The 55,484-nt window shown below is 71.0% G+C and carries 58 protein-coding genes and 1 riboswitch (1 of these 59 only partly in view); of the genes, 23 read left to right on the forward strand and 35 right to left on the reverse strand.

What is annotated here, in order from left to right:
- On the reverse strand, positions 1-786 hold a 786-nt coding region (locus ACZ43N_RS19735), incomplete at its 3' end, for a spermidine synthase (protein ID WP_468098957.1).
- A 117-nt stretch (positions 787-903) separates the two neighbouring features.
- Complete coding sequence (gene tuf, locus ACZ43N_RS19740; RefSeq protein ID WP_468098959.1) at positions 904-2,085, reverse strand: elongation factor Tu; 1,182 nt, start codon at positions 2,083-2,085, stop codon at positions 904-906.
- Between the two features lie 509 nt (positions 2,086-2,594).
- Between tuf and ACZ43N_RS19745 the strand changes: the two genes are divergently transcribed.
- Positions 2,595-3,377, forward strand: a complete 783-nt coding sequence (locus ACZ43N_RS19745; protein ID WP_468098960.1) for a TVP38/TMEM64 family protein — start codon at positions 2,595-2,597, stop codon at positions 3,375-3,377.
- Between the two features lie 265 nt (positions 3,378-3,642).
- Here the strand turns inward: ACZ43N_RS19745 and ACZ43N_RS19750 are convergent, their stop codons facing one another.
- Positions 3,643-4,812 carry a thiolase family protein gene (locus ACZ43N_RS19750; protein WP_468098961.1) on the reverse strand — a complete coding sequence of 390 codons (1,170 nt, stop codon included), beginning with the start codon at positions 4,810-4,812 and terminating at the stop codon, positions 3,643-3,645.
- Between the two features lie 89 nt (positions 4,813-4,901).
- Between ACZ43N_RS19750 and ACZ43N_RS19755 the strand changes: the two genes are divergently transcribed.
- A complete protein-coding gene (locus ACZ43N_RS19755) occupies positions 4,902-5,372 on the forward strand; it encodes a winged helix-turn-helix transcriptional regulator (protein WP_468098962.1) in 471 nt (156 codons plus the stop codon).
- 117 nt (positions 5,373-5,489) lie between these two features.
- Here the strand turns inward: ACZ43N_RS19755 and ACZ43N_RS19760 are convergent, their stop codons facing one another.
- The 3 genes from ACZ43N_RS19760 to ACZ43N_RS19770 are packed head-to-tail and all read right to left on the reverse strand — an operon-like array spanning position 5,490 to position 8,331.
- Positions 5,490-6,203, reverse strand: a complete 714-nt coding sequence (locus tag ACZ43N_RS19760) for a cupin domain-containing protein (RefSeq protein ID WP_468098963.1) — start codon at positions 6,201-6,203, stop codon at positions 5,490-5,492.
- On the reverse strand, positions 6,197-7,132 hold the full coding sequence (locus tag ACZ43N_RS19765) for a DUF6807 domain-containing protein (protein ID WP_468098964.1): 936 nt from the start codon (positions 7,130-7,132) through the stop codon (positions 6,197-6,199). The genes ACZ43N_RS19760 and ACZ43N_RS19765 overlap by 7 nt, the downstream gene beginning before the upstream one ends.
- Positions 7,129-8,331, reverse strand: a complete 1,203-nt coding sequence (locus ACZ43N_RS19770) for a Gfo/Idh/MocA family protein (RefSeq protein WP_468098965.1) — start codon at positions 8,329-8,331, stop codon at positions 7,129-7,131. Before ACZ43N_RS19770 ends, ACZ43N_RS19765 begins: the two co-directional genes overlap by 4 nt.
- A gap of 361 nt (positions 8,332-8,692) precedes the next feature.
- Between ACZ43N_RS19770 and ACZ43N_RS19775 the strand changes: the two genes are divergently transcribed.
- The 3 genes from ACZ43N_RS19775 (at position 8,693) to ACZ43N_RS19785 (ending at position 10,604) form a co-directional block, all read left to right on the forward strand.
- Entirely contained in the window at positions 8,693-9,568 is an 876-nt protein-coding gene (locus tag ACZ43N_RS19775; RefSeq protein ID WP_468098966.1) for an undecaprenyl-diphosphate phosphatase, read from the forward strand.
- A 209-nt stretch (positions 9,569-9,777) separates the two neighbouring features.
- The gene (locus ACZ43N_RS19780; RefSeq protein WP_468098967.1) at positions 9,778-9,957 is read left to right on the forward strand and encodes a hypothetical protein; all 180 of its coding nucleotides are present in this window, start codon (positions 9,778-9,780) and stop codon (positions 9,955-9,957) included.
- Positions 9,954-10,604 carry a chloramphenicol phosphotransferase CPT family protein gene (locus tag ACZ43N_RS19785; RefSeq protein WP_468098968.1) on the forward strand — a complete coding sequence of 217 codons (651 nt, stop codon included), beginning with the start codon at positions 9,954-9,956 and terminating at the stop codon, positions 10,602-10,604. Before ACZ43N_RS19780 ends, ACZ43N_RS19785 begins: the two co-directional genes overlap by 4 nt.
- Here ACZ43N_RS19785 and ACZ43N_RS19790 read toward each other — a convergent pair.
- The gene (locus ACZ43N_RS19790; RefSeq protein ID WP_468098970.1) at positions 10,548-11,288 is read right to left on the reverse strand and encodes a glucose 1-dehydrogenase; all 741 of its coding nucleotides are present in this window, start codon (positions 11,286-11,288) and stop codon (positions 10,548-10,550) included. The genes ACZ43N_RS19785 and ACZ43N_RS19790 overlap by 57 nt on opposite strands.
- Before the next feature lie 238 nt (positions 11,289-11,526).
- Between ACZ43N_RS19790 and ACZ43N_RS19795 the strand changes: the two genes are divergently transcribed.
- A complete protein-coding gene (locus ACZ43N_RS19795; RefSeq protein ID WP_468098971.1) occupies positions 11,527-12,495 on the forward strand; it encodes an expansin EXLX1 family cellulose-binding protein in 969 nt (322 codons plus the stop codon).
- Positions 12,496-12,622: 127 nt separating this feature from the next.
- Entirely contained in the window at positions 12,623-13,813 is a 1,191-nt protein-coding gene (locus ACZ43N_RS19800; protein ID WP_468098973.1) for a serine hydrolase domain-containing protein, read from the forward strand.
- 18 nt (positions 13,814-13,831) lie between these two features.
- Here ACZ43N_RS19800 and ACZ43N_RS19805 read toward each other — a convergent pair whose 3' ends face one another.
- Positions 13,832-14,425, reverse strand: coding sequence for a DUF4291 domain-containing protein (locus ACZ43N_RS19805; protein ID WP_468098975.1), 594 nt, complete (start codon positions 14,423-14,425; stop codon positions 13,832-13,834).
- 145 nt (positions 14,426-14,570) lie between these two features.
- Between ACZ43N_RS19805 and ACZ43N_RS19810 the strand changes: the two genes are divergently transcribed.
- Together ACZ43N_RS19810 and lnt are read left to right on the forward strand one after the other, a co-directional pair.
- The gene (locus ACZ43N_RS19810) at positions 14,571-15,065 is read left to right on the forward strand and encodes a nuclear transport factor 2 family protein (protein ID WP_468098977.1); all 495 of its coding nucleotides are present in this window, start codon (positions 14,571-14,573) and stop codon (positions 15,063-15,065) included.
- Between the two features lie 123 nt (positions 15,066-15,188).
- The gene (gene lnt / locus ACZ43N_RS19815) at positions 15,189-16,763 is read left to right on the forward strand and encodes an apolipoprotein N-acyltransferase (RefSeq protein ID WP_468098979.1); all 1,575 of its coding nucleotides are present in this window, start codon (positions 15,189-15,191) and stop codon (positions 16,761-16,763) included.
- Here lnt and ACZ43N_RS19820 read toward each other — a convergent pair.
- Positions 16,675-17,592, reverse strand: a complete 918-nt coding sequence (locus ACZ43N_RS19820; protein WP_468098981.1) for a Gfo/Idh/MocA family protein — start codon at positions 17,590-17,592, stop codon at positions 16,675-16,677. The two genes, lnt and ACZ43N_RS19820, sit on opposite strands and share 89 nt — an antisense overlap.
- Positions 17,593-17,672: 80 nt before the next feature.
- Here ACZ43N_RS19820 and ACZ43N_RS19825 point away from each other — a divergent pair, with 80 nt between their 5' ends.
- Positions 17,673-18,185 carry a DinB family protein gene (locus ACZ43N_RS19825; protein WP_468098983.1) on the forward strand — a complete coding sequence of 171 codons (513 nt, stop codon included), beginning with the start codon at positions 17,673-17,675 and terminating at the stop codon, positions 18,183-18,185.
- Positions 18,186-18,358: 173 nt separating this feature from the next.
- The gene (locus ACZ43N_RS19830; RefSeq protein WP_468098985.1) at positions 18,359-18,868 is read left to right on the forward strand and encodes a hypothetical protein; all 510 of its coding nucleotides are present in this window, start codon (positions 18,359-18,361) and stop codon (positions 18,866-18,868) included.
- Positions 18,869-19,022: 154 nt separating this feature from the next.
- Here ACZ43N_RS19830 and ACZ43N_RS19835 read toward each other — a convergent pair whose 3' ends face one another.
- From ACZ43N_RS19835 to ACZ43N_RS19865, 7 genes are all read right to left on the reverse strand, one after another.
- Positions 19,023-19,511: a hypothetical protein gene (locus ACZ43N_RS19835; protein WP_468099060.1), complete on the reverse strand. Its 489-nt coding sequence runs from the start codon at positions 19,509-19,511 to the stop codon at positions 19,023-19,025.
- Between the two features lie 186 nt (positions 19,512-19,697).
- The gene (locus tag ACZ43N_RS19840; protein WP_468098987.1) at positions 19,698-20,381 is read right to left on the reverse strand and encodes a uracil-DNA glycosylase; all 684 of its coding nucleotides are present in this window, start codon (positions 20,379-20,381) and stop codon (positions 19,698-19,700) included.
- Positions 20,382-20,555: 174 nt separating this feature from the next.
- Entirely contained in the window at positions 20,556-22,136 is a 1,581-nt protein-coding gene (locus ACZ43N_RS19845) for an ABC transporter substrate-binding protein (RefSeq protein WP_468098989.1), read from the reverse strand.
- A gap of 223 nt (positions 22,137-22,359) precedes the next feature.
- On the reverse strand, positions 22,360-23,127 hold the full coding sequence (locus ACZ43N_RS19850) for an SDR family oxidoreductase (RefSeq protein ID WP_468098991.1): 768 nt from the start codon (positions 23,125-23,127) through the stop codon (positions 22,360-22,362).
- A 12-nt stretch (positions 23,128-23,139) separates the two neighbouring features.
- Positions 23,140-23,901 carry a 3-oxoacyl-ACP reductase FabG gene (gene fabG / locus ACZ43N_RS19855; RefSeq protein ID WP_468098993.1) on the reverse strand — a complete coding sequence of 254 codons (762 nt, stop codon included), beginning with the start codon at positions 23,899-23,901 and terminating at the stop codon, positions 23,140-23,142.
- 180 nt (positions 23,902-24,081) lie between these two features.
- Positions 24,082-24,492, reverse strand: coding sequence for a DUF3037 domain-containing protein (locus ACZ43N_RS19860; RefSeq protein WP_468098995.1), 411 nt, complete (start codon positions 24,490-24,492; stop codon positions 24,082-24,084).
- On the reverse strand, positions 24,489-25,244 hold the full coding sequence (locus ACZ43N_RS19865) for a HipA family kinase (RefSeq protein ID WP_468098997.1): 756 nt from the start codon (positions 25,242-25,244) through the stop codon (positions 24,489-24,491). Before ACZ43N_RS19865 ends, ACZ43N_RS19860 begins: the two co-directional genes overlap by 4 nt.
- A gap of 486 nt (positions 25,245-25,730) precedes the next feature.
- Between ACZ43N_RS19865 and ACZ43N_RS19870 the strand changes: the two genes are divergently transcribed.
- The 3 genes from ACZ43N_RS19870 (at position 25,731) to ACZ43N_RS19880 (ending at position 28,077) form a co-directional block, all read left to right on the forward strand.
- Positions 25,731-26,294: an RNA polymerase sigma factor gene (locus ACZ43N_RS19870; RefSeq protein ID WP_468098999.1), complete on the forward strand. Its 564-nt coding sequence runs from the start codon at positions 25,731-25,733 to the stop codon at positions 26,292-26,294.
- On the forward strand, positions 26,291-27,415 hold the full coding sequence (locus ACZ43N_RS19875) for a CU044_5270 family protein (protein WP_468099001.1): 1,125 nt from the start codon (positions 26,291-26,293) through the stop codon (positions 27,413-27,415). Before ACZ43N_RS19870 ends, ACZ43N_RS19875 begins: the two co-directional genes overlap by 4 nt.
- Before the next feature lie 179 nt (positions 27,416-27,594).
- Positions 27,595-28,077, forward strand: a complete 483-nt coding sequence (locus tag ACZ43N_RS19880) for a Rieske (2Fe-2S) protein (protein WP_468099002.1) — start codon at positions 27,595-27,597, stop codon at positions 28,075-28,077.
- A 14-nt stretch (positions 28,078-28,091) separates the two neighbouring features.
- Here the strand turns inward: ACZ43N_RS19880 and ACZ43N_RS19885 are convergent, their stop codons facing one another.
- Positions 28,092-28,757: a cysteine hydrolase family protein gene (locus tag ACZ43N_RS19885; protein WP_468099004.1), complete on the reverse strand. Its 666-nt coding sequence runs from the start codon at positions 28,755-28,757 to the stop codon at positions 28,092-28,094.
- Positions 28,758-28,864: 107 nt separating this feature from the next.
- Here ACZ43N_RS19885 and ACZ43N_RS19890 point away from each other — a divergent pair, with 107 nt between their 5' ends.
- On the forward strand, positions 28,865-29,332 hold the full coding sequence (locus ACZ43N_RS19890; RefSeq protein WP_468099006.1) for a pyridoxamine 5'-phosphate oxidase family protein: 468 nt from the start codon (positions 28,865-28,867) through the stop codon (positions 29,330-29,332).
- 154 nt (positions 29,333-29,486) lie between these two features.
- Here the strand turns inward: ACZ43N_RS19890 and ACZ43N_RS19895 are convergent, their stop codons facing one another.
- Positions 29,487-30,392, reverse strand: a complete 906-nt coding sequence (locus tag ACZ43N_RS19895) for a LysR family transcriptional regulator (RefSeq protein WP_468099007.1) — start codon at positions 30,390-30,392, stop codon at positions 29,487-29,489.
- Between the two features lie 75 nt (positions 30,393-30,467).
- Between ACZ43N_RS19895 and ACZ43N_RS19900 the strand changes: the two genes are divergently transcribed.
- Positions 30,468-31,424, forward strand: coding sequence for a DMT family transporter (locus tag ACZ43N_RS19900; protein ID WP_468099008.1), 957 nt, complete (start codon positions 30,468-30,470; stop codon positions 31,422-31,424).
- A gap of 102 nt (positions 31,425-31,526) precedes the next feature.
- On the opposite strand, the gene ACZ43N_RS19905 is transcribed toward ACZ43N_RS19900, so the two are convergent.
- Positions 31,527-32,858 (reverse strand): aminotransferase class I/II-fold pyridoxal phosphate-dependent enzyme, encoded by a 1,332-nt coding sequence (locus ACZ43N_RS19905; RefSeq protein WP_468099009.1) that lies wholly within the window; start codon positions 32,856-32,858, stop codon positions 31,527-31,529.
- A 35-nt stretch (positions 32,859-32,893) separates the two neighbouring features.
- Here ACZ43N_RS19905 and ACZ43N_RS19910 point away from each other — a divergent pair, with 35 nt between their 5' ends.
- Together ACZ43N_RS19910 and ACZ43N_RS19915 are read left to right on the forward strand one after the other, a co-directional pair.
- Positions 32,894-33,580 (forward strand): pyridoxamine 5'-phosphate oxidase family protein, encoded by a 687-nt coding sequence (locus ACZ43N_RS19910; protein ID WP_468099011.1) that lies wholly within the window; start codon positions 32,894-32,896, stop codon positions 33,578-33,580.
- Positions 33,580-34,233 carry an FMN-binding negative transcriptional regulator gene (locus tag ACZ43N_RS19915; RefSeq protein WP_468099012.1) on the forward strand — a complete coding sequence of 218 codons (654 nt, stop codon included), beginning with the start codon at positions 33,580-33,582 and terminating at the stop codon, positions 34,231-34,233. The genes ACZ43N_RS19910 and ACZ43N_RS19915 overlap by 1 nt, the downstream gene beginning before the upstream one ends.
- A gap of 67 nt (positions 34,234-34,300) precedes the next feature.
- Here the strand turns inward: ACZ43N_RS19915 and ACZ43N_RS19920 are convergent, their stop codons facing one another.
- Together ACZ43N_RS19920 and ACZ43N_RS19925 are read right to left on the reverse strand one after the other, a co-directional pair.
- Complete coding sequence (locus tag ACZ43N_RS19920) at positions 34,301-35,317, reverse strand: EamA family transporter (RefSeq protein ID WP_468099013.1); 1,017 nt, start codon at positions 35,315-35,317, stop codon at positions 34,301-34,303.
- 35 nt (positions 35,318-35,352) lie between these two features.
- Positions 35,353-35,964, reverse strand: coding sequence for a peptidase (locus ACZ43N_RS19925; RefSeq protein ID WP_468099015.1), 612 nt, complete (start codon positions 35,962-35,964; stop codon positions 35,353-35,355).
- A gap of 216 nt (positions 35,965-36,180) precedes the next feature.
- Between ACZ43N_RS19925 and ACZ43N_RS19930 the strand changes: the two genes are divergently transcribed.
- Complete coding sequence (locus tag ACZ43N_RS19930; protein WP_468099017.1) at positions 36,181-36,609, forward strand: type II toxin-antitoxin system Rv0910 family toxin; 429 nt, start codon at positions 36,181-36,183, stop codon at positions 36,607-36,609.
- Between the two features lie 78 nt (positions 36,610-36,687).
- Here ACZ43N_RS19930 and ACZ43N_RS19935 read toward each other — a convergent pair whose 3' ends face one another.
- The 3 genes from ACZ43N_RS19935 to ACZ43N_RS19945 form a co-directional block, all read right to left on the reverse strand.
- The gene (locus ACZ43N_RS19935; protein WP_468099018.1) at positions 36,688-37,338 is read right to left on the reverse strand and encodes a PadR family transcriptional regulator; all 651 of its coding nucleotides are present in this window, start codon (positions 37,336-37,338) and stop codon (positions 36,688-36,690) included.
- A 386-nt stretch (positions 37,339-37,724) separates the two neighbouring features.
- The gene (locus ACZ43N_RS19940; RefSeq protein WP_468099061.1) at positions 37,725-38,357 is read right to left on the reverse strand and encodes a hypothetical protein; all 633 of its coding nucleotides are present in this window, start codon (positions 38,355-38,357) and stop codon (positions 37,725-37,727) included.
- 215 nt (positions 38,358-38,572) lie between these two features.
- A complete protein-coding gene (locus ACZ43N_RS19945) occupies positions 38,573-38,962 on the reverse strand; it encodes a hypothetical protein (protein WP_468099020.1) in 390 nt (129 codons plus the stop codon).
- 822 nt (positions 38,963-39,784) lie between these two features.
- Between ACZ43N_RS19945 and ACZ43N_RS19950 the strand changes: the two genes are divergently transcribed.
- Complete coding sequence (locus ACZ43N_RS19950; RefSeq protein WP_468099021.1) at positions 39,785-40,594, forward strand: PhzF family phenazine biosynthesis protein; 810 nt, start codon at positions 39,785-39,787, stop codon at positions 40,592-40,594.
- A gap of 101 nt (positions 40,595-40,695) precedes the next feature.
- On the opposite strand, the gene ACZ43N_RS19955 is transcribed toward ACZ43N_RS19950, so the two are convergent.
- Positions 40,696-41,496: a CPBP family intramembrane glutamic endopeptidase gene (locus ACZ43N_RS19955; protein ID WP_468099023.1), complete on the reverse strand. Its 801-nt coding sequence runs from the start codon at positions 41,494-41,496 to the stop codon at positions 40,696-40,698.
- A gap of 263 nt (positions 41,497-41,759) precedes the next feature.
- On the reverse strand, positions 41,760-43,277 hold the full coding sequence (locus ACZ43N_RS19960) for a glutamate-cysteine ligase family protein (RefSeq protein WP_468099025.1): 1,518 nt from the start codon (positions 43,275-43,277) through the stop codon (positions 41,760-41,762).
- A gap of 568 nt (positions 43,278-43,845) precedes the next feature.
- On the opposite strand from ACZ43N_RS19960, the gene ACZ43N_RS19965 reads away from it, so the two are divergent.
- Together ACZ43N_RS19965 and ACZ43N_RS19970 are read left to right on the forward strand one after the other, a co-directional pair.
- On the forward strand, positions 43,846-44,430 hold the full coding sequence (locus tag ACZ43N_RS19965; RefSeq protein ID WP_468099027.1) for a hypothetical protein: 585 nt from the start codon (positions 43,846-43,848) through the stop codon (positions 44,428-44,430).
- Positions 44,431-44,830: 400 nt separating this feature from the next.
- Entirely contained in the window at positions 44,831-45,037 is a 207-nt protein-coding gene (locus ACZ43N_RS19970; RefSeq protein ID WP_107465470.1) for a DUF5999 family protein, read from the forward strand.
- 112 nt (positions 45,038-45,149) lie between these two features.
- Here ACZ43N_RS19970 and gcvP read toward each other — a convergent pair whose 3' ends face one another.
- Positions 45,150-48,035, reverse strand: coding sequence for an aminomethyl-transferring glycine dehydrogenase (gene gcvP, locus ACZ43N_RS19975; protein WP_468099029.1), 2,886 nt, complete (start codon positions 48,033-48,035; stop codon positions 45,150-45,152).
- Positions 48,036-48,207: 172 nt separating this feature from the next.
- Positions 48,208-48,304, reverse strand: a riboswitch (glycine riboswitch).
- A 125-nt stretch (positions 48,305-48,429) separates the two neighbouring features.
- Between gcvP and ACZ43N_RS19980 the strand changes: the two genes are divergently transcribed.
- Complete coding sequence (locus tag ACZ43N_RS19980; RefSeq protein ID WP_468099030.1) at positions 48,430-48,798, forward strand: PRC-barrel domain-containing protein; 369 nt, start codon at positions 48,430-48,432, stop codon at positions 48,796-48,798.
- 31 nt (positions 48,799-48,829) lie between these two features.
- Here ACZ43N_RS19980 and ACZ43N_RS19985 read toward each other — a convergent pair whose 3' ends face one another.
- The 8 genes from ACZ43N_RS19985 to ACZ43N_RS20020 form a co-directional block, all read right to left on the reverse strand.
- Positions 48,830-50,239: a DNA polymerase IV gene (locus ACZ43N_RS19985; protein WP_468099032.1), complete on the reverse strand. Its 1,410-nt coding sequence runs from the start codon at positions 50,237-50,239 to the stop codon at positions 48,830-48,832.
- Positions 50,240-50,401: 162 nt separating this feature from the next.
- Positions 50,402-51,082, reverse strand: a complete 681-nt coding sequence (locus ACZ43N_RS19990) for a MerR family transcriptional regulator (protein WP_468099034.1) — start codon at positions 51,080-51,082, stop codon at positions 50,402-50,404.
- Positions 51,083-51,431: 349 nt separating this feature from the next.
- On the reverse strand, positions 51,432-51,905 hold the full coding sequence (locus tag ACZ43N_RS19995) for a bifunctional nuclease family protein (RefSeq protein ID WP_028797289.1): 474 nt from the start codon (positions 51,903-51,905) through the stop codon (positions 51,432-51,434).
- 85 nt (positions 51,906-51,990) lie between these two features.
- Positions 51,991-52,746: a transcriptional regulator FtsR gene (gene ftsR, locus ACZ43N_RS20000; RefSeq protein WP_468099035.1), complete on the reverse strand. Its 756-nt coding sequence runs from the start codon at positions 52,744-52,746 to the stop codon at positions 51,991-51,993.
- 44 nt (positions 52,747-52,790) lie between these two features.
- Positions 52,791-53,762 carry an FHA domain-containing protein gene (locus ACZ43N_RS20005; RefSeq protein ID WP_468099036.1) on the reverse strand — a complete coding sequence of 324 codons (972 nt, stop codon included), beginning with the start codon at positions 53,760-53,762 and terminating at the stop codon, positions 52,791-52,793.
- A 61-nt stretch (positions 53,763-53,823) separates the two neighbouring features.
- A complete protein-coding gene (locus ACZ43N_RS20010; RefSeq protein ID WP_468099038.1) occupies positions 53,824-54,699 on the reverse strand; it encodes a DUF881 domain-containing protein in 876 nt (291 codons plus the stop codon).
- 5 nt (positions 54,700-54,704) lie between these two features.
- Positions 54,705-55,037, reverse strand: coding sequence for a small basic family protein (locus ACZ43N_RS20015; protein ID WP_009343209.1), 333 nt, complete (start codon positions 55,035-55,037; stop codon positions 54,705-54,707).
- Positions 55,034-55,484, reverse strand: partial view of a DUF881 domain-containing protein gene (locus ACZ43N_RS20020; RefSeq protein ID WP_468099040.1) — the 3' portion only. It continues 455 nt past the right edge of the window; 451 of the gene's 906 nt are visible here — the last part of the coding sequence; the start codon falls outside the window, past its right edge; it ends in the stop codon at positions 55,034-55,036. Before ACZ43N_RS20020 ends, ACZ43N_RS20015 begins: the two co-directional genes overlap by 4 nt.

Below are 55,484 nucleotides of genomic sequence, written 5' to 3' on the forward strand. Positions count from 1 at the left end.
GACGGGCGCCGCACCGCCGATGAAGTCACGCAGCGCCGCCCCGTGCTCGACCCGCGCGGCGAAGGCATCACCGGCGGTGCGCCGGGCGAGTGCGGCGACGTCGAGCGGCCGGTGGGAGGCGAGCAGCACGGCGTTGCCGAACCTCCGGCCGCGCAGCACCCCCGGTTCGGCGATCAGCACCAGTTCCTCGAACACCGTGCCCAGTGTCGCCAGTTGGGACCGCAGGAAGGCGAACGGCGCGGCGTCGGCGAGGTTCGCGAGATAGACGCCGTCCGCCCGCAGCACGCGGGCGGCGGCCCGCGCGTAGCCCTCGGTCGTCAGGTGCGCCGGCACCCGCGAGCCGCCGAAGACGTCCGCGACGAGCACGTCGGCCGAGTCCGCGGCGGCGCCTTCGAGCCATTTCCTCGCGTCCGCGCCGTGCAGCGCGATCCCCGCATCCGGCGGCAGCGGCAGCCGCTCCACGACGAGGTCCAGCAGCCCCCGGTCGTACTCGACGACGTCCTGCCGGGACCCCGGCCGGGTGGCGGCCACGTACCGGGGCAGCGTGAGCGCGCCCCCGCCGAGGTGCAGCACGTCGAGTGCCCGCCCCGGCTCCGCCGCCGTGTCCAGCGCGTGCCCGAGCCGCCGCGCGTACTCGAACTCCAGATGCGTGGGTTCGTCCAGGTCGACGTAGGACTGCGGAGCCCCGTCCACCGTCAGGAGCCAGGCCCGCTCCCGGTCGACGTCGGGCATGAGCTTGGCAGTGCCCCGGTCGATGGCGCGGGAGACGGGTATGGCTTCGTTCACGGGCCCCATTCTGCCGGGTGCGGAGCCCGCCGAGGGACCGCTGGAGCGCCGTGGAAGGGCGCGGGGAACCGCGCGACCGTCCAGGTCGCCGGCGGTCCCCCGCGTTCCTCGGCGCGGCTATCGAACGGCCGTCACGGTGCCCGCTCCCACGGTCCGGCCGCCCTCACGGATCGCGAACCCGAGACCGGGCTCCAGCGGAACCTCCCGTCCCAGCTCCACGCTCATCGTGACCCGGTCGCCCGGCCGGGCGACGACCGCCTCCCCGAGGTCGACGTCCCCCACCACGTCCGCCGTACGGATGTAGAACTGCGGCCGGTACCCGGTGGACACCGGAGTCGTTCGCCCGCCCTCGCGCGCCGACAGCACGTACACCTGCGCGGTGAAGTGCCTACGGGGCACGACGCTCCCCGGCGCGGCCACCACGTGCCCGCGTCGGACGGTGTCCCGAGCCACTCCGCGCAGCAGCAGCGCCACGTTGTCCCCGGCCTGAGCCTCCGTCATGGGCTTGCCGAAGGTCTCCAGCCCGGTGACGACCGTCTCGACCTCCGCGCCGAGCACCTCGACCCGGTCACCCACCCGGATGGTGCCCCGCTCGACCGCGCCGGTGACGACGGTCCCCCGCCCGGTGATCGTCAGGACGTTCTCCACGGAGAGCAGGAACGGCGCGTCCAGATACCGCTCGGGCATCGGGACGTAGGTGTCCACCGCGTCCAGCAGCGCCTCGATCGACGCCGTCCAGCGCGGGTCCCCTTCGAGGGCCCTGAGCCCGGACACCCGTACGACGGGGACGGAGTCACCGCCGTAGCCGTGCGCGGTGAGCAGCTCGCGGACCTCCAGCTCGACGAGGTCGGTGAGCACGGTGTCCTCACCGTCGACCACGGCGTCCGCCTTGTTGAGCGCCACCACGATGTGGTTCACGCCCACCTGCCGGGCGAGCAGGACGTGCTCGGCGGTCTGGGGCATGATCCCGTCGAGCGCGGAGACGACGAGGATCGCCCCGTCGAGCTGCGCGGCGCCGGTGACCATGTTCTTGACGTAGTCGGCGTGGCCGGGCATGTCGACGTGCGCGTAGTGCCGGGTGTCGGTCTCGTACTCGACGTGCGCGATGTTGATGGTGATGCCGCGCGCCGCCTCCTCCGGGGCGCGGTCGATGCGGTCGAACGGCACGAAGGTGCCGGCCCCGCGCTCGGAGAGGACCTTGGTGATGGCGGCGGTCAGGGTGGTCTTGCCGTGGTCGACATGGCCCATCGTGCCGATGTTGAGGTGCGGTTTCGTGCGGACGTAAGCGGTCTTGGACATGGCGGTACCTCGAAGCCTCTTCAGCGGTACTGAGTGATGGCCCCGGCGCCGGGAGGGCGCGGCCGGGACGGGGACCCCGAGATTTCGCCGACCCTCCCCCTGCGGGGTCCGCCGGAATATCCGGGAAGGGTCAGCTTCGGGCGCCGTCTGCGGCGGCCACGACGATCAGAAGGGCAGCCTTCGGCGCATCCGCGACGACCGCGAATGCTGCGAGAACGAAGGCGTACCGGAACATGACGTCGATCCTCGCCGACGCGTCGCCCCGCGTCGAACGGTTTTCCGCGCGGGCGGGTTCGGGAGCGGGCCGAAGAGAGATGCTTCACAGGCCGGCCCGCGGGTGAACGCCGACCCGGCGGTGCGCGTGGTCCCGAAGGTGCAGGCCGCGCGATGTGCGGTGCCCGGCCGAGCGCCCGGCGGCCATGCCCGAGGGGGCCGTTGTTGCGGTCCCTGTGACCGCGGTGAGACGTTCCGTACGGCATACCCACACATCGGTCGGTTACCGTCGTCGAATGCTCGATGCCACCACCCGCTCTGGGGGCACCGCCTCGGTCCTTCCCCGGACCGCCGCCACGGAGCTCGCCGTCGCCGCACCCGCAGCCGTCCCGGCCGTTCCCCCGAACGCCGCCGCCCGCTGGGGCAGAGCCCTGCTCTCGCCGTGGGCGCGGTTCTCCCTGCTGGTCGCGCTGCTCGCCGGCGCCGTGGTGACCGTGCTGCTCTTCGAGCCGCAGCGGCTGCTGGCCGACGGCTGGCCGCCCCAGCTGAGCGGCGGGACGGCGGCCGTGGTGTTCGCGGTGGCGTACGGACTGTGCACGGTGGCGTTCGTGCCCCGGCCGATCCTCAACATCGCGGCGGGCGCCCTCTTCGGCTCGCAACTGGGGCTGGCCTCCTCGCTCGCGGGCACGGTCCTCGGCGCGGGGATCGCGTTCGCGCTGGGCCGGGTGCTCGGGCAGGACGCGCTGCGGCCACTGCTGCGGCACCGCTGGCTGAAGTCGGCGGACGGCCAGCTCAGCCGCCACGGCTTCCGTTCGATGCTGGCGGCCCGGCTCTTCCCCGGGGTGCCGTTCTGGGCGGCGAACTACTGCGCCTCCGTCTCCCGCATGGGCTGTCTGCCGTTCCTCCTGGCCACCGCCCTCGGCTCCATCCCCAACACCGCCGCCTATGCCGTCGCCGGGGCCCGCGCCTCGGCCCCGACCTCCCCGGCCTTCCTTCTCGCGATGGCGTGCATCGCGATCCCGGCCCTGATAGGCGCGGCGGTGGCCTGGCGCAAGCGCCACCACCTGCGGGCCCGCTGAGCGGATGAGGGTCCTTTCCCCATGAGCGTCCGATCAGGTCGCGCGGTCTGGTTCCGTGCATCGCAAGGCGCCGGAAGGTCCTCGTAGCGGAGCTACCAGGACCTTTGGGCAACGCGGCAAGGTGCGGTGCCGGACCGCGCGACCCGGGCGGGCATAGCGAAAGGACCCCTGAGGAGGAGGGGCCCGAAGGGCCGTCCGCCTGAGGGGCTCGGGGTACTGCGCGAACAGCCCGCACCCGCCCGCACCGGACCACGCCCCGGCCCTCTCACACCGCTTCGAGCACCATCGCGTTGGCCAGCCCACCCGCCTCGCACATGGTCTGCAGCCCGAAGCGAGCGCCGCGCTCCCGCATCGCGTGCACCAGCGTGGTCGTGAGCCGGGTACCGCTCGCGCCGAGCGGGTGTCCGAGCGCGATGGCCCCGCCGTGGACGTTGACCTTGCCGAGGTCGGCCCCGGTCTCCTGCTGCCAGGCGAGGACGACGCTCGCGAACGCCTCGTTGACCTCGAACAGGTCGATGTCGTCGATCGTCAGCCCGGCCCTGCGGAGCACCTTCTCGGTGGCCGGCACGACGCCCGTGAGCATGAGCAGCGGATCCGAGCCGGTGACGGCGAAGCTGTGCAGCCGGACGAGGGGACGCAGCCCCAGCCGGGCCGCCGTCTCGGCCGACGTGACGAGGACGGCGGAGGCACCGTCGTTGACCGGGCTCGCGTTCCCCGCCGTGATGTTCCACTCGATCTGCGGGAAGCGTTCGGCGAAGCCGGGGTCGTGGTAGGCCGGCCTGAGCCCGGCGAGGATCTCGGGCGTGCTGGCGGGCCGTACGCACTCGTCGCGTGTCACCCCGCCCAGGGGCGCGACCTCGGCGTCGAAGAGGCCGCCGTCCCAAGCGGCGGCGGCCTTGTGGTGGGAGGAGACCGCGAAGGCGTCCATCCGGTCGCGCGACAGGGACCACTTGGCGGCGATCAGCTCGGCGCTGATGCCCTGCGGGACGAGCCCTTCGGGGTAACGCGCGGCGACACCGGGGCCGAACGGGTCCGCGCCGGGCGGCACGTTGGACCACATCGGCACCCGGCTCATCGACTCCACGCCACAGGCGACGACCATGTCGTACGCCCCCGACATGACTCCCTGGGCGGCGAAGTGCACGGCCTGCTGGGAGGAGCCGCACTGCCGGTCGACCGTGGTCGCCGGCACGGTCTCGGGGAAGCCCGCCGAGAGGACGGCATAGCGGGTGGTGTTCATGGCCTGCTCGCCGACCTGGTCGACGGTGCCACCGATGACGTCGTCCACGAGCGCCGGGTCGACGCCGGCGCGGTCGACGAGGGTGCGCAGGGTGTGGGCGAGGAGTTCGACGGGATGGACGTGGGCCAGGGCGCCGTTGGGCTTGCCCTTGCCTATCGGGGTGCGTACGGCTTCGACGATCACGGCGTCACGCATGGACGGGCCTCCGCTACCAGTGAGTAGGAAATCCGAACTCACCATAGCTTCGTGAGTTGGAAAAACAAACCCTCCCCTAGACTGGGCGCATGCCCGCCTCCGGAGATCCGCGTCCCTGCTCCATCGCCGACACCCTGGCGATCGTCGGCGAGAAGTACTCCCTGCTGGTCCTGCGCGAGGTGTGCCTCGGCAACGGCCGCTTCGACCGGCTCGTCCGCAATATCGGGGCCCCGCGCGATGTACTGGCCACGCGCCTGCGGCGCCTCGTGGACGCGGGCATCCTGCACAAGCACGCCTACAGCGAGCGCCCGCAGCGCTTCGAGTACCGGCCGACCCGGGCGGGCCTCGAACTGGAGCCGGTCCTGATGACGCTCATGGCGTGGGGCGACCGCCATCTCCGGAAAGAGGACGATCGCCCCATGGTGATCGAGCACATCTGCGGCCATGAACTGGTCCCGGCGGTCACCTGCACGGCGTGCGGCGCGGAGGTCCACCACGAGGACTTGACGGCGCACCCGCAGGCCCGTGGCTGGTCGGTGACGGGCCCCACGGCGCCGTAGGGAGAGAGCTCGGACGGCGCCCAGAGGGGCGCGGCGAACCGCGCGACAAGCCCCGCACGGCCCCCACCCGCCCGGCCGCGGTCGACCCTGGTTCGCAGGCGCCCAGGCGCCACCGGCTCAGGTCGTCGTGTAGACGTCCAACCGCCCGCACATACCGAACTTCCCGTAGGCCGCGGGCTCTTCGGCCCGCACCACGGCGTCGGCCAGATGGGACACGTCCCCGCGCTCCAGCCGGTCCAGTTGCTCCCCCGTAGCCGCGGCAGCGGCCCGCGCGCCCCGCTCCCAGCGCGCCCGCCACTCGGCGAGCCGGGGCCGGACCAGGGCCGCGGCGGCCCGGTGGAAGGCGGCGAGCGACTCGGGGCCGTCCGCGTCACGCAACGCCCGGTAGCCCTCCAGAGCGAGGTCGCGGCGAGCCCGGCCGACCCGCTCCTGCTCCTCCTCCGGCGCGTCCACCGGGATACGGGTCGCGGCGGCGTACGTCTCCGGGTCGGTCAGGTACTCCGGCGGCAGGGTGAGCACGGCGTCGCCCGCCTCCGGCAGCCCGCCGTTCTGCATCAGGACGGTGATGCGCAACTCGTCCTCGTTGACCAGCCGGTGGATGGTGCCCGGTGTGAACCATGCGACCGTCCCCGGCGCCAGCGGCGTGACCTCGTACCCGGAGGTCGTCAGCGTCTGCACCGCGCCGCGCCCGCCGGTGACGACGTATCCCTCCGAACAGGTGAGATGCACATGGGGCGTGCCGCCGCACACCCCGTCCGTCGCGGGCCAGTCGTAAACGGACAGGTGCGAGACGGCGACCCCGCCGGGCAGTCCCTCGTAGCCGTTCACCACGGGTGCGCCTCCAGGTACTTGGCGATCTCCTCCCGCTCCCAGGCCCCGTCCGCCACGACGACCCGGTAGCGGCGGGTGAGCGTGTCACCGGGGGCAAGCGCCAGTTCGTCGAAGAACGCCCAGGAGGGCGCGACGGCCGCGAACGGCTCGTTGCGGACGAACCAGTGGGCGGGATGGGTGCCGCCGGCGCCCGTGTGGTCGTTCTCGGGCGCGTGGACGAAGACGAGCGTGGCGCGCCCGTCGGTGCCGTCGTGCTCGCCCGAGTACGCCAGCCACGGCGCCTGCCCGCCCATCAGCTCCGGCCCCTCGGAGTCGGGGCCGATGATCCGCCCCTCCCGGAAGGCGCGCGGGCCCCGCCAGAACAGGCCGGTGTAGCCGGCCATCTCCCGACCGGCGGTGGTCGGGCTGCCGAACAGCAACGGCTCGTCACGCCGGTTGGTGATCGCGCTGGTCCAGGTCAGCGCCCACGACCCCGTCTCGGTGTCGACGTCGTGCACCTCGATGCGGCGCTCCTCGTCGGCCCACAGCTCACCGGTGTACGGATGCCAGGTCAGCCGTTCGGCGATGACCACCCGGTCACCGTCCGAGACCACCTCGTCGAAGCCGGCGTGCGCCATCGAGCCGACCCGCTCCGGAATCGGCAGGTACCCCTCGCCATGGACGTAGGAGTTGCCGCCCCACAGGTTCTGCCCCGACAGGTGCGAGGCCGTCAGCTGGAGCCCCTTGTGCCAGCGGTGGTCGTTGGGCCGGTAGTCGGTGACGACATCGCCCGCGAGGGTCCGGATCGGGTGCAGATACGGCTTCGGGGCCTCCCAGGCCGCCTCCGGCCGGTACACGTAGCTGAACAGCTCGACGCCGGTGGCCGGCTCGGTGACCGTGATCCGGTCGCCGTGGGCGTGGACGACGCGCAGCCCGTCGTGGAAGGTCATGCGGGGATCTCCTCACTCGTGGCGGGCTCCTGGACGGGTGCGGGCGCCCAGCCGGGGGCTCCGCCGTGCATGGCCGTGTAGTACGGGTCCCCCGGGCCGATCTCGCCACGCCGTACGGTCGTGTCCGTGAACGCCGACTTGTAGAGCGCGGCGATCAGCTCCAGGCTCGTCCGCCCGTCGGCGCCGCTGCTGCGGGGCCGCTCACCGGCACGCATGCTTGCGACGAGTTGGCGCAGCTGGGCCAGGTGCGAGCTGGGCACGTCCGCACCGAAGTCCCGCCAGGCCGCCGCGTCCGCCTCCGGGGTGCCCGGGGCCGGGGTGATGGACCAGTCTGCGTTGGAGTGGCCGTACAGATGGGTCAGTTCGATCGTGGCGCGTTCGCAGTCGATGCGGATGCGACTGACCTCGTCGGGGCTGAGGACGCTGTTGACGACAGTGGCCAGGGCGCCGTTCTCGAAGCGCACGAGGGCGGTGGAGACGTCCTCGGTCTCCACGTCGTGGACCAGGCGCCCGGCCATGGCCCGGACCTCGCTCCACGGGCCGAGCAGATCGAGCAGCAGGTCCATCTGGTGGATGCCGTGGCCCATGGCCGGGCCGCCGCCCTCGGTCGCCCAGCGGCCGCGCCAGGGCACCGCGTAGTAGGCGGCGTTCCGGTACCAGGTGGTCTGGCAGTGCGCGACGAGGGGACGTCCGACCGTCTGTTCGGCGATCAGCTTCCGTACGTGCGTCGCGCCCGAACCGAAGCGGTGCTGGAAGACGATCGAGGCGTACGGCCCGCCGCTGTCCGCCCCCTCCTCCGCCTCCACGGCGTCGAAGTCGGCGAGCGTCGGCACCGGCGGCTTCTCGCACCACACCCAGGCACCGGCCCGCAGCGCGGCCACGGTCTGGTCGCGGTGCAGGGTCGGCGGGGTGCACACGCAGACCAGGTCGGGACGCTGCTCGGCCAGCATCCGCTCCAGATCCGTGTAGCCGTGCGGAATTCCGTGCTCCGCGCAGAACGCGCGCACCGCCTCGGCATCGATGTCGACCGCCGCGACGACCTCGGTCTCGCCCTCCTCGGCGAGCCGCGCGAGCGCGGGCAGATGGGAGCCGCCGCCGATGGCGCCGATACCGATGATCGCGGCCCGGACACGGCGGTCCTTCAGGGGGGCCGGCCGCTGGTCCGTGGTCGGGCTCGGGTCGTTGCTGGATGTGGGCATGGACGTGATCAGCACTCCATCGAACGGGACGTCGGACAGTGGCTCCAACGCCTGGTGGCCAAGGCGCCGGCGGACCGGTGACCCTCGCTGCGGCAAGCGCTTTCTCCAGCCAGCAACGTATGTGCGGACATAGTGACTGGTCAACACCATCGATTCGGCCGTTCCACCCCTCGGACGGCGCGGCGGGCCCCTGCCCCGCGCGGCCCTGCCAAGCCCCTGTGGCCGCCCCGTCACCAAGGGGCGCTAGGCTGCCCTCCGTACCTGTGATCACCCGCCCCGCACGGCCGCCCGGCGGCCGGGTCGGCGGTATGTCACGTCACCCGTCGGCCCCTCACGATCAGCGCTTGGACCACGTAACTTCATGTCTTGGTTTGAATCCCTCATCCTCGGACTCGTCCAGGGGCTGACCGAGTTCCTCCCCATCTCCTCCAGCGCGCATCTGCGTCTGACGGCGGCCTTCTCCGGCTGGGAGGACCCCGGAGCGGCCTTCACGGCGATCACGCAGATCGGCACCGAGGCCGCGGTGCTGATCTACTTCCGCAAGGACATCATCAACATCATCTCGGCATGGTCGCGCTCCCTGTTCAACAAGGAGATGCGCGCCGACCGCGACGCCCAGATGGGGTGGCTGGTGATCGTCGGCTCCATCCCGATCGGTGTCCTCGGCGTGACCCTCAAGGACCAGATCGAGGGGCCGTTCCGCGATCTGCGCATCACCGCGACGATGCTGATCGTGATGGGCATCGTCCTGGGCGTCGCGGACCGCCTGGCCGCCCGCGACGAGACGGGCGGCAAGCACCGCGCCATCAAGGAACGCAAGACCCTGGACCAGCTGAGCGTCAAGGACGGCCTGATCTTCGGCCTCTGCCAGGCCATGGCCCTCATCCCGGGCGTCTCCCGCTCCGGCGCCACCATCAGCGGCGGCCTCCTCATGGGCTACAAGCGCGAGGCCGCGGCCCGCTACTCCTTCCTCCTCGCCATCCCCGCCGTCCTCGCCTCCGGTGGCTACGAGCTGAAGGACGCGCTGGAGGGCGGCCATGTCTCCTGGGGCCCGACGATCTTCGCCACGGTCATCGCGTTCGTGGTCGGTTACGCCGTGATCGCGTGGTTCATGAAGTTCATCTCGACGAAGAGCTTCATGCCCTTCGTCTGGTACCGCATCGTCCTCGGCATCGTCATCGTCGTCCTCGTCTCGATAGGCGTGCTGAGCCCGCACGCCGGCGAGTCGGCGGGCTGACCGCGAGGCATGCGCAGGCGGCCGGCCGGCGAGTCGGCGGGCTGACCGCGAGGCATGCGCAGGCGGCCGGTCACGGGGCGGCCGCGACGACGTGAGTCGGGGTGGCCGCACCTGAGCGGACGCCCCAACTCCCTTCAGTGACCAAGCACATACGGGATCCGTAGCCGGGATGTAGCGCACCGTCAGCTCTTGCCCCTACGCTTGTCCGCATGTCCCCCGATTCCCTTGCCTGTGGTTCCGTGCGGTCCGCTGCCGATGTGAACGACCAGATCCGTGCCCTGTGGCGGCGCGCGGGAGGTTCGCTGTCGGCCCAGGAGCGCGCGGAGTACGAGCTGTTGGTGGTGGAGTGGGCCGCGGCGATACGGGGAGAGGTCGTCGAGGCCGCGTGAGAGCCCCCGAGCAAGGCGCGGCCGCATCGGACGACGCCTCCGGAGGACTGGTCATCTTCCTGAACGGCACGTCCAGTTCGGGCAAGTCGAGCATCGCCGTCGAGCTGCTCAGCATCCTGGACGAGCCGTTCTTCCACATGCCGGTCGACGCGTTCCACGCCATGCGCACACGCCAGGAGATGGAGCCCGAGCGGCTGGCCACCGTCCTCCACCGCACCTGGCGGGGCTACCACCGCGCGGTCGCGGGCATGGCCGCCGCGGGCAACAACGTGGTGGTGGACCACGTCCTCAGCGAGGAGTGGCGGCTGCGGGACTGCCTGGACCTGTTCGTGCCCCGGGACGTCGTGTTCGTCGGCGTCCACTGCCCCCGCGCCGAGCTCGAACGCCGTGAGCGCGAGCGGGGCGACCGACCCCCGGGGCTTGCGGCACGGCAGTTGGCGCAGGTGCACGCACACGGTGTCTACGACATCGAGTGCGACACCGCCCTCGGGGACCCGCTGCTCTGCGCGCGGCGCATCAAGGAGTTCCTGCCCCGCCGCCCCGCTCCGACCGCCTTCGAGCGGCTGCGCGACAAGCGGGGCGACCGCCCCTCACCGCCCTCCGGCGACCCGCAGCACCGCGCCCGTGGTGTACGAGGCCTCCGGTGACATGAGCCAGGCGATGGCCGACGCGATCTCGTCGGCGCGACCAGGGCGGCGCAGCGGGATGGACGCGGCGATCCGCTCGGGTCGCTCGGGATCACCGTTCCTGGCGTGGATCTCGGTGTCGATCACCCCGGGGGCGACGGCGTTGACCCGGATGCCGTCCGGGCCCAGTTCCTTCGCCAGGCCCGTCGTGAGCGCGTCGACCGCGGCCTTGGTCGCCGCGTAGTGGACGTACTCGCCGGGGCTGCCCAGCGTGGCCGCGGCCGAGGACACGTTCACGATCGCTCCGCCGCCCCCGGCGGCCATGGTGCGCGCCGCACGGCGGGAGCAGAGCAGGACACCCAGGAGGTTGACCTCCACGACCTGGCGCAGCACGGCCGGGTCGGCGTCGGCCAGCCTGCCGAACGGGCCCGTCACACCGGCGTTGTTGACCAGCCCGGTCACCGGGCCGAGCCGTTCCACGGCCGTCTCGAAGAGCCGGTCGACATCGGCCTCGGCGGAGGTGTCGGCCTTGACGGTGACACAGCGGGCACCGTTCGCCCGGACGCCCGTGGCGATCCATTCGGCGGCGGCGCCGTCGCTCACGTACCCGACGACCACGTCATGGCCGTCCGCCGCGAGCCGCAGACAGGTCGCGGCGCCGATGCCCCGGCTTCCTCCCGTGACCACCGTGACCGGACGTGACATACCGACCTCCCTGTACCTCGCAGCACTTCATCCCCACCCGATGATCGATCATCCTATGAACGCAGGTCGGTCACCAGGGCAGACGCGTATTTCCCTCGCTCCCGTCCCGGTCCCCCGGCCTGATGCGAAAGTCGACGGCAACCTTTCCGAGGGCGGCGGCCACTGATGAGGTGTGGGCTCCTTGCACAGGGGTCCCGCCCGAACCATCTGTTCGCCCGAGCCAGGCAAGGACTCATCCGTGGCATCCCGTTCACATCGCTCAACGCGCCGCTCCTCCCGCCCCGGGCGACGCACCGCCCTCGTCTCAGCCGTCGCCCTGGCGGCCGCCGGACTCGTCGTCTCCCTGGTCATGGCGTTCGGCCCCGACCGCGGGGGCGACGGCGGGGAGGCCAGGAAGGTCACCACCACGTCCGCCGCCGACGCCACGAGGCGCGACCGGCCGACACCGGCCGGGCAGAAGTCCTCGCCCTCGCCGTCCCCCAGCCCGTCGGCCTCGGCGACCGCATCGCCCAGCCCGTCGCCCACCCCGACCGCGAAGTCACCGCAGCCGAAGGCCACGAGCGCCCGGCGCCCGGGGTCCGCCACGGCGACGCTGGCGGGACGCATCCGCCCCAAGGTCACCTACCAGGGGCTAGCGACCCTGTACGACGCCGGGAACGGCGACGGCGCCTGCTCGTTCGGCCCGAGCCCCGACATGATGATCGCGGCGATGAACACCACCGACTACGAGACGTCCAAGGCGTGCGGGGCATACGTACTGGTCCGTGCGGGCAGCGCCACCGTCACGGTCCGGATCACCAACGAGTGCCCGGCCCCCTGCAAGCCCGGACAGCTCGACCTCAGCACGCAGGCCTTCGCCAAGCTCGCCGATCCCTCGCGCGGCCAGATACCGATCACCTGGAGCCTGCTGAGCCCCGGCTCGCCCGACACGCTCTCCATCCGCTACAAGACCGGCTCCAGCCGCTACTGGTGCGGCATCCAGGCACTCGGCCACCGGAACCCGCTGGCCCGGCTGGAGGTGCGCACCGGCAGCAGCTGGACCTCGCTGCCCCGCACCGGTTACAACTACTTCCTCTCCGAGCATGGCGCCGGCTGCGGCGGTGCGATCAGGATCACCGACATCTACGGGGAACAGCTGACCCTCGACGGGATCGCGCTGCGGCCGAACACCGTACAGCCGACCCGGGTCCAGTTCGCCCGGCACTGACTCACCCGCGGCGGCCCCCCCGGGAGCGGGGGCCCGCCGATCCGCCGGACAGAGCAAGCTCGCGAGCGCACGGCCACCGGTCCTGCCCATGCTGAGGGGGCCCGCCCCTACGTTCCCCGGGACCACCATGCCGCTCGCACCCCGCCCCCGCCCTCACGCCCGTGTCCGTCTGGCGCTCGTCTCCCTGCTCGGCTCCTCCTGTCTGGGCGGCCTCCTCGCCGCTCCGACGGCGGGTGCCGCTTCCGGCGGCGGGGACGAGCGCGCCCTGCGCCGGCAGCTCGAACAGCTGGTCCACGCGCCGGGCGGACCGCCGGGCGTGATCGTCGTCCTCCAGCGCGAGCACAGGACCCACGTCCTGCGGGCCGGCGTCGCCGACCTGGAGACCGACCGGCCGATCCGGCCCACCGACCACATGCGCATCGCCAGTACGGCCAAGGCGTTCAGCGGTGCCGTCGCCCTCCGCCTCGTGCAGCAGCGAGCCCTCGGCCTCGACGACACGATCGGCCGCCGGCTGCCGCACCTCCCGAGCGCCTGGCGGAAGGTGACCCTCCGGCAGTTGCTGAACCACACGAGCGGGCTGCCCGACTACAGCGAGGACCCGGAGTTCCTGGAACTGCTCCTCGCGGACCCGCGCCGCACCTTCGACTCCCGGCGGCTGCTGGACTTCGTCGCCGACGAACCGCTGCGCTTCCGCCCCGGCTCCCGGTACCAGTACTCCAACTCCGACAACATCGCCGTGGCCCTCATGGCGGAGGCAGCCACCCGGAGGACGTACGAAGACCTGCTGCACCGGCTCGTCATCCGGCCGCTCGGCCTGCGCGGCACCAGCCTCCCGTCGGGCTACGAGCTGCCGGAACCGTACATGCACGGCTACGACGTGCGCCCGCCGGGACCGCCGGAGGACGTCAGCGAGGTGCTCAGCGCGTCCGGGGTGTGGGCGTCGGGCGGCATCGTCTCCACCCCGCGCGACCTCACGCGGTTCATCCGTGCCTACGCCGCCGGAGAACTGACGTCCCCGGCCGTGCGGGACGAGCAGCGCCGCTGGATCGAAGGCGCCTCCGAACCGGCAGGCCCCGGCCGCAACTCGGCGGGCCTGGCCGTCTTCCGCTACGGCACCCGCTGCGGGGTGGTGCTCGGGCACACCGGGAACTTCCCCGGCTACACGCAGTTGATGGCCGCGACGCCCGACGGGCGGAAGTCGATCACCTTCTCGATCACGACGCAGGTGAACAGGGCGTCGGACCCCGCCCTGCTGGCGCGGCTCCGCGCGATCCAGGAGAACGCGGTCTGCGTCCTCCTCCACCGGCACCACCGCTGACCCCTGCGGCCGGCCGGCTCATCCGCGCAGATGGGCCGGCATGGTCCCGTCGAGCGGGTACGGCCGCTCCTCGGGCAGCAGCTTGGCCGCCCGGTCCAACTCGCCGGCCCGGACGAGGCCGTGCACCTCCCGGACGAGCGGGGTCACGTCCTCGATCCCGACGATCCACTCGTCCGCGTAGCGGGCCGCCGCCTCACCGGCCAGCCCCAGCTGCAGCGAGCGGTACGGCAGCGGGTTCAGCCGCAGGTCGCGCTCGGGGTCCCACTGCACCCGGGTGGGTGATCTGCGCAGTTCCCGCTGCCAGGCGGCCTGGCTCTCGTGCAGGTCCGGCACGTAGTGCGACAGACAGGAGTGGCGCAGTGCCCACGCGAAGCCGTCGCGGCGGATCTCGACGGCCAGCACCGTCTCCTGCCCCTCCTTCAGGCCCCAGCCGCAGCGGTACATCATCCAGAGGAACGACGGCTTGACCCACGTCATCCGGTCCCGCTTCCACGCGGCCGGGAAACGCCCGTCGCGGGCGGCCGGGCCGCCGATCTCCGGGCGGTACGCCTGGTACACGGTGATCGTGTCCGCCGTGTGACGGGCCCGGACACGATATCGGGGCTCGGTCATCCGCTCTGTTCGTTCGCGTTCGTTTTCCTTCACGGGAGCAAGATTCGATCAGCGTGCGCCTCCGGGGCCACCGAATATCGGCCGCTCGTATGTCGTCACCGCACGGCCCTTGGCGTGTCGCGCCTCCTGCCCCAAGACTGAACCGATGACGCAGCGTGTGGAGCTCGCGACCGTGATGGACCGGCTCGCCGTCGACGGCCTGATCACCGAGTACGCGGTGGCGGTGGACGACGGTGACTGGACGGCGTACCGGGAACTGTTCGCCCCGGGCGGCCGGGCCGACTACCGCTCGGCCGGCGGCATCGAGGGCGACGCGGCGCAGGTAGCCGGCTGGCTGGCCCGCACCATGGAGCTGTTCCCCATGCGACAGCATCTGATCGTCAACCGGCGGGTGCGGTTCGGGTACCTGGAGCACGACACCGGTGACACCGCCGTGGTCCAGGCGGACTACGTCAACCCCATGCGGTTCGCCGGCCACGACGGCGGACCCACCGCCCCCGATTTCGTCTGCGGCGGCCGCTACGCGTTCGCCCTGATCCGCACGGACGACGGCTGGCGGCTCCGCGAGGTCGTGGTCCAGGAGAAGTGGCGCCGCGCCCCGGAGGGCCTGCCCACCGAGCGGAGCCCCCACCCGGCCTGACCCCGCGCCACCGCCGCCCCGGCGTGCCCTCGCGCCGTCCCCCGTCCCTCCCACGCCCTCTGTCGGAGATCGTCTGCAGGGCGCACACTGGAAGACACCCATCACCGGGGAGGGAGGCGCTGGATGAGGACGCCCGAGTGGCCGGCCTCCCCATGGCGGCGTGGCCTCGGTGCCGCCGCAGCCGGTGCGCTGCCCGTGTTGGCGTTCCCCGGACCGGCCCTGTGGTGGTTCGCCCACGTGGCCCTGGTGCCGTGGCTCCTGCTGGTCCGCACGGCCCCGACCGGGCGGCGGGCGGCGTACGACGGCTGGCTGGGCGGCCTCGGGTACATGCTGGCGCTGCACCACTGGCTGCTGCCGAACCTGCACGTCTTCACCTTCGTCATAGCCGCCCTGCTCGGCGCGCTCTGGGCGCCCTGGGGTTGGCTGGTGCGCCGTCTCCTGGCCGACGCTCCCCCGCCCCGCCGGGTCGCCACCGCGCTGCTCGTCCTGCCGTCGGGCTGGCTGGCGATCGAGCTCGTCCGTTCCTGGCAGGGGCTGGGCGGTCCCTGGGGACTGCTGGGATCCAGCCAGTGGCAGGTGGAGCCCGCGCTGCGGCTGGCCTCGGTCGGCGGGGTCTGGCTGCTCAGCTTCCTGGTGGTGGCGGTCAACGTGGCGGTCGCCGTCCTCGTCGTGGTACCGCGGGCCCGGATCCCCGCCGTCGCGGGGCTCGTCGCCACGGCCATCGCGACCTCCGCCGCATGGGTGTGGTCACCCCGTCCCGATGTGGGCGGCGGGGTACGGATCGCCGTCGTCCAGCCCGGTGTCATCGACGGCCCCGCCAACCGGTTCGCGAGGGAGGAGACGCTCACCCGCCGCCTCGCGGGTCAGGACGTCGATCTGATCGTCTGGGGCGAGAGCAGTGTCGGTCACGACCTGGTCGACCGCCCCGGCCTCGCCGACCGCATCACCGCGCTGTCCCGCGAGACGGGCGCGGACATCCTGGTCAACGTGGACGCCCGCCGCTCCGACCGCCCCGGCATCTACAAGAGCTCGGTGCTCGTCGGCCCCGACGGCCCGACCGGCGACCGCTACGACAAGATGCGGCTGGTCCCCTTCGGCGAGTACGTTCCGGCGCGCTCCCTGCTCGGCTGGGCGACCTCCGTCGGTGAGGCGGCCGGCGAGGACCGCAGGCGCGGCACCGAGCAGGTGGTGATGGACGTCGGCAAGGGGCTGCGCGTCGGACCGATGGTCTGTTTCGAGAGCGCGTTCCCCGACATGAGCCGCCATCTGGTCGAGGACGGCGCCGAGCTGCTGCTCGCGCAGTCGGCCACCTCCACGTTCCAGCAGAGCTGGGCGCCGGAGCAGCACGCCTCGCTGGCAGCGCTGCGGGCCGCCGAGACGGGCCGCCCGATGGTGCACGCGACGCTCACCGGCGTCTCCGCCGTCCACGGCCCGAGCGGCGAGCGCGTCGGCGCCTGGCTGGGCACGGACGAGAGCACCTCGGCGGTGTACGACGTGCCGACGGCGAGCGGTACGACGCTGTACGTCCGCTTCGGCGACTGGGTGCTCCTCGGGGCACTGCTGGTCCTCGTGGTGTGGGGCGCCTTCGAGGGCCTGCGGAACGTCCGGCTCAGGAGCCGCCGGGACGGGAACGGTCCTCCACCTCTCGTACGATCCGCTCGCACAACTCGTGGGTCGCCAGCGCGTCCCGCGCGTTGAGCACCTTGCCCGCGCGCACGGCGTCGAGGAAGGCGAGCACCGCCTGTTCGATACCACGCTGCCGGGCCACGGGCACCCAGTCCCCGCGCCGCCGCAGGGACGGCTGGCCCTTGTGGTCGATGACCTCGGCGAGATTCACCACCTGACGCTTGGTGTCCTGCCCGGAGACCTCGAGGATCTCCTCCGCGGAGCCGCTGAGCCGGTTCATGACGCCGAGCGCGGTGAACCCGTCCCCGGAGAGCTGCAGGACGACGTGGTGCAGCAGGCCGTTCTCGGTCCGGGCGCGCACTGTCGTGTCCTCGACGGCGCCCGGGACCAGGAACCGCAGGGTGTCGACGACATGGATGAAGTCGTCCAGGATCATGGTGCGGGGCTGCTCGGGCAGACCGATGCGGTTCTTCTGCATCAGGATCAGCTCGCGCGGATGGTCGGCGCACTGGGTGTATCCGGGCGCGTACCGCCGGTTGAAGCCGACGGCGAGACCCACGTTCCGCTCCTCGGCGAGGCGCACCAGTCGCTCGGACTCGGCGAGTTCGTACGCGAGGGGCTTGTCGACGTACGCGGGGACGCCCGCCTCCAGCAGCCGGGCCACGATCTCGGGATGGGCGCCGGTCGGCGCGTGCACGAAGGCGGCGTCGAGGTCCTGGGCGAGCAGCGCGTCGAGGTCGGCGTGGCGCTGTCCTTGCGGGAGATGGAGGCGGTCGGCGACGTGGGTGAGCGTGGCGGGAGTCCGCGTCTGCAGATGCAGTTCGACGCCGGGCTGGGTGCTGAGCACCGGCAGATACGCCTTCTGCGCGATGTCGCCGAGTCCGATGCAGCCGACCTTCACAGGGGTCTCCCGTCCGCGGTGTGCCGAGGTCCCAGCATATGGCGTGGCCGGGCGGGGTCCGGGTGGGCGAGGATGCGGACATGACATCGCAGCGCACCGAACCCTCCGTCACCGCCGGTGAACGGGCCATGCTCGAAGGATGGCTCGACCACCACCGTGAGACTCTCGCGCTCAAGTGCCAGGGCCTCGACGACGTCCAGTTGAGAACCGCCTCGGTGCCACCCTCCGAGCTGTCCCTCATGGGGCTCGTCCGGCACATGGCGGAGGTGGAGCGCATCTGGTTCCGCAAGGTGCTCGCCGGTGACGACCAGGGGCCGATCTACTTCAGCGACGAGGACCCGGACGGCGAGTTCCACCTCACCGAGGAGGACACCTGGGCGGAGGCGTACCGCGTCTGGCAGGACGAGATCGCCGTGGCCCGCCGGAACGCCGAGCGCGTGGCCCTGGACGATGTCGCCAGGTCGGCGCACGGGCGCAGGGGCGAGGCCCCCAGCCTCCGGTGGATCTACACGCACATGATCGAGGAGTACGCCCGCCACAACGGTCACGCCGATCTCCTCCGTGAACGCATCGACGGGGCGACGGGGCACTGAGCGGTCGGCGGTCCCGTATCCCGGGACCGAGGGGAAGGGCCGGTGGTCGGGCGCTCGGCGGTCCCCCGCAGATGGGAGGCCGTCCTCGCACGCGGAGCCCGAGGTCACCCGTGTGGGGGCATCCTCCGCCCATCCCCTCCCCAAGGGGTCCAGGACACAGCAGAGTTGCCCGGGTGCATCGACCGACCACCACCGCAACGCTCCTGGTCACCGTGGCCGTCTCGGCCCTTGCCGGCTGCGTGACCACACACCGCCCGCCCCCGACCGGCACGCCGTCGACCCCGCCCCGGTCGTCCGAGCCCCGGCCCGACGGCACCGCCGAGACCCCGATCATGCAGGCTCCGGCGCGGGAGGCCCTGGAACTGATCGGCCCCCCGCGACGCCCCACGCCGAGCAGGTCCTCGACGCCCGCGCCCGCCGCCTCGGCTCCCGCCGCCGCGTCCACGCCCACGGCACCGGCCCCCCGCCGGGAACGGCATGTGCCGCCACGGCAGCCCGCCCCGCCGAGGCGGCCGGGCCCGCCCCCCGGATACAAGCCGCGCGTCGAGCTCCCACCGATCCCCGAGACGAACCCGGCGGCTCCCCCGAGGAACGGGGACGTGTGCGCACTCGGCCACAAGTACGGCGGCTGGGGCAGGGACACCCCCCAGGCCGTCATCTGCAAGAACGTCTACGGCCGTTGAGAGCGCCCCGGACAGGGGTGCGCGGCGCCGGGCAGCCGCGGGACAGCCCTTGGGGGTCCTTTCACTATGGCCGCCCGGGTCGCGTCGTCTGGCACCGCACCTCGCAAGGCGCCAGACCACGCGACCTGATCGGACGCTCATGGTGAAGGACCCCTTAGGGCCGCTGTCTCGGCGGCCCCGGTGTCTCTCCTCCCAGGGACGGGCTCTCCTCGTCGAGGCGGGCCTCCAGCCGTGCGAGGGCGGCTCGGATGCCGTCGCCGTAGCCGTCGTCCGCCAGTGCGCCCAGCGTGCCCTTGGCGAGGGTCAGATGGCTGCGCGCGGCGTCGTGACGGCCGAGCTTGGCGTAGTCGGCGGCGAGGTTCAGATGCAGTGAGGGGTAGAAGCCGCGCACCGCGAGGCCCTCGTGGTGCTCCGCCACCCGCCCGTCGGTCAGTTCGTCCGCCGCCGACAGTGCCCTGAGGTCCCACGCCAGTTCGTCGACCGGATCGTCCTGGGTGTCCGCCATGTAGTGCGCCAGGGTGCAGCGGTGGAACGGGTCGCCGTCCTCGCCGATCTCCTCCCAGAGCTTCAGGAAGCGGTCCCGGGCCTCCTCCCGGTCCCCGGCGTGGTGCAGCATGACCGTCTGCCCGATGCGGGTCATCATGGCGTCCGGCGCCGCCTGCTCCTGTCGCTCCACCGCGTCCTCCACACTCGTCGCCCGCGTCCCGCCTGTCCTCGCCGACGCTAACCGCAGGCACTGACAATCCCGGTCAGGCGGCTCCGGACGGCCGCGGGGCGCCCCGGCGGCCGCACGGAGGACGGCGGGGGGCCGCCGGAGCGACGACGCGGGTCAGCCGAGGTTGGGGATGGTCCAGTCGATCGGCTCGTGCCCCTGCCGGGCGACGGCCTCGTTGATCTGGGTGAAGGGACGGGAGCCGAAGAACTTCTTGGCCGACAGCGGCGAGGGGTGCGCGCCCTTCACCACGATGTGGCGCTCCTCGTCGATCAGCGGGAGCTTCTTCTGCGCGTAGTTGCCCCAGAGCACGAAGACGGCCGGATCGGGCCGGCCGGCGACGGCGCGGATCACGGCGTCGGTGAACTTCTCCCAGCCCTTGCCCTTGTGGGAGTTCGCCTCACCACCTCGGACGGTGAGCACCGCGTTGAGCAGGAGCACGCCCTGCTCGGCCCACGGCATGAGATAGCCGTTGTCGGGGATCGGGGTGCCCAGCTCGGCCTGCATCTCCTTGTAGATGTTCCGCAGGGAGGGCGGGATCTTCACGCCGGGCCGCACGGAGAAGCACAGGCCGTGGCCCTGGCCCTCGCCGTGATAGGGGTCCTGGCCGAGGACGAGTACCTTCACCCGCTCGTACGGGGTGGCGTCGAGGGCGGCGAAGACCTCCTCGCGCGGGGGGTAGACGGGACCCTTGGCTCGCTCCTCCTCGACGAACTCGGTGAGTTCCTTGAAGTAGGGCTGCTGCAGCTCGTCCCCCAGGACCCCGCGCCAGGACTCGGGCAGCATGGCGATGTCGGTCACGTCAACTTCCTCCGGTGTGCGCTCACTTCTCACGACCGCGATGCGGCGGCCATGGACGGTCGCGCGAGGCGCGACCGCCGTCAGAGCACTGAACCTACAGGCGCCCACTGACAATCGGGGCCGCCCACCGGAGATACCGGCCGGACCTCCGGGCGGTCCGGCCGGGACCGGGCCCTACCAGCTGGTCTTCCAGGAGAGTTCCCACATCGTCATCATCGTCGCCGGGTCGATGAGCTTGTCCAGGCCGGCGACCTCCTCGTCCGCGGCCACGTACAGCTTGCCCTGCCACAGCGGGATCAGCCGGGCGTCGTCCAAGAGGATCTGCTGGGCCTCCTCGAACTCCTCGCCGACGGCACCGCGGTCGCTCTCCGCTCGGGACTCCGGCAGCAGCTCGTCGGTGATCTCGGGGGCCTCGTAGGGGGTGCCGAGCGCGTTCTGCTTGCCGACGAAGGGGGCGATGAAGTTGTCGGCGTCGTTGAAGTCGGGGTTCCAGCCACGCCCGAACACCGGGTACTCGCCCTTCTGGTAGCCCTTGAAATAGGTCTTCCAGGGGCGGCTCTTCAGCGTGACCGTGAACAGACCGGACTCCTCCAGCTGGCGCTTCAGCTCCTCGAAGGCGGGCTTTGTCTGGGAGCCGTAGCGGTCGGTGGTGTACCACAGGGTCAGCGGGACGGGCTCGGTGATGCCCGCGTCCTCCAGGATCTTCTTGGCCTTGGACGCGCTGGGGCTGCCGTAGTCGTCGAAGAAGCCCGTGGTGTGGCCGACCAGACCCCTCGGGATCATGGAGTACAGCGGCTCGACGGTGTCCTTGTAGACGTTGTGCGCGAGCGCCGGCCGGTCGAGGACCTGGGCGACCGCCTTGCGGACGGCGGGGTTCTTGGCCCACTCGTACTTCGGGTTGAAGACCAGGTAGCTGATCTCGGTGGTGGCGTTCTCGACGATCTGGAGGCCCTCGTCCTCGCGGTGCGCCTGGATGTCCACGATGTCCGCGGCGCCGAGACCACGGTAGATGACGCCGATCTCCTTGTCCTTGAGGGCCTTGACCAGTTCGTCCGACTGCTGGAAGTACCGGATCGTGACCGCCGAATTCTTGCGGTCGGCGATGCCCTTGTAGTTGGCGTTGCTGACCAGCTCGGCCGTCTTGCCCTCGTCGTAGGACTCCAGGTTGTACGGCCCGGAGCCGGTGATCTCGCCGTCCTCACGGAGCTTGTCCGCGGGGTACTCCGCGGGGTCCACGATCGACATGGCGGGCGTGGTGAGCACGAGCGGGAAGGTCGCGTCCGGCTGGTTGAGGTGGAAGACCACCTCGCGGTCGCCCTTCGTCTGCACCCGGGACAGGGTGGTCAGCAGACCGGCGGGGCCGCCGTTGACGTTGATCTTCTTGATCCGGTCGAAGGAGTACTTGACCGCCTTGGCGTCCAGCGTGTTCCCGTTGGAGAACTTCAGGCCCTCGCGCAGCGTGCAGGCGTAGACCGTGCTGGAGCTGTCGGTGAACTTGCAGCTCTCGGCTGCGTCCGGCTCGGGGTCGGAACCGCCGGGGGTGTAGTTCAGCAGGGGCTGGAAGACGTTGCGCATCAGCTCCCAGGAGCTGTCCCAGGCGGCCGCGGGGTCCAGCGTGCTCGGCGCGCTGGTGGTGCCCACGATGATCGGGGCCTGCTCCTCCGAGGCGTCCGAGGAGAACACACCACATCCGGCCACCAGGGATATGGACGCGACCGCCGCGAGGGGCGGCAAGTATCGGTTCCGGTTGAACACGTGCATGCTCCTCGAAATGCCGTACCAAGAGTGGCCGAACGATACCGCAGGCCACGCCCGCAACCATCGTCCGGCTGGCAGAACCCTTGATCAGCTCCTTGTGGCGGCTTCGCCGTGCCCCTGAGAAGGTCCGCGGCGGGCACCGGGGACGTTCGGCGAGGCTCGGCGGGGAGCCGTCGGAACGCCATCGGTGCCCGCCCGCGGGACGGCACACGGTGCCGGGTCAGCCGACCCCGGCGTTGAGGAAGATGCCGCCGTCGACCACGAGGGTCTGACCGGTGATCCAGTCGGACTGCTCGGAGGTGAGGAACGCGGCGGCACCGCCGATGTCCGAGGGCACACCGAGCCGGCCGAGCGGGTAGGCGGAGGCGGCCTCGGCCTCGCGGCCCTCGTACAGGGCCTCGGCGAACTTCGTCTTCACCACGGCGGGCGCGATCGCGTTGGCCCGCACCTTCGGCGAGAACTCGTGCGCCAGCTGGAGGGTCAGGTTGATCATGGCGGCCTTGCTGATGCCGTACGCGCCGATGAACGGCGAGGCGGAGACGCCGGCGACGGAGGCGATGTTGACGATGGCGCCGCCGTTGTCCTTCTGCCAGGCATGCCAGGTCCGCTGGGCGAAGCCGAGCGCCGAGACGACATTGGTCTCGAACACCTTGCGTGCCACGTTCAGGTCGAGGTCGGCGATCGGACCGAAGACCGGGTTGGTGCCGGCGTTGTTGACCAGGAAGTCGACGCGTCCGAACGCCTCCATGGTGCGCTCGACGGCCTGCGCCTGGTGGGCCTCGTCGTGGGCCTTGCCCGCGACGCCGATCACGCGGTCGGCGCCGAGCTTGTCGACGGCCTCCTTGAGGGCGTCCTCGTTGCGGCCCGTGATACACACCCGGTCGCCGCGCGCGACGAGGGCCTCGGCGATGCCGTAGCCGATGCCGCGGCTGGCGCCGGTGATGAGGGCGACCTTGCCCGAAATCTCGGGGAGTTCCACCGAAGTCATGTTCTCGGTCCTCTAGTTGAGCGGTCCGCCGGCGACGTACAGCACCTGGCCGGAGACGAATCCGGCGTCCTCGCCGGTGAAGTAGGCGATGGCGCCCGCGATGTCCTCCGGCCAGCCCACGCGCTGGACCGGGATCTGGGTGGCGGCCGCGGCCTGGAACTCCTCGAAGCCCATGCCGACGCGGGCGGCGGTGGCGGCGGTCATGTCGGTGACGATGAAGCCGGGTGCGACGGCGTTGGCGGTGACTCCGAACTTGCCGAGCTCGATGGCGAGGGTCTTGGTGAAGCCCTGGAGACCGGCCTTGGCTGCGGAGTAGTTGGCCTGGCCGCGGTTGCCGAGAGCGGAGGACGACGACAGGTTGACGATTCGCCCGAACTTGGCCTCGACCATGTACTTCTGCACGGCCTTCGCCATCAGGAAGGCGCCGCGCAGGTGCACGTTCATGACCGTGTCCCAGTCGGAGGCGCTCATCTTGAACAGCAGGTTGTCGCGGAGCACGCCCGCGTTGTTCACCAGGATGGTCGGGGCGCCCAGCTCCTGGGCGATCCGGGTGACGGCGGCCTCGACCTGGGCCTCGTCGGAGACGTCGCAGCCGACCGCGAGCGCCTTGCCGCCGGCGGCGGTGATCTTCTCGACGGTGTCCTTGCACGCGGCCTCGTCGAGGTCGATCACCGCGACGGCCCGCCCCTCGGCGGCCAGTCGTACGGCGGTCGCGGCGCCGATGCCGCGCGCGCCACCCGTGACCACGGCGACACGCTGCTCAGTGGTGGACATTGCTGGTTCTCCTCGCCCTTGGGATGCGGCTCCTGCGGCTCGCCCACCCGGTGAGCGACCGCTTAGTACCTTCGGCACACGTGACGCTAGAAGTCCTGGCACCCGGTGTCAACGCCCCACCAGGTGTGATCCCTTACGCCCGGCCGTTCGCCGGTGTGTCGCGGCCCGGCCGCCGGGGTGTCATCTGACCAGCAGGTCGAGCAGCCGCTCTGCCTCGGCCACCGGGTCCGAGGTGAGTCCCGTGTGCACGGGTCCGGCCTGCACGACCGTCGAACGCGGCGCCACCAGCCACCGGAACCGCCGTCCGGCGTCGTCGCGGGCGGCCTGGCCCGCCGCCTCCCCGCCGGCGCAGACGCCCTCGACGGCCCGCAGCGCGGCCCGTACGCCCGCCACGTCCGCCTCGGGGTCCAGGGCGAGCAGCTTGGTCTCGTCGAGATGGGTGCGGGCGGCCACGACGGCCCGGGAGCGGCTGTAGACGAGGACCCCCGCGTTGAAGCACTCGCCGCGCTCGATCCGCGGCACGACGCGCAGCAGCGCGTATTCGTAGACGTCCTGCCCGGTCGCGCCGGTGGCGAGGAAGCGGTCGCTCACTTGATCCCCTCGATGCGTTCGTGAATGCCGGCGGCCCGGGCGAGCAGCGGTTCCGCGTAGGCCCGCCGCAGCGCGTCCGGGGTGTCGAAGCCGGGCTCGTCCCGCAGCCACACGTCGGGGATCTCGGCGGTCACCTCGGCGAGGAGTTCCTCGGTGATCAAGGGTGCGAGCGCGGCGGCGGCCGTCGTGACATCGGGGCCGAAGCGGGCGAGGGCGTGGTCGGAGGCGTCGTACGGCTTGGCGGCGGAGGCGCGGGCGCCGGGCCAGTGGTGGTGCCAGATCATGGTGGCGCCGTGGTCGATGAGCCACGGCTCACCGTGCCGCATCAGCATGTTGGGGTTGCGCCAGGAGCGGTCGACGTTGTTGATCAGCGCGTCGAACCAGACGATCCGCCCGGCCTCCTCGGGGCTCACCTCGAACGCGAGCGGGTCGAAGCCGACCGCCCGGGTCAGGAAGTCCATGCCGAGGTTGGTGCCGCCGCTGGACTTCAGCAGCTCCTGCACCTGCTCGTCCGGCTCACCGAGCCCCAGCACGGGGTCGAGGTCGACGGTCACAAGACCGGGGACGCGCAGGCCCAGCCGCCGGGCCAGTTCCCCGCAGACGACCTCCGCGACGAGGGTCTTGCGGCCCTGCCCGGCGCCGGTGAACTTCAGGACGTACATGCCGCGGTCGTCGCCCTCGACGAGTCCGGGGAGCGAACCGCCCTCACGAAGGGGTGTGACATAGCGGGTCGCGACCACCTCTCTCAACATGTCCTCAGGCCACCCACTTCGTCTTCCTCGCAACCCACGGTCAGCCTCGGGGCGTTCACCCAGCGGGTCCGGCCTCAGGCATGAAGTGAGCATAGTAACCGAGGGTGATCATGGTCAGAGGTGACCCGGCGTCACCGGGGTGCGCGGCGGGATGACTGCGACCTCGGTCGAAGCGGGCTTCCAGCGGCGACGGGCGACTCCGATGTGCCTGTGGACGCGCGAGTTCGCGTCGGCCGCCTCACCTTGGTGGAGCACTGGCACGGCCGAGGCCCTCGACGCCTTCGGCGCCTCGTACGTCGTCAGTGGAGCGCGAGCGCGGTGGCGGCGGTCAGGCCACGGCGCCGGGTCCGCCCACCGGCCGCCGGCCGCCGAGTGATGTGACCCACGCCTCGTTCGAGGCGGTTCCTGATGTTCCGCTGTAACGATCAACCCGCTCGGACCACTACCCGACGACAGAACACACCGTGAGGGACAGGAGGTGCGGCAGTGCCCGACTCCGACGCTGATCGATTCACCGCCATCTACGACGGCTGCCGACAGCGCGTGTGGGCCTATGTGGTCAGTCGTGCGGGACGGCAGGTCGCCGACGACGTGGTGAACGAGACGTTCACCGTGGCCTGGCGCAGGCTCGACGACATCCCCGAGCCGCCGTTGCCGTGGCTGCTCGTGGTCGCACGCAACATCCTGCGGGACAGCATCCGGGCGGAGGCCAGGCGCGCGTCGTTCACCGCCGAGTGGATGTCCTGGGTGGAACCCGCCGAGGCGGACATCGCGGAGGAGGTGTCCGAGCGCAGCTCTCTGCTCAAGGCGCTGGCCACGCTGCCGGAGGACGACCGGGAACTGCTGATCCTCTCCGCTTGGCAGGGGCTGACCCCGGCGCAGGCCGCCACCGTGGTCGGCTGCTCGCCCCTCGCCCTGCGGGTCCGGCTGCACCGGGCGCGAAGACGCCTCGACCAGGCCGCGTCGGCCTCCCCTCCCGTGGCGGAGGCCGCGTCCGCGCGGCATGTGTCCACCCGAGCCCGGATCACCGTAGGAGAGGAAGCCCGGTGAAGAACGACGTGCTGCACCGCCTGACCGCCGCCCGGCCCGCCCACCTCGACCCCGGGCTCCCCACCCCGTCGGCGGTGCGGGAAGAGGAACTCGCGACGGCCATGAGCCGTTCCCGCGCGCCGCTCGGCGCTCGCGTCCCCGTCCGGCCGCGCCGGATCACGCGCCCTCTCGTGCCGGGCCTCGCCCTGGCCACCGCGACGGCGGTGGCGGCTCTGGTGATCACGGACACCGCGCCGGAGAAGTCAGGTCCCCCTTCCTCCGCGGTGTCGGAGCCCGGCGCCCGGATCCTTCTCGCCGCCGCCTCCCATGTCGAGCGCCAGCCGGTCGGCTCGGGCAGGTACTGGTACGTGGAGCAACACCTGGGTTCCCTCCGCGAGGTCCCCGGCGAGGACTACACCATCGACGTCCGCTCCCAGCAGCGGTACTGGACGGCCGCGGGCACGAACATGTACTGGTCGCAGTACGTGGACTCGGGGGCCCGCCCGGCCACGAGGACCGACGAGGAGGCGTGGAAGGCGGCCGGCTCCCCCACGTCGTGGAAGCTGGCCGACGGGACCGTCACCTACGCGGGCAAGGGCGAGATCGAGCACGACGCCCCCGGCGGCAGGGCCGACTCCGCTCCGTACGGAGAGGTCCCCCTGCGCCTGCTGCCCACGCTCCCCACGGACGCGAAGGCCCTCCGCAAGCGCCTGTTCGCCCTGGTGGACAAGGATCACAACGGCCCCAGGCGGGTTCTCGACCGGATCGTCGTCAGCTCCGCCGTCCAACTCGCGACGTCGCTCCCGTCCACTCCTGCCCTGCGCGCCGCCGCCTACCGTCTCCTCGCCGCCGAGCCCGGGGTGCGCTCCCTGGGCGACGTCAGGGACCACACCGGCCGCGCCGGCTACGCCGTCGCCCTCCCCAGCCCCTACGGGTCCGCCCCGGAACTCCGACTGATCTTCGACAGGTCCACGGGCATGCCCCTGGGGACCGAGACGGTGGCCACCCAGAGCGGTGACGGAGTACGCGAGGGCGAGACCCTGAGTTACACGACGTTCGCGTCGATGAAGTGGACCGACGAGGCGCCGCCCTTCGACACCGACACCCCGGACCCGGGCCCGGACACCCCATCCGATCGCTGAGGCCGCCTGCACGGTGCAACGGGGCGCGCCGACCTCCGGATCGACAGGTTCGAGACAGCTTCACTTGACGCGATCGTGATGCCTGGCAGGTCAAGATGGGCCCCTGTCTGAACATTCAAGCAGCCCGTCGCCGTATCCATGGGCGAAGTGCAAAGCGATCTTCGGAGGGATTCATCCGCATGAGCAGCGAAACGATCAAACCCGCTTCGGAACCGGCCCGTCGCACGATGATGGCGGCGGCCGGTGTGGCGGGGCTCGCCGTCGCGCTGACCGCGTGCGGGTCGGGCGACGACGCGTCCGGCTCGTCGGGCGCCGGTGGCGACGCGAACAGTGACGCGAGCGGTGGCGGCAGCGGCGACGACGCGGGCTCGGGCGGCGGCGAGCTGGCCAGGACCACCGACATCCCCGAGGGCGGCGGCAAGATCTTCGAGGACCAGAACGTCGTGGTCACGCAGCCACAGGCGGGCACCTTCAAGGCGTTCTCCTCCACCTGCACCCACCGTGGCTGTGCCGTGAAGACGGTCGCCGACGGAGTGATCAACTGCCCCTGCCACCAGAGCAACTTCTCGATCGTCGACGGCAGCGTGAAGAGCGGCCCGGCGACGGAGGCGCTGCCGGCCAAGAAGATCAAGGTCAGCGGGACGTCGATCACGCTGGCCTGACGTCCGCCGGGTGCTCAGGTCCGCCGCCCGGCCCGCTCGACGCAGGCCAGGACCTCGGCCGTGGTCGCGACCGTGGCGACCAAGGCGAGGGTGTGACGGATCATCGCGGCGGTGTAGTCGGCGGGCACTCCCGCGATGGCGTCCCGGGGCACGACGACGCGGTAACCGAGGTTCACCGCGTCGAAGACGGCGTTGGGCACGGCCACGTTGGCCGAGACTCCGGTGACGATCAGGGTGCGGCAGCCGAGGTTGCGCAGCAGCGCGTCGACATCGGTGCCGGCCAGCGGGGACAGCCCGTGCAGCCGCCGGACGACGAGGTCCTCCCGGGCGACCTCGATGGGCGGTGCGACCCGTACGGCCCCGGTGCCCGCCAGTTGCTGCACGGGAAGCCGCGCGGCGGCGGCGAAGAGACGGGCGTTGTGGTTGGCGGCCCGACCGTCGGGCCGCCGCTCGGCAACGGCGTGCAGGACCTGGACCCCGCTCGCGTGGGCGGCGGAGACCAACCGGGCCACGTTCGCCAGCGCCCCCGAGGAACGGGCCGCCTCGGCCAGTTCGGGAAGCGCGCTGTCCGGCCCCACGACGCCCTGCTGGCACTCGACGGTGAGCAGGGCCGTGGTGGCCCGGTCGAGGAGCTCGCCCAGCTCCCGCTGCCTTTTCGACTCACTCGCATACGCCTGCATGGTGTCCCCTGGTCGCCGGTGGCCGGGGCGGGCGAGCGTAACGCCCCTTGCATGTGGAGGGAAGACGCCCCATGCTCATCTGACGCCACGTCAGCGGAGGGGATCACATGGCCGTCACCCAGCGCCGGGGCCGGAAGATCATGATGGAGCCCGGCGAGGTGGACGAGTTCCTCGGCGCACAGCGGACCTGCCGGGTCGCGACGGTCTCGGCCGACGGCGCGCCGCACGTCAGCCCGCTCTGGTACGTCTGGGACGGCACCTCGCTCTGGCTGTACTCGATCACCCGCAGCAAACGCTGGTCCGCGCTGCGCCGCGATCCACGTGTCGCCGTCGTCGTCGACGCGGGCGAGGACTACGGCGAGCTGCGGGGCGTCGAACTGTCCGGCACCGTTGAAGTGGTCGGCGAGGTTCCCCGTACCGGCGAGCCGTATCCCGGTCTCTCCGAGGTGGAGCGCCTGTTCGCCCGCAAGAACTTCGGCCTCGACGACATGCCGCACGACGGCAGACACGCCTGGCTGCGTTTGACGCCGGACGCGATCGCCTCCTGGGACTTCCGCAAACTGGGCTCCCTCTGACCGGGGCACGGCGACCGGGTCGCGTGGTCTGGTGCCGCACCTCGCCGCGTTGCCCAAGGCGGCCCAGTAGCTCCGCTACGAGGACCTTCCGGCGCCTTGCGATGCACGGCACCAGACCACGCGACCTGATCGGACGCTCATAGTGAAAGGACCCCTACGCCCCGCACCCGGCGCCGGCCGTCCTGAGTGCCCCCACCGCCGCCCTGATGGAGGGCCTGCGGTCGGCGTCGGCGCGCCACACCGCGTAGACGGTGCGATGGACCCGGTGTCGTACGGGCACGGTCCGCACACCGTCCGGCATCGGGTCACGTCCCAGCCGCGGTGCGATGCACACGCCCAATCCCGCGGCGACCAGGGCCAGTTGCGTGTGGTGCTCGCCGGCCCGGTGGGCGATGTGGGGCTCGATGCCCTTGGCGCGCAGGGTGTAGAGCAGCCATTCATGGCAGAACTCGCCCTCGGGCCATGCCACCCACGCCTCGTCCGCCAGGTCCTCCAGGCCGATCTCATCCAGTCCGGCGAGCGGGTGCCCCTCGGGGAGCGCGACCTCCACGGGGTCGTCGAGGAGGGAGGCGCGGGCGATCCCCTCGGGCACGGGCAGCGGCTTGTTGTACCAGTCGAGGACGACGGCCAGGTCGGCGTCGCCCCGGACCACCGCGTTGATGGCGAGTTCCGGTTCCAGTTCGCGCGACCGTACGCGCAGCGCCGGATGGTCGGCCCTGAGCGTGCGGAGGACGGCGGGGAACAGCCCCCGCACCGCCGTCGGGAACGCGGCGAGCCGCAGCTCCCCGACGACCTGCCCCCGCTGGGCCTCCAGGTCCGACTGGGCCAGCTCGACCTGGGAGAGGATGCGCGCGGCATGGTCGGCGAGAAGGCGTCCCGCGTCGGTGAGCCGCACTCCACGTCCGTTCTTGGCGAGCAGTTGCTGCCCCACCTCCCGCTCCAGCTTCGCCATCTGCTGGGAGACGGCCGACGTGGTCACGTGCAGGCCGTCCGCCGCGCCGCTGACTGAGCCGTGCCGGGCGAGGGCGTCGAGGGTGCGCAGGCGCTCCAGGTTCAACATGTAAGCGATGCTACGAGCATCAGCTCACGAATACTCGCTTGTGCTACGAGATTGCTACGGAGCATCGTTTCGGGCATGACCGCGGCGACCCCCACCCGAGCCCTTGCCCCTGCTCCCGAACAGCGCCGTCGCGCCGTCGACTGGCGGTTGCGTTTCGGCTTCCTCTCCCTCATCTGGGGCTTCAGCTTCCTGCTGATCAAGGTGGGGACGGAGGCCTATGCCCCCTTCCAGGTGACCTTCGGGCGGCTGGCCTTCGGCACGCTGGTCCTGGCGGCGGCGATGGCGGTGAAGCGTGAGCGGCTGCCGCGCGGCGCCCGCACCTGGGGGCATCTGGCCGTGGCGGCCCTCCTCCTCAACGCACTGCCGTTCTCGCTCTTCGCCTACGCCGAGCTGACGGTCCCCTCCGCGCTGGCGGGCATCTGCAACGCGACGTCCCCGCTGTGGGGGATGGCCCTCTCCCTGGTCGCGCTCTGCGAGGACCGCCCGACGCGGGTCCGGGTCGCCGGTCTCGGTCTCGGCTTCCTGGGTGTGCTCACCGTGCTCGGTGCCTGGCAGGGCTTCGACGGCCTCGACCTCAGGGGCACCGTGATGGCCCTGCTGGCCTCCCTGAGCTACCCGATCGGCTGGATCCACGTCCGTCGCACCCTGGCCGCCACCGACCACTCCCCGCTCTCCCTCACCGGCGCCCAACTGCTCCTGGCCACCGCCCAACTGGCTGTTGTCACACCGCTGTTCACCACCCTGCCGGGCCACTTCCCGGTTCTGCCCCTCCTGGCCGTGATCGCGCTGGGCGCCCTCGGCACGGGTGTCGCGATGCTCGTCCAGTACGGCCTCGTCTCCGAGGTCGGCCCGACCACCGCCCAGATGGTCACCTACTTCATCCCGGTCATCGCCACCGCCGCGGGCGTGGCTCTCCTCGGGGAACCCCTGACCTGGTCGACGCCGGTGGGGGCCGCGATAGTCCTGGCAGGCGCGGCGCTGACCCAGGCGAAGCCACGCGAGCGAGGAAGCCGCCTCCGGACGGCTCAGTGAGGGGGGACGCACTTCGCCGCCCACTCGGCGGCATCGTGCGGGCCGAGGCCCGTAGCCGTCTGGGTTGTCGAGCCGCCGTCGCACGGCCCCCGGTCCGCTCCGTCACACGTATCCGCCCTCCGCCCCTGGCCCCACGGCCGAGGCCACGGCGTCGGCCAGTGTCTCGATCTCCTTCTCGGTGAGCGTGGAGACGGTGATCCTGATCCCTTGCGGGGCGCTCATCCGAAAGCGGGCGCCGGGCGCCACGGCCCAGCCGGCGTGCAGCAGACGGGCGACCGCGCCGGTCTCGTCCGGGACGCGGATCCAGACGTTCATCCCGCTGACACCGCGCGCCTGGACCCCGCGCCCGGCGAGCGCGCGGATCAGCGCGTCGCGCCGCCTCCCGTACGCCGCCGCGACGACCGACGCGTCCACCGCCCCGTCGGCCCACAGCCGCACGACGGCCCGCTGCACCAGCCGGCTCACCCATCCGGGCCCGAGCCGCTGACGGCCCCGTACCCGGTCGAGGGTGGCGGCGTCCCCGGTGAGGACGGCGAGCCGCAGGTCGGGACCGTACGCCTTGGCGACCGACCGCACGAAGGCCCAACTGTGCGTGACCCCGGCCAGCGGGTGCAGGGGCTGGTCGACGATCCGGTAGCCGTGGTCGTCCTCGACGAGCAGGGTCTGTGGGTACTCCCGCAGCACGGCCCGCAGGGCACGCGCGCGTGCCTCGCCGACGGCCGCCCCGGTCGGGTTCTGCGCCCGGTCGGTGACGATGAGAGCGCGCGCCCCGGTCTCCAGGGCCTGTCGTACGTCGCCGGGGAGCGGCCCCTCGTCGTCGACACCGACCGGCATGATCCGCAGGCCCAGCGCCGGGACGAGATCGAGGACGCTCCCCCACCCGGGATCCTCGACGGCCACGGCGTCCCCGGACTTCAGGTGCACGGCGAGCACCCGCTCGATGGCGTCCAGCGACCCGGAGGTAACGGCCAGGGGCCCGTCCGGTACCCCGTCGGCGTCCAGACCGGCTCGCGCGATCCGCGCCAACTCGGGCTCCACGGGCCCGGCCCCGTACAGCACGGGCTCGCGGTCCGCCTGTTCGGCGGCCGCCGCGAACGCGCCCGCGAGGCGCGGCAGCAGGGCGGGGTCCGGATTGCCGTCGGCGAGGTCCCGCACGCCTTCCGGCACCTCGACCCGGATGTACTCGCGCCCGGTGGTGGCGGGCCTCGGCCGCACCCGGCTCCCCCTCCGCCCGGACGTCTCGATGACCCCGCGCTCGCGCAGGGTGCGGTAGGCGGCCGCAACCGTATTCGGATTCACCCCCAGCCGTACAGCCAACTCCCGCATCGGCGGCAGGAGTTGACCCGGTTCCAACTCCCCGGCACTCACCGCACGCTCCACGCTCGCCGCGATCTCAGCTGCGCGCCGACCGGTGATTGTGTATTCTCCTAGCACAAATCCAAGTATGCACTAGTGCAATGGAGAGCGCAATGACGGGGACCCCGCAGTCGACGACACCGGCACCGGCCGCCTACACCGCCACCGACCGCACCGTCCCCACCCGGTCTCCGCAGCGGGCGTCGTACGACAAGGAGGCGGTGCACGCGATACTCGACGAGGGGTACGTCTGCCACCTCGGCTTCATCCGTGACGGCGCCCCCGTGGTACTGCCCACCCTGTACGGCCGGGTCGGCGAGACGCTGTACGTGCACGGTTCGACCGGGTCGCGTCCGCTGCGGATGACGGGGAAGGCCGACCCGGGTCTTCCGGTGTGTCTGACGGTCACCCACGTGGACGCGCTGATCCTGGCCCGCTCCGGCTTCCACCACTCGGTCAACTACCGCTCCGTGGTCGTGCACGGCATCGCCCACCAGGTCACCGACCCGCAGGAGCGGCGGATCGCCCTGGACGCACTCGTGGACCACGTCGTCCCCGGCCGCTCGCGGGACTCCCGGCCGGCGAACGCCAAGGAGTTCGCCGCCACCTCCGTGATCAGGCTCGACCTGGACGAGGTCTCCGCCAAGACCCGTACCGGCGGCGTCAACGACGAGCCCGAGGACCTCACGCTCCCCCACTGGGCCGGTGTCGTCCCCCTCCGGAAGGGCTACGAGACCCCGATCCCGGCGGCGGATCTGGCACCCGGCATCGAACTCCCCGAGTACCTCAAGGCCCTGTGATGCTGATCCACCCCTGGGACGCCCCACGCGACGACAGCGAGTGGCGGCGCTGGCTCGCCGTGCACGACTTCGGCCAGCTCGCCGTCAACGGCCTGCCCGGCGACGCGCCCCACGTCCAGCCGATGCACTTCGCCTACGACCCCGACGAGGGCGACCACGGTGTCGCCCTCACCCACCTGGCACGCCCGAACCCCCTGTGGCCTGCTCTGGAGGCTGACCCCGATGTCCTCCTGAGCGTGGTGGACGACTACGTCTACATCCCCGGCCCCTGGCAGGCCCCACCGGACGCCCCGCCGGAACACGGCACTCCGACCAGCTTCTACGCGGCCGTCCAACTCCGCTGCACGGCCCGCATCATCGATGCCCCGGCCGAGAAGGCCGAGCTCCTCAACCGCCAACTGGCCCACTTCCAGCCGGAGGGCGGCTCCGCCACCGCGACAGCCGACGAGGCACCCTACGGCCGCCTCCTGCCCGGCATCCGGGGCCTGCGCCTCGAAGTGACCGCCGTGCGCGCCAAGTTCAAGTACGCCGCCCACCGCCCCAAGGAGGTCCAGGACCGTATCGTGGCCGGCCTCACGACCCGCGGCGGCCGCGGCGACACGGCAGCCCGCCGCCACCAGCTGAACCGCCGGGGCATCTGGCCACCGGCCTGAGGGGCGCGGGTGCGGCTGGATCGGGCACGGACGGCCGTGGCCCGACGCAGGGCACCCGGCACAGGGGTCAACCGCGGCCGGCGGCCACCTCACCCCGCTCGACGCCCTGCCCACCGGACGCCACCACCTCCGCAGCCCCGGCTGCCGACTTCCCCGGCGTGGACCGCTGCGCGACGTACGCCCCCACCAGGACGACCGCCCCTCCGATGATCTGCGGCGCCGACAGGTGCTCGCCGAGCAGCACCCAGGCGAGCGCGGTCGCGATGACGGCCTCGAGGCATGCGACCACGCCCGCCACCTGCGGGGACAGGCGCCGTACGGCCACCACTCCGGTGACATAGGCGAGGACCGTGGCGATCAGCACGACCCACCCGAGCAGCAGCCAGGCAGGCACCGGCCTGCCGTCCATCGGCGCACTGCCCCCGAGCACCGCCCAGTCCATGCCCCAGGGCCGGGCCACGGCGGTGAGCACCGCCGCGCCGACGAGCGACCCGTAGGCGATGACACCCAGGGGATCGGGCGCCTCGTCACCCGCGTCGCTCCCCTGGTCGGAGAGGACGAAGTATCCGACCTGGCAACAGGCGGCCCCGAGCGCGAGCAGCAGACCCAGCACGTCGAAGCTCAGCCCCGCCCACACCTCGACGACGCAGGCGAGCCCCCCGACCGCGAGAACGACCCCCGCGGCGGCGGCCCGGGTCACCGGACGCCGCTGCACGAACCGCACCCAGCCGAGCACGAGCGCCGGAGCGAGGTACTCGACGAGGAGGGCGACCCCGACGGGGATCCGGGATAGGGAAGCGAAGTAGAAGGCCTGCACACCGGCCACTGCCAGGAGTCCGAACCCGGCGAGCAGAGCGGGCCGCCGCCGCACCAGGTCCCGGTGCCGCACGGCCAGCGGCAGCATGACCAGCGCGGCACCCGCGACCCGCAGCCACACCACGTGCAGCGGGTCGAGCCCCGCCTCTATGAGTGGTTTGGCCGCGACGCCGGACCCGCCGAAGGCGAACGCGGATCCGAGGGCGAGCCCCAGTCCGACGCCGCGCCCGCCTTGCCCCTGACTTCCCTGAGACGTGTGCACCGGCACATGATGACAGGCACCAACAGGAGCGTCACCCCCGATTACTCCTGTCTCACCGCTCGGACACCCGACGAACCCTCGACCGCCGCCTCCTCGCGCACCGCCTCCTGGGCCACCGCCCTCTCCGACAGGGCTGCGCCCGCGGAGCCAGTACCCCACAGATGCATGCCCCCGACATCGACACCGGCATGCCTGAGCACCTCCACGGCCCGTGACGCCGGGGCCGAGACGATCGCGGCGAGCAGGTCGACCCCGTGGGCCCGATCGGCACCACGCCGCGCGGCCCGCTCGTACGCCTCCGACATGGCCCGCGCCGCCATCGGCGACCAGCCAGGCACTCCGGGCGTCACGGACCCGGTGCCGCCGTCCTCGACACCGATCTGCCACCGCAGCCCGTAGCCGATGCTCCGCTGCACCAGATAGCCGAGCAGCCGGGCGACCTGCCGCGGGGCCAAGGCCGCCCGCACCTGCGGGTCGACCTCCAGGAGCGAATGCAGCAGATGGGCCGTGTCGATCTGCCGGTCCCCGTCCCGCAGCGCCCGTCTCCGCGCGCCGGCCACCACCGAGGCCAGCTCGTCCGTGAGCCTGCCCTCGAGCTCCGCGCGGTTCGGGCCATGACCGACGGCCGCCTGCCGAGGATTACGGGATCGCACGCCTTCCACCCCATCAGCCACAGCGGGCGGAGTCATCCACGAGAGGAACCATCTTCGAGTCCCACACAGGTTGCGCAAGGGCGCCCCTCGCCTCCTCCCTACGGATGAGACGCGGCACGGATTGCACGGACGTCCTGACAGTTCATCAGTATTGAATGTTCGAGCCCTCGCGGCTACGTTCCGCGACACCAGCGTCCGAGACGAAGGGGTTGTCGTATGGCCGATGTCAGCGCGGAGGCACGCATCGGGGCACCCGCCGATCAGGTCTGGGCCCGACTCGTGGACTGGCCCTCGCACGGCGAGTGGAACACGACCCACACCGGTTTTCCCAAGGGCGGCCCGGAGTCGCTCGCCGTGGGCGGCACCTTCCAGGAGAACCTGAAGCTCATGGGCTTCCCGGCGGAGGTCGTATGGACCATCGCCGAACTGGAACCGGCCAGGGTGCTGGCCATCCGCGGCAAGGGCCCGATGGCCGTCGACCTGGCCACCCGCTACACCCTCACCCCCGACGGCGACACGACCACGGTCCGCATCGACGGCAGTTTCACCGGCGCGGCCGTCTCCCTGATGGCGGGCAAGCTCAAGGACTCAGCGACCGCCGCCCTCGGCGAGTCCCTGCGCAAGCTGGACGCCCTGGTGCGGTGAGCACGGGCGGTGCCCCCGCGAAACCACGCCGCGGGGGCACCTCCGAGCCGTGGCGAGGCAGCCGTCGCCGCCCTCGCCTCAGTCCTCGTCGGCGAGGATCAGATACAGCTTCTTGCGGGCCTCGTTGATCACCGCCAGCGCCTTGTCACGCTGGTCCTTGTCACCGGTCTTCCAGACCTGGCCGAACGCCTCCATCAGACCGAACCCGGCCTGCCGGATCTCACTCAGCGCCTCCCAGTCGACCCCGCGCGAGGCCTCTTCCCAGGGGGCGTCGGGCCCGTCTTCGGCCGCGGTACGGCCGGCCTCGGTCAGCGAGAACAGCTTCTTGCCACCCTCGGTCGCACTGGCGATCATCCCCTCGTCCTCCAGCAGCTGAAGGGTGGGGTACACCGAGCCGGGACTGGGCTTCCATGCCCCGCCACTGCGCTCGGCGATCTCCTGGATCATCTCGTAGCCATGCATGGGCCGATCCCTGAGGAGGGCCAGGATCGACGCGCGCACGTCTCCCCTCCGCGCCCTTCCCCTGGGACCGCCGCGGCCTCGCCCACCCCAGGGTCCCGGACCGAAAGGTCCGAAGGGCCCGGGGCCGCCATGCCCCGGCCCGAAGGGCCCGAAGGCCGCGCGCGGCGTGTCGCCGTCGCCCCGGCCGAACGGGTGGCCGCCGCCACGGCGCCCATGCCCCCGCTCGAATCCGAAGCCCTGTCCGTAGTCCTGTCCACGGGAACGCATCACGATCACTCCATTCCATCGTTGATCTGTCGCGATGGATCAACGATATATCGGAACCTGTCGTACGACAAGACCCTTGAACGGGCATGGGTGACCTGTGACGGGGAGTCCTGGTCGATTGCCAGGGAAGGTTGAGCGAAACTGCTTCGCGTCAGCAAGGTTGACCACTTGGGCATCTGTCCCGGACAGGGGCGACCGTTGTGGGTTGTTGCTCTGCTGAGCCGGCGTGTCGAAGTGCAGGTTGATTGTCATCGGTGATGGACGCCTGCGTGTCGGAGTACGCGACGAAGTGCCCAGGTAGGCACACGCGAACATGCTTACCGCGGCACACACGAGAGCCATTCCTGAAGCCCGCCCTCCCGGGCCGACGAAACCGGGCTTCCGTCCTAGAGCTTCGGCGGTACGACCGGTGGGGAGAGGTCAAGAACACGGGCGAGGGCGGCTGTGACGGGGGCGCAGTGGTGGGGCAGGTGTTGGGAGGTCCAGTCAGCTGCCAGTGCCAGGAAGTCGGTCAGATCGCGCTCGGCGCCGTCGAGCAGGTGGCGGAGTTCGGCGACGGACAGCTCGATCACCGGGCTCTCGCTCTGCTCGGCGTTCACAGTGAGGCGGACCGTGTCGCCGAAGCGCTCCGCAACCGGCGACACGGGGTCATGACCGAAACCGAGCAGGCTGCCATCGTTGACGAGCTGGTACCAGTTGCGCCAGTCCTCCAGTCCGTCGCAACAGCCGGGCAGGAAGGTGACGCCCGTGCAGTTGTCGGCGACTCTCAGGCCACCGGCCGCGAAGAGATGGTCGAGCGTCAGCAGTCCCTCAAGGAACGAGTCAAGTGCGCCGGCCGGACGAGACGTCCGGTCGTCGCCGGGGTCGATGCCGTTGCAGCTGGCGATACGCATCACCGCCGTCCCGACCTCATCAGCGGAGAGCTCACCGCTGAGAGGAAGGAGGCCGAACGACTCGAGCTCGGCGACGGGCCAGAGGTCGAAGCCGTCAGGCGCGTACATCTCCAGGACAGGCTGCATCACGATCACCGGCGAAGTGTTCCCTGTCGCCGCCCATATCGCCTCCTGATTACGCCGGGCTCCTCAAGACCTGCCGAAGCCGCTGAGCACCTTCGGTGGCCGTACCGAGCTGAGCAGATACCCGGTGTACGCCGACACTGCGCGATCGGCCGCTCGGCTGCTTGAGAATCAATTCCAAGGGAGTCTGCGGAGGGTGTTGGTGCAGGGGTGGGCGGTCAGGCGTCGGGGTCGACTTCGGGGTGCGTGAACCGCACGGGCCTGCCCAGCGACCGGGCGTAGGCGATTTCGGCTCGGGTGCTGTCTCCGATGTAGTCGCCGACCACGAGCACCTCATCAGCGAGCCGGATCTTCGCTCGGTGCAGATCGTCGAGTCGGACCTTCAGTGCCTCGGCCTCGACAGGATCAGACCAGAATTCGTGCGGCGACTTCATGTCACAACCCGGCTTGACGACAATCTTTCCGGCTTTGGTCTCCCGCAGATCAGCCTCGGTCATCTCGGTCATGAAACGGGTCGAGCCGCAGATCACGACGATACGCGGGAGGCTCAGCTGCTTCTTCGCGTCGGCGAGTTTCTCCTCGGGGGTGAGCGGCTGCGGGTATGACACTGGTTCCTCCTGGTGGTGTGGTCCAAGGGATGCATGCGGAGACGAGAAGGAGGATGTCCAAGATCGTCTTAGGCGTTCTGTGGCTGCTCAGGCCAGCCGGTGGCACGTACGGGAGCACCAACGCCGGGACCAGCCGTCCTTGCGGCGGTCAATCGGTTTCTGGCACTGGCCGCAGGCCACCGGCTTGAAGAAGGTCGACGGGTCAACGCCCCCAGACGACCATGTGCGGCAACGGCGACTGCACCAGCGGCGGGGGGCTCGGCGGGCGACTTCGCTTCTGTCGGGATGCCGCAGAACACACATGTCCTGGAAGGTAGAGGAAGCCCGTCCCTCTCGATCAGCCGGTCCCGGCGGGAGACCTGCAGTCCGCATGTCTCCGAGCAGGTGTGCTCGGCGATTGGAGAGGTTGGCGGCATGGGACCTTCGCAAGCGCCGCAGTCGCGGAACGGCTGTCGGCCGGCGGCGTCCTCCTCCCGGGAGCGACGTTCGATGTAGGCCACTCTGCGGGAGGCGGAAGAAGAGAGCCGGTGACGTCGACCGAGCTGGATCTTCATCGGCTTCCGGCAGATTCGGCAGGGTTCCATGACTGGAAGTCTCTGGAGGACTCGGCATCGAGTCGAGCAGGAGCGGGGCATGACGCCGAACGTGCGGGTAACGGCGAACGGGCACTGATGGCGCCGCGGTTCAAGAGGCCCGGAAGTTGTGCGAGACGAACACCTTGCCGCAGCGCTGCAGGACGCCGGGGCGCGGGGGCGGTGATCGGTCCAGTGCTCAGCGATTGGCCTTGGCCCGCGCCCCGACCGGCCCTCTAGCGTCACCCTCATGCGTATTCGTATCGTCGACGCCTTCACCGACCGCCCCTTCCGCGGGAACCCGGCCGGGGTCCTCATCCTGGACTCCTTCCCGGGCGACGCCTGGCTCCAGAACGTCGCCCGGGAGGTCAACCACGCCGAGACCGCCTTCGCGCACCCGCTCCCCGAGGGCGGCGAGGCCGACTGGGCCCTGCGCTGGTTCACCCCCGTGACGGAGGTGGAGATGTGCGGCCATGCCACGCTGGCCACCGCGCACGTCCTGACCACCACGGGCACGCACGAGGGCCCGGTACGGTTCGCCACCCGCAGCGGCGTCCTCGTCGCGACGCCCCGACCGGACGGCTTGCTCACCCTCGACTTCCCGACCGCGCCCCTGACCCCGGCCGCCGCCCCGGACGGCCTCGCCGAGGCCCTGGGCGCCGAACCGCTCACCGTCGTCGACACCGGCCCCCTTGTCGGAGACCTGCTGGTCGAACTGGCCGACGAGAAGACGGTCCGCGGTCTCGCTCCCGACCACAGAGCCCTCGGCCGCCACTCCCGGCGCGGCATCATCGCCACCGCCCGCGCCGAGGACCCCTCCGCCGGCCACGACTACGTCTCGCGCTGTTTCTTCCCCAACGTCGGCATCGACGAGGACCCGGTCACCGGCAGCGCCCACACCGCCCTCGCCCCCTTCTGGTCCGAGCGCCTCGGCAGCCTCACCCTCACCGGTCTCCAGGCCTCCCCCCGCTCGGGCCACGTCCGTACGGAGCTCCGCGGCGACCGCACCCTCCTGAGCGGCCGAGCGGTAACGGTGATCGACGGCGAACTGCTGGCCTGACGCGCGACCACACAGAGCAGGGGCGTAGGCACCGCCGTACGCCCCTGCCTCGCCATGGTCGCGGCGTCCCCGCCACGCCGTACGGCTGCCCCCACCAGTCGTCAAGCCGTCGGCAGCCACCCCACTTCGCCGGCCAGCAGCCCGTATCCCACGAACGCCCCGATGTCGAGCAGCGAGTGCGCCACGACCAGCGGGCCCACACGCCCCCACCGCCGGTACAGGTAGACGAACACCACGCCCATCACCATGTTGCCGACGAAGCCGCCGATGCCCTGGTAGAGGTGGTACGACCCGCGCAGCACCGAACTGGCGGCCAGCGCGCCGCCCGGGGACCAGCCCAACTGCTGGAGCCGGCGCAGCAGATACCCGACCACGATCACCTCTTCGAGCACCGCGTTCTGGATCGCTGAGAGGATCAGCACCGGGTACTTCCACCACACCTCGGGCAGCGCCTCCGGCACCACGGTGAGGTTGAAGCCGAGGCCGCGGGCGGCCAGGTAGAAGGCGATGCCCGTGCTGCCGATCACGGCGGCGATCGCCGCGCCACGGCCGAGGTCGGGCCACGGCTTCGTACGGTCGAACCCGAGCGTCCGCAACCTCGCGCCCTCCCTCATCAGGAAGTGCGCAACCAGCGCCACCGGCACCAGCGCGGTGGTGATCCCGAAGAGCTGCCACGCGAGGTCGAGCCAGGGCCGGCCGGGTGCCGCCGAGGCGTTCAACGTGGCTGCCTGGTCCTTCAGCCCGCCCGGCTTGGTGACCGAGCCGATGAAACTGATCAGTGCGGACACGCCGCTCGCACCGAGCGAGACGCCCAGCACGAGCAGGGTCTCGTCCCTGAGTATCCGCCGGGTCGGCCGCTCCCACGGCAACGCACCGTCCACCGACTCCGCCTGCCCCTGCACCCACGCCTCCACTGGTCCGTTCCCACCGAAGGACCATCATCGCCTGCGGCGCTCCGGATCCTCCCAGGGGCGTACGTTCAGGGCCTCGGGCCCTCAGCGGACCCGGACACCAGGCGCTGACGAGTCGGGCGGGAACACTGACCACCCCGGGGCACGGGGAAGGGCACGAGCAGCCATGAACACGCCCGCGCCCCCGGCGGACGCCCACGCCCCGGGACTCTCAGGCAGTCGGCGCCACCGCTGATGCGCAGCGCCCGCTCCTCTCAGCCCAGCGGCACGGGCTCCGGCAGCCCCACCGGCCAGGTGTGCACCGGCTCCCCGGCGCGCATCAACTCGCAGTACCTCCGGGTGGTGGCAGCCAGCGCCGCGTCCCGTCCGATGCCTTTGGCCAGCGCCTGATGGAACGTTTCGACCTGCCAGGACGCTCCGTTGACCCGCCGCCGGCAACGCTCCTCGATCACTCCGAGGTAGAAGTCCCGGTCGACCGGCTCGACACCCCACGCGTCCAGCCCCGCCTCCGCGAGCGGCAGCAGCTCCTCCCGAACGAGATTGACCGCGTCCACCGGCCCCACTCCGCCGTACCGGCCTCGTCGCGGCCACTGCAACCGCGCGTCGATGCCGTGGCGGCACGCCTCGTCGAAGTTGGCGGCCGCGGTCTCGAACGGCATCCGCGTCCAGACGGGCCGTGACTCCTCGGCCAGGGCGCGCACGACCCCGTAGTAGAAGGCCGCGTTGGCGATCACATCGGTGATGGTCGGTCCGGCGGGCAGCACCCGGTTCTCGACCCGCAGATGCGGAACCCCGTCGGCGATGCCGTACACCGGCCGGTTCCAGCGGTAGACCGTGCCGTTGTGCAGGGTCAGCTCCGCGAGCTTCGGAACGCCGCCCGCGTCGAGGATGTCGAGCGGATCCTCGTCGTCACAGATGGGCAGCAGCGCCGGGAAGAAACGCAGGTTCTCCTCGAAGAGGTCGTAAGCCGAGGAGATCCACCGCTCCCCGAACCAGGTGCGCGGTCGCACCCCCTGGGCCTGGAGCTCCGGCGGCCTGGTGTCCGTGGACTGCTGGAACAGCGGCGGCCGCGACTCACGCCACAGCTCGTGCCCGAACAGGAACGGCGCGTTGGCCCCTATGGCCACCTGGGCCGCCGTGACCGCCTGGGCCGCGTTCCACACGTCCGCGAAGCGCTCGGGAGTGACCTGGAGGTGCAACTGCACCGAGGTGCAGGCGGCCTCGGGCGCGATCGACTTCGAGGTGCACACGAGCCGCTCCACGCCCTCGATGTCGAGTGTGAAGTCCTCACCGCGAGCGGCGACGATCTGATCGTTGAGCAGCGTGTAGCGATCGCCCGCGGAGAGGTTGGACGAGACCAGGTCGTCCCGGTCGAGCGTCGGCAGAATGCCGATCATCACGATGCCGGCATCCACCTCCCCGGCTTTCCGGTCGGCGTACGCCAAGGAGGTGCGCAGCTCCTCGGAAAGCCGGTCGAATACCCGGCCGCCCAGCCGATGGGGAGCGATGTTGACTTCCAGATTGAACATGGCGAGTTCTGTTTGGAAATCTCGGCTCGCAATCCGTTCGAGTACTTGCGCGTTCATCATTCTCGGCAGACCGTCGGCCCCGACGAGGTTCAGCTCGATCTCGACACCCATCAGGTTCTTCGGGCGGTCGAACCGCTTCTCCTCCAGCAGGCGCTCCAGTCCCGCCAGACACTGCCGCAGTTTGTCACGGTAGAGCTGGCGGTCGGACAGGCCGAACGACCCCGCCACGACCTTCTCCCCCATCGAAGTGTCCCTCCTCGGATGGGCAGGCCGACGACCCGGCCACGACTGTCCCGGTTCACGGATGATGATGCCCAGGCAGAGCCGCCGATAACGTCCCGCGCGAGACCTGCGCCCGCTAGGCTGAGCGCGTTCACCCTCGACCTTATGGACTCGGCGTGCTTCTGGCACATTCACGCGGCACGAAAGAGCATGCGCTTTCCATGCCGGGATTCGTGAAAAGCGCCGATGAGAACCGGCCTACCGCTACGCGCTGGTAATCCGAGGTCACCCTCTCATCCCCCACAAAAAATCGGGATGATTCCCGCGATTCAGCGACCGGATACCGCCTTGCTCTTCATATCGAAGACAGCTAGCCGAAACACCTTTTGAACACGGGTCGTATAAACTCCGGACACGAGGCTGAGAGTCGGCACTCGCGGTCCTCGGTCCTGCCGTCGGAGCTCGCACGGCGGACCCTCAACCCACGCACCGGACCCCGGGCACCCGTCTCTTCGATCCCTGAGAGCTGACAGCGTCGTCCGCCCCCGCCCTCGCGCCACCGTGCCTGTCGAATGAGAGGCGACCCACCATGCCGCTGCTTGTCCCCCCGGCTCCCGCGCCCGCCCTGCGCACCGTCCTCACGGCACTCGGATCTCCCACCGCCGTCAGCGAGGCCCGAACCCCCTCCCTGCGCAGCACCCAAGGTCCCGTCACGCCCGAACTCCCACTGCCCGTCCACGTACTCGACCGGATCACGCCCGAGGGCGCCGGCACCACCCGGCTCACGGGCTGGCGCTTCCTGATCCGCTCCGGCGACCGCGCCCTGGCCGCCGCCGAGACCCGCCTCACCCCCGACGGATGGGCCTTCTCGCACTTCTTCGAGGGCCCGTACATCGCCTCCACGGAGCACGCCCTGCGCCAGGCCGACGTCATGCAAAAGCCCTACCAGCCCCGCCTGCTGTCGGTGCCCGAGCTGTACATGCTCACCCTCTGGCTGCATGCGGACACCACCGCCGACGGTGTCACCGGCCACCCGGCGCCGACCGACCTCCTGGTGCCCCTGGCCCCGGCACCGCCCGGCATCGCGGCCCACCGCCCGCACCGGGTCGCCGATCTCCTCCCGGTCCTGACCACCCGACTGACCCCCACCCCCCTCATGGGGTCGCCCGCCTGATCCGAAAGTCGCCGCCTCATTCACCCGTCGCGTACCCCGTCGCCGATATACCGGCGACGGGGTACGCGACTGTCATCGGCGCGCTATTCCGCTCTTCCGCGCGGCAATACGCTCGTACGAGCTATTCATGCGCCCCCACCCCGTCGGACTAGCCACATCCGACCATGGCGAACCACCCGAACGGACAGGGGAGTTGCGATGAACCGTCCGCGCGGGGGATGCGTCATCAACCTGTGAGAAAGCGGTGCTGCGAAATGCCTGCGGATTGACGCCCGTAGGGCAACACTGGGACCGGACCGAATTATCACAACGGGGGGCGGCCATGAGCGAGGCTTCACGCCGCGGAACAGACACGACAGCCATCTCACCACTCACGACAGAGCGAAAGATCCCAACAACCATGTGCCAGCACCAGCCACCGTGCCCGACCGCCGAATCCGCCGACCGGGAAGGCGCCCGACTCGTGGCGCACCACCCGGAGCAGGGGTGGAGCCTGCTCTGCAACGGCGTTCTGCTCTTCGAGGACACCGGTGAGCTCCTTCCCGACGGCCAGATCATCGCCCCGCACCGCCCGCTGGACAGCGGCACGGTGATGACGGCGGCCTGAGCCGGGCGAGGTGCGCACAGGGCGGGTTCCCGCAGCGGGCGCCCGTCCGGACACACAAGGGGCCGGCCGGAGAGACAGTCTCCGGGCCGGCCCGACGCGTATCCGCTGGTGACTACTCTTCGTAGGCGTCCAGCGGCGGGCAGGAGCAGACCAGGTTCCGGTCACCGAAGGCCTGGTCGATCCGGCGCACCGGCGGCCAGTACTTGTCGGCGGGCTTGACCCCCGCCGGGAACACTGCCTCCTCGCGGGTGTACGCATGGCTCCACTCGCCGCCGAGCGCGGCCGCGGTGTGCGGCGCGTTCCGCAGCGGGTTGTCCTCGGCGGGCCACTCGCCGGAACCGACCTTCTCGATCTCCGCGCGGATCGCGATCATCGCATCGCAGAACCGGTCCAGTTCGGCGAGGTCCTCCGACTCGGTCGGCTCGATCATCAGCGTCCCGGCCACCGGGAAGGACATGGTCGGCGCGTGGAAGCCGTAGTCGATCAGCCGCTTGGCGATGTCGTCGACACTCACCCCGGTCGTCTTCGCCAGCGGTCGCAGGTCGACGATGCACTCGTGCGCCACGAGCCCGGCCGGGCCGGTGTACAGCACCGGGTAGTGCGGCTCCAGCCGCTTGGCGATGTAGTTGGCGCTGAGCACCGCGACCTGCGTCGCCCGCTTGAGCCCCTCGCCGCCCATCAGCCGGACGTACGCCCACGAGATCGGCAGGATGCCCGCCGAGCCCCACGGGGCGGCCGAGATCGGGCCCACGCCGGTCTCCGGGCCGGCCGCGGGCTGCATCGGGTGGTTCGGCAGATAAGGCGCCAGGTGCTCCCGGACCGCCACGGGTCCGACACCGGGACCGCCGCCGCCGTGCGGGATGCAGAACGTCTTGTGCAGGTTCAGGTGGGAGACGTCACCACCGAAGTGGCCGGGCTTGGCGAGGCCCACCAGCGCGTTGAGGTTGGCGCCGTCGACGTAGACCTGGCCGCCCGCGTCGTGCACCTGGGCGCAGATGTCGGCGACGTGCTCCTCGAACACACCGTGCGTCGACGGGTAGGTGATCATCAGCACGGACAGCTGGTCACGGTACTGCTCGATCTTCGCCCGCAGGTCCTCGACGTCGATCTCGCCGTCCTCGGCGGTCTTCACGACGACGACCTTCATGCCGGCCATCACGGCGCTCGCGGCGTTGGTGCCGTGCGCGGAGGACGGGATGAGGCACACGGTCCGCTGGTCGTCGCCGTTGGCCCGGTGGTAGCCGCGTACGGCGAGCAGCCCGGCCAGCTCGCCCTGCGAGCCGGCGTTCGGCTGGAGCGACACCTTGTCGTATCCGGTGACCTCGGCGAGCCGCTCCTCCAGCTCACGGATCAGCGTCAGATAGCCCTGCGCCTGCGCGGCGGGCGCGAAGGGGTGCAGCTGCCCGAACTCGGGCCAGGTCACCGGCTCCATCTCGGTGGTCGCGTTGAGCTTCATCGTGCAGGAGCCCAGCGGGATCATGCCCCGGTCGAGCGCGTAGTCCCGGTCGGCGAGACGGCGAAGGTAGCGCAGCATCGCGGTCTCGGACCGGTGCTCGTGGAACACGGGGTGCGCGAGGTACTCGTCGGAGCGCAGCAGCGCCCCGGGCAGCGTGTCCTCGGCGGCGGCGTCGAGATCCTCGACGTTGCCCTCCACGCCGAACGCCGTCCACACGGCGCCCAGCTGCGCCCGCGTGGTGGTCTCGTCGCAGGCGACGGACACCTGGTCGGCGTCCACGAGGTGCAGGTTCACGCCGTGCTCCCGCGCGGCGGCCACGACCTCGGCTGCCCGTCCCGGTACCCGCACGGTGAGCGTGTCGAAGTACGCGCCGTGCACGACCTCGACCCCGCCCGCGGCGAGCCCCGCGGCGAGGACGGTGGCATACCGGTGGGTGCGCCGTGCGATGGTCCGCAGCCCCTCGGGGCCGTGGTAGACGGCGTACATGCCGGCCATCACAGCGAGCAGCACCTGAGCGGTACAGATGTTGCTGGTCGCCTTCTCGCGGCGGATGTGCTGCTCACGCGTCTGGAGGGCGAGCCGGTACGCCTTGTGTCCGTCGGCGTCCACGGAGACGCCCACGAGCCGTCCGGGCAGGCTGCGTGCGAACTTCTCCTGCACGGCCATGTAGCCCGCGTGCGGCCCGCCGAAGCCCATCGGCACACCGAACCGCTGCGTCGTGCCGACCGCGATGTCGGCGCCCAGCTCACCCGGCGGGGTCAGCAGGGTGAGGGCGAGCAGGTCGGCGGCGACGGTGACGAGCGCCCCGATTCCATGGGCCTGCTCGATGACCGGCTTGAGATCGCGTACGGCACCGGAGGCACCCGGGTACTGCAGGAGCACGCCGTTGATCTCACGGGAGGCGATGTCGGCGGGAATGCCGTCGCTGAGATCGGCGACGACGATCTCGACCCCGGCGGGCTCGGCACGGGTCTCGATCACGGCGATGGTCTGCGGCAGCGTGTCCGCGTCGACCAGGAAGAGACCCTTCTTGTTCTTGCCCATGCGCCGGGACAGCGCCATGGCCTCCGCGGCGGCCGTGCCCTCGTCGAGCAGGGAGGCACCGGAGGTGGGGAGGCCGGTGAGGTCGGCGACCATGGTCTGGAAGTTGAGCAGCGCTTCGAGCCGGCCCTGGGAGATCTCGGGCTGGTACGGCGTGTAGGCCGTGTACCAGGCGGGGTTCTCCATGACGTTCCGCAGAATCACCGGCGGGGTGAACGTCCCGTAGTAGCCGAGTCCGATCATGGAGCCCAGCACCTGGTTGCGGTCGGCGAGTGAGCGCAGCTCGGCGAGCACCTCGGCCTCGGTTCGGGCGCCCGGCAGCTTCAGCGCCTCGGCGTTCTTGATCACGTCGGGGACCGCGGCGGCCGTCAGCTCGTCGAGCGAGCCGTATCCGACCTGGGCGAGCATCTTGGCCCGGGCCTCGGCGTCGGGTCCGATGTGACGCCGCTCGAACGGGATGCCCTGTTCGAGCTCTGCGAGCGGAATGCGGTGGGCGGTCATTGCGGAGGCCTCCTGGTCTGACGCGACCTTCGAGGGCACCACGGCACGGGTGCCCGGACGGCCTCCCCCTCTGTCATCTCGACCTGAGAGCTTCACCGGCCCGGGTGCGGGCCGGCTTTCACCGTCGGTGAGAGCGGAAACCGTCGACACCCGCTCTGCTTTCCAGAGTGACCTCGTCCGTGCGGTACGTGAGCCTGAGAGATTCCGGGGAGGATTTGCTCCTTCGGCGCCTCCGGATGGTGTCCGGAGGACTCTCCCGCACGGGTTCAACAGCCGATGCCAGCGTATCAGCGCGGTCAACGCACGTGTCTTCGAGTGGCCGCGTTCCCCGATGTGCCTTTTCGTAGTGGTGAGGAAGGATTTGCAACCCCCATGGCGACCACTTGGAGGGCCCGTGCAGACCGACATCGATCCGCGCAATCTGATCGGCCGCAAGGCGTTCGACCGCAAGGGCACCAAGATCGGCACAGTGGACGAGGTCTACCTCGACGACGCGACCGGCATCCCCGAGTGGGCCGCGATACGCACGGGCCTCTTCGGCCGCGACGCCTTCATTCCTCTTGAGCCCAGCGAGCTCGTCGAGGGAACCCTCCGCGTCCCCTTCGACCGCGCCCTCATCAAGGACGCCCCCGACTTCGGCGTCGGCCGCCACCTCTCCCCCGAACAGGAACTCCAGCTCTACCACCACTACGGCCTGGACGTGGCCCCGCCGCCCCCACTGGAGCACGACTTCGGCAACGCGGCGAGCCAGGAGGACACCTGAGGCGCACACCGAGGCCCCGACCTCGATCTCCTCAGCCCAGCGCCCCCCGCCCTTCCTCGTGCTCGGCTCCAGGCCCCGGCACGGGCACCGCCTCCGACGGCCGCACCGGTCCGCCCGGCACCAGCGGCAGCGGATCCACCACCTCGAGGTCGGCGTCGTCCGTGCGGAACGTCCGCACCCGCCCCGGCTCCGTGTCCCCGGGCGTCTCAAACCGTACGGTGACCCGCCCGAGCCCGCTGCCCTGCACCCACCCGTGCCCGTACTGGGCGTGCCGGACGTCATGCCCGGCCGACCACCGCCGCTCGACGGCGACACCCTCCTCCGCCACGGCCTCCTCCACCGCCTCCTCCTCCGGAAGCTCCGGCGCGCCCGCGGCCTGGGCGAACAGGTCCTCCTGCGTGTAGTCGGCGAGCCCGCTGACCCCCACTCCGAGCAGCCGCACCCCACCGGTGGTGTCGACGGCCTCCAACAGCCGGGCCGCGGCCTCACGCACCACAGCCGGGTCGTCGGTGGGCCCGCGCAGCGTCTCCGACCGGGTCAGCGTCGAGAAGTCGTACCTCCGCACCTTCAGCACGATCGTCCGCCCCGACAGCCCGGACGCCCTCAGCCGCCGCACGCACCGATCGGCGAGCCTCTGCACCTCAAGGCGGACCCGTACCCGGTCATGGATGTCCACGTCGTACGTGTCCTCCACGGACACCGACTTCGCGTCCCGCTCGGCGACCACGGCCCGGTCGTCACGCGCCAGCGCCATCGCATACAGGCCATGTCCGTGGGCCTTCCCCAGCAGCCGTACGATCTCGTCCTCGCCCGCCTCCGCGATCTCGTCCACGGTGGTGATCCCGGCGCGCCGCAGATGGTCCCCGGTCGCCGGCCCCACCCCTGGCAGGATCCGCACGGACATCGGCCCGAGCAGCGCCCGCTCGGTGCCGGGCTCGATGAGCACCAGCCCGTCCGGCTTGGCCTGCTCGGAGGCGATCTTCGCGAGCATCTTGGAGGCGGCGAGCCCCACGGACCCGGTCAGCCCGGTCACCGCTCGTATCTCCTGACGCAACCGCACTCCTGTCCCTCGGGCCGATGCCTCGTCCCAGGCCGCTCCCCCGGCCTCCAGGTCCACGAACGCCTCGTCGAGGCTCAGCGGCTCCACCAACGGCGACAGGGCGTGCAGAAGCCCCATGACCTGCTGACTGATCGCCCGGTAGAACGTGAAGCGCGGCGTGAGATAGGCGGCGTTCGGCGCGAGCCGACGCGCCTGCGCCATGGGCATCGCCGAGTGCACACCGAAAACCCTCGCCTCGTACGAGGCGGTGGCGACCACACCACGGGGGCCCAGTCCGCCCACGATGACGGCTTTCCCGCGCAGACTGGGCTTGGACGCCTGCTCCACCGAGGCGTAGAAGGCATCCATGTCGAGATGCAGGATCGTGGGCGCGGTTCTCACATCTCCGATGCTGCCCTACACCACTGACAATGCCCTGCTACGGCCGACGACGAGGCCCTGTAACCACCGACGGCAGCCCCCCGATACAGCGGCCGATGGCAGGCCCGGTCGCCAGTGATGGCAGCCCCTGCTGCGGCCGACCGCTCGGGCCGGCCGTCGCGCTCAGACCGCCCGGTTGCGCCTGCGCGCCAGTTCGTCCGCCGGGTTGGGGCGTACCAGCGTCTCGCCCGTGTCGATCCGCTCCCCGTGCAATTGGGAGAGAGCGCTTTCCACGTCGCGCCAGACCACCCCGACGGCGATCCCGAAGATCCCCTGGCCGCCTTGGAGCAGAGCGTGCACCTCGTCGGGTGAGGTGCATTCGTAGACCGTGGCCCCGTCGCTCATCAGCGTCATCCGCTCCAGGTCGCTGAAGCCCCGCTCCCGCAGATGCTGGACGGCCGTGCGGATGTTCTGCAGGGAGACACCGGTGTCGAGGAACCGTTTGACGATCTTGAGGACGACGACGTCCCGGAAGCTGTAGAGGCGCTGCGTCCCGGACCCATGAGCGGGCCGCACGCTGGGCTCCACGAGACCGGTGCGGGCCCAGTAGTCCAGCTGCCGATAGGTGATGCCGGCGGCGGCGCAAGCCGTCGGGCCGCGGTACCCGACGTTCTCGTGCGGCTCGGGCTCCACCTCCGCGCCGTCCTGGACGGCCGTCGGCAAGTGGGGGACGGGGCCGGCCGCGCCGGAATGGGGATATCCCCTGCTCGAGCGGAGCCGAGCGCTCGGGGGAGGGTACGCGCCACTCTCCCCCAGACTGCGTCCGGGGGCACCCCCAGCCGTACCGTCGCCGCTGTTTCTCACGCCGACCTCCGTCCTTGACCTGCCTTCTCGACGGTAGGCAGCCACCAGGGGCGCGTCAACGACCGCCACACTCGGCACGCCGAGTGATAATCACCCTGAGAGTGGTTTCCCGTGCCCTTCCGCGGGGAAAGGCTAGCCGAATGTGCTAAGCGGAACCGCAGAACACCGCATGGGCACGCGTCATGCGCCGGGGTCCCGAGACACGCCCCCCTTGATCGGCTAATCGCCGCGCCGGCCCTGACGGCCGGTGCGGCCCGGCAGTCGCCCCGCCCTCGGCCGCGCACCAGAGCCCCGGACCCCTGACGCGGGACCCAGCAGCCACCAGACCCGATCCAACCGCCGCCCGGCCTCACTGGCTGCTGGTACCGAAGTCCTCCGGCGAGATCTGGTCGAGGAACTCGCGGAACTTCTCCACCTCGTCCTCCTGCTCGTCCGGGATCGCGATGCCCGCGTCATCGAGCACCCCGTCACTGCCGAAGATCGGAGTCCCCGTGCGCAGCGCCAGCGCTATGGCGTCAGAGGGGCGGGCACTCACTTCGACGCCGCTGGCGAAGACCAGCTCCGCGTAGAAGACGCCCTCGCGCAGATCGGTGATGCGCACTTCCGTGAGCTCCTGACCGACGGCCTCGAGCACGTCCTTGAACAGGTCGTGGGTCAGCGGTCGCGCGGGGGCCATACCCTGCTGGGCGAAGGCGATCGCGGTCGCCTCCCCGGGCCCGATCCAGATGGGGAGGTAACGGTCGCCTCCCACTTCACGCAGGAGCACGATCGGTTGGTTGGAGGGCATTTCGACCCGGACACCTACGACATCGAGCTCGTTCACACAGCAACCCTAGGCCGTGCTCGGGATGTTTGGGTAGTCGAGCACGGATCGGCCGGGTGATCCGCCACAGGCGAACACTTCCGCTTCAGCGGAGCCTGATGCCCAGCGCGCTGCGCACGAGCGCCGCGTGCAGCTTCACCGTGAGCCCCGCCAGCTCTCTCGTCCGGTCCTCCGCATGCGCTCTGGTCTGCGGATTGCGGTGGCGGCGCAGCGGGGCGACCACCTGCTCCACGAGGCCCGCCTCACGATCGGCGGCGGCCCTCATCACCCGCAGATGCCTCGGCTCGATGCCGAACCGGCCCAGTTCCACCACTAGCGTGGCCACCGTGAGGGCCTCGGCGTCGTAAGAGCCGTCCGGCAGCGGCGCCACGAGCCCGTACGACTCCCACTCGGCCAGCTGCTCCTCGCCGATCCCGGCACCGGCGAGCAGCTCGGCACGCCCGATCCGGGCGACGGTGGGCTCCTCGGGCTCCCCGAAGAGCTCACTCAGACGCTCTCCGTCGCCGAGGTCGCGCTGGCGGCCCACCGACGGCAGCCGGACGTCCTCGCCCCGTTCCAGGGCCTCCAGGTGCTCACGGATCACCTTGAGCGGCAGATAGTGGTCCCGCTGCATCCTCAGGACGTGTCCGAGGCGCTCGACGTCCTCGGCGCTGAACTTGCGGTACCCCGAGGGGGTCCGCTGCGGCTCGATGAGCCCCTCCGACTCCAGGAAACGGATCTTGGAGATCGTGACCTCGGGGAACTCCTCGCGCAGCAGGTTCAGCACCGTGCCGATGCTCATCAGGCCACTGTTCGCGGCGGCGGTGCCGTGGTCGGCACCACCGCTCGTTGTTCGAAGCATGGACCTTCCCTGGGGATTCCCCCCGGAACGAGTCCGGGGGCGGGTCAGTAACCCCGCTGGCTCGCGTAGAAGACCAGCCGGTACTTGCCGATCTGCACCTCGTCACCGTTGTGCAGGGCAACCTGGTCGATCCGCTCACGGTTGACGTAGGTGCCGTTCAGGCTGCCGACGTCGGCGACCGTGAACGAGCCGTCCTGGCCCCGGCGGAACTCCACGTGCCGACGGGAGACGGTGACATCGTCCAGGAAGATGTCGCTCTGCGGGTGACGGCCCGCCGTCGTCAGGTCGCTGTCGAGGAGGAAGCGGCTGCCCGCGTTCGGCCCACGGCGCACGACGAGGAGTGCCGAGCCGAGCGGCAGCGCGTCGACGGCGGCCTGGGCCTCCGGCGACAACGCCGGCAGCTGCGTCTGCCCCGTCGTCTCGGAGTCATAGGCCTCGAGACCGGAGATCGAGATCGTGGAGGTCGTCTCGGACGGACGCTCGGGGACCGCGCCGGGACGCAGCGGCGCGCCGCAGTTCGAGCAGAAGCGGCTGTTCTCCGCGTTGCGGTTACCGCACCTCGTACACACCAGGGCCGACATCGACGGATCCTCCTGCCGCGGCTGCCCCGCCGGGGCATTGGACGCATACGGGTCGGTGGCAAACCCTCCACCCGTACCTGAGGTTGAGGGTTCCCCGAAACCTATGCGGCCCGACTGGGCAGGGTCAACAGACGGCGCGCCCTGACCTCCGGAAATGTCACCGCCCGGACCAGCGACCTGGTCCCGGAACAGCGGGCGCTCACCGCCCTGGCCCTCCGCCTGAGACGGCTGCGCGCGATGGCGGGAGGTCGCGTTGTCGCTGCCCTCTCGCGCGCTCTTGCCGAACAACTTCGCAAACAACTTCACGGGCGATTCCCCTTGACCGAAACAGACCCGCCCGTGGGGCAGGACGAACCCTGACTGAACACACCGGCCGACCCGGACATCCTGACAACGTCCGTTTCCACCAGACAGTTTCCACCACGCACCACCCATTCGGTGCGCCGACCCCCCGCAACCTCATGCCCTCGCCTGTCGACCCCTATGCACCTGCGGTTCACCGGGAGGACGACCGAGCGTAGTCAGGCCGCTTCGCCGCTCGCAAGGCGTCCACGACGATCTTGTCAGCCCGCTCCACGGTCACGGTGGCCTGCTCCTTCTCCAGTGTCTGCACCACGCCTCCGGGGATGTTCAACGCTGGCTCGAGGTCCTGCGGGTTGCCGATGACCTTGAAACGAAAGGGCTGGGTGATCTTGTTCCCGTCGACACTGATTCCCTCGCCGGAATCGGTGAGATAGGTGTTGGCCACCACGCGTACGCCGTTGACCTGGATCGCCTCCGCGCCGGCCGCCCGCAGCTCCTGGATCGCGTCGAGCAACATGTCCGCCTCGACCGTCCCCTTCGTGTCGTTGATCGTCAGCGTGATGCCGGGTCCCTGCGCCGCCACGGTGCCCGCCAGAATGCCGAGTTGCCGTTCCTTCTCGACCGTCTGCTTGCGAGCCTCCTCGGCCTGGTCCGAGCTGTTCTCCAACTCAGTGCGCTGATCTTCGAGACCCTGCTTCTCCTCCTCCAGACGCTGAGTACGGTCATCCAGTTCATCGAGGATGCGTACGAGATCTTCCTGACGTGCGCCACGCAGCGCGCTGTCGTCGTTGTTGGAGGCCACCTGGACGGCCAGACCGAAGCCCAGGCCGAACAGCAGGACGGCGACGATGAGTTGGGCCCTCGTGAAGCGCGGTGGCCACAGCCCCTGGGCCAGCCGCTGCCGTCCGGTCAGCCGGTTCTTCTCCTCCGGCACGGGCCTGCCGGGCCCCTCGGCGGCCGTGGCGGGAACCTCCTGCGGGAGCTCCCGGCGCAACCGGGTCGTGGGCTCGTCGCTCTCTCCCCCGCCCGAGACCGTCGTCGGCCTCGGCGTCTCGTGCTTCTCTCTCATCGGCCTCACGCCCGGAACACGTGCCGGCGGATCGCCGCGGCGTTGGAGAAGATGCGGATGCCGAGGACGACCACCACGCCGGTGGACAGCTGGGCACCCACACCCAGCTTGTCGCCCAGGAACACGATCAGCGCGGCGACGACCACGTTGGACAGGAACGACACCACGAAGACCTTGTCGTCGAAGATGCCGTCCAGCATGGCGCGCAAACCACCGAACACGGCGTCCAGGGCCGCGACGACGGCGATGGGGAGATACGGCTCGACCACCGCGGGTACCTCGGGCCGGACCAACAGTCCGGCCACGACTCCGAGGACGAGGCCCAGTACGGCGATCACGATGTGCCTTTCTTAGTGCTCGGTTCTGCTGTTCGTACGATCACGCTCGGCGCGGCCGGCACCTTGACGTCGCCCTCGACGGAGATGCTGGTCCGGATCCCGTAGTTCTCATGCAGGACGTGCAGATACAGCCCGTCGGGGCTGTTCTGGAACCTGGTGCTCAGCCGCTGCCCGTCCCCCACCGCGAGGACCGTGTACGGCGGCACCAGCGGCTTGTTGTCGACCAGTATGGCGTCGCCCGCGGCCCGGATCGCCGACAGCGCGGTGAGCCGCTGTCCGTTGATCGAGATGGCCTCGGCGCCCGACTCCCACAGCCCGTTGACGACCCGCTGCATGTCCCGGTCGCGCACCCGCCCGGTGTCGGAGAACCCCGAGGTCTCGCGCGCGTCGCCGGCACCGTCCTGGCTGGCGTTCTTGGAGTCGTTGACGATGAGCTTCACCCCGGGG

It is taken from the genome of Streptomyces sp. NPDC030814 (assembly GCF_055572155.1).

Coding starts and splice junctions, on each gene's coding strand:
- tuf (WP_468098959.1), bottom strand. CDS start 2,085: ATGTCCAAGACCGCTTACGTCCGCACGAAACCGCACCTCAACATCGGC.
- ACZ43N_RS19745 (WP_468098960.1), top strand. CDS start 2,595: ATGCTCGATGCCACCACCCGCTCTGGGGGCACCGCCTCGGTCCTTCCC.
- ACZ43N_RS19750 (WP_468098961.1), bottom strand. CDS start 4,812: ATGCGTGACGCCGTGATCGTCGAAGCCGTACGCACCCCGATAGGCAAG.
- ACZ43N_RS19755 (WP_468098962.1), top strand. CDS start 4,902: ATGCCCGCCTCCGGAGATCCGCGTCCCTGCTCCATCGCCGACACCCTG.
- ACZ43N_RS19765 (WP_468098964.1), bottom strand. CDS start 7,132: ATGACCTTCCACGACGGGCTGCGCGTCGTCCACGCCCACGGCGACCGG.
- ACZ43N_RS19770 (WP_468098965.1), bottom strand. CDS start 8,331: ATGCCCACATCCAGCAACGACCCGAGCCCGACCACGGACCAGCGGCCG.
- ACZ43N_RS19775 (WP_468098966.1), top strand. CDS start 8,693: ATGTCTTGGTTTGAATCCCTCATCCTCGGACTCGTCCAGGGGCTGACC.
- ACZ43N_RS19780 (WP_468098967.1), top strand. CDS start 9,778: ATGTCCCCCGATTCCCTTGCCTGTGGTTCCGTGCGGTCCGCTGCCGAT.
- ACZ43N_RS19790 (WP_468098970.1), bottom strand. CDS start 11,288: ATGTCACGTCCGGTCACGGTGGTCACGGGAGGAAGCCGGGGCATCGGC.
- ACZ43N_RS19800 (WP_468098973.1), top strand. CDS start 12,623: ATGCCGCTCGCACCCCGCCCCCGCCCTCACGCCCGTGTCCGTCTGGCG.
- ACZ43N_RS19805 (WP_468098975.1), bottom strand. CDS start 14,425: ATGACCGAGCCCCGATATCGTGTCCGGGCCCGTCACACGGCGGACACG.
- ACZ43N_RS19810 (WP_468098977.1), top strand. CDS start 14,571: ATGACGCAGCGTGTGGAGCTCGCGACCGTGATGGACCGGCTCGCCGTC.
- lnt (WP_468098979.1), top strand. CDS start 15,189: ATGAGGACGCCCGAGTGGCCGGCCTCCCCATGGCGGCGTGGCCTCGGT.
- ACZ43N_RS19825 (WP_468098983.1), top strand. CDS start 17,673: ATGACATCGCAGCGCACCGAACCCTCCGTCACCGCCGGTGAACGGGCC.
- ACZ43N_RS19835 (WP_468099060.1), bottom strand. CDS start 19,511: ATGATGACCCGCATCGGGCAGACGGTCATGCTGCACCACGCCGGGGAC.
- ACZ43N_RS19850 (WP_468098991.1), bottom strand. CDS start 23,127: ATGACTTCGGTGGAACTCCCCGAGATTTCGGGCAAGGTCGCCCTCATC.
- fabG (WP_468098993.1), bottom strand. CDS start 23,901: ATGTCCACCACTGAGCAGCGTGTCGCCGTGGTCACGGGTGGCGCGCGC.
- ACZ43N_RS19865 (WP_468098997.1), bottom strand. CDS start 25,244: ATGTTGAGAGAGGTGGTCGCGACCCGCTATGTCACACCCCTTCGTGAG.
- ACZ43N_RS19880 (WP_468099002.1), top strand. CDS start 27,595: ATGAGCAGCGAAACGATCAAACCCGCTTCGGAACCGGCCCGTCGCACG.
- ACZ43N_RS19885 (WP_468099004.1), bottom strand. CDS start 28,757: ATGCAGGCGTATGCGAGTGAGTCGAAAAGGCAGCGGGAGCTGGGCGAG.
- ACZ43N_RS19890 (WP_468099006.1), top strand. CDS start 28,865: ATGGCCGTCACCCAGCGCCGGGGCCGGAAGATCATGATGGAGCCCGGC.
- ACZ43N_RS19895 (WP_468099007.1), bottom strand. CDS start 30,392: ATGTTGAACCTGGAGCGCCTGCGCACCCTCGACGCCCTCGCCCGGCAC.
- ACZ43N_RS19900 (WP_468099008.1), top strand. CDS start 30,468: ATGACCGCGGCGACCCCCACCCGAGCCCTTGCCCCTGCTCCCGAACAG.
- ACZ43N_RS19910 (WP_468099011.1), top strand. CDS start 32,894: ATGACGGGGACCCCGCAGTCGACGACACCGGCACCGGCCGCCTACACC.
- ACZ43N_RS19915 (WP_468099012.1), top strand. CDS start 33,580: ATGCTGATCCACCCCTGGGACGCCCCACGCGACGACAGCGAGTGGCGG.
- ACZ43N_RS19930 (WP_468099017.1), top strand. CDS start 36,181: ATGGCCGATGTCAGCGCGGAGGCACGCATCGGGGCACCCGCCGATCAG.
- ACZ43N_RS19935 (WP_468099018.1), bottom strand. CDS start 37,338: ATGCGTTCCCGTGGACAGGACTACGGACAGGGCTTCGGATTCGAGCGG.
- ACZ43N_RS19940 (WP_468099061.1), bottom strand. CDS start 38,357: ATGCAGCCTGTCCTGGAGATGTACGCGCCTGACGGCTTCGACCTCTGG.
- ACZ43N_RS19950 (WP_468099021.1), top strand. CDS start 39,785: ATGCGTATTCGTATCGTCGACGCCTTCACCGACCGCCCCTTCCGCGGG.
- ACZ43N_RS19960 (WP_468099025.1), bottom strand. CDS start 43,277: ATGGGGGAGAAGGTCGTGGCGGGGTCGTTCGGCCTGTCCGACCGCCAG.
- ACZ43N_RS19965 (WP_468099027.1), top strand. CDS start 43,846: ATGCCGCTGCTTGTCCCCCCGGCTCCCGCGCCCGCCCTGCGCACCGTC.
- ACZ43N_RS19970 (WP_107465470.1), top strand. CDS start 44,831: ATGTGCCAGCACCAGCCACCGTGCCCGACCGCCGAATCCGCCGACCGG.
- gcvP (WP_468099029.1), bottom strand. CDS start 48,035: ATGACCGCCCACCGCATTCCGCTCGCAGAGCTCGAACAGGGCATCCCG.
- ftsR (WP_468099035.1), bottom strand. CDS start 52,746: ATGCTTCGAACAACGAGCGGTGGTGCCGACCACGGCACCGCCGCCGCG.
- ACZ43N_RS20005 (WP_468099036.1), bottom strand. CDS start 53,762: ATGGGTGGTGCGTGGTGGAAACTGTCTGGTGGAAACGGACGTTGTCAG.
- ACZ43N_RS20010 (WP_468099038.1), bottom strand. CDS start 54,699: ATGAGAGAGAAGCACGAGACGCCGAGGCCGACGACGGTCTCGGGCGGG.